At 62.0% G+C, this 57,671-nt stretch carries 46 protein-coding genes (1 of these 46 running past the window's edge); 30 read left to right on the top strand and 16 right to left on the bottom strand.

Going from position 1 to position 57,671, the window contains the following annotated elements; translation table 11 throughout:
* The 7 genes from GYH35_RS24485 to GYH35_RS24455 all read left to right on the top strand — a co-directional run.
* On the top strand, positions 1–1,686 hold the 3' portion of the coding sequence (locus GYH35_RS24485; RefSeq protein WP_161829731.1) for a TonB-dependent receptor. The gene continues 177 nt to the left of window position 1, outside the view; the window shows 1,686 of its 1,863 coding nt (coding positions 178–1,863); the start codon falls outside the window, past its left edge; the stop codon is at positions 1,684–1,686.
* A gap of 29 nt (positions 1,687–1,715) precedes the next feature.
* A complete protein-coding gene (locus tag GYH35_RS24480) occupies positions 1,716–3,086 on the top strand; it encodes an alkaline phosphatase family protein (protein WP_161829730.1) in 1,371 nt (456 codons plus the stop codon).
* A gap of 137 nt (positions 3,087–3,223) precedes the next feature.
* On the top strand, positions 3,224–3,766 hold the full coding sequence (locus GYH35_RS24475; RefSeq protein WP_161811814.1) for a gluconate 2-dehydrogenase subunit 3 family protein: 543 nt from the start codon (positions 3,224–3,226) through the stop codon (positions 3,764–3,766).
* Position 3,767: 1 nt separating this feature from the next.
* The gene (locus GYH35_RS24470) at positions 3,768–5,447 is read left to right on the top strand and encodes a GMC oxidoreductase (protein WP_161829729.1); all 1,680 of its coding nucleotides are present in this window, start codon (positions 3,768–3,770) and stop codon (positions 5,445–5,447) included.
* A gap of 238 nt (positions 5,448–5,685) precedes the next feature.
* A complete protein-coding gene (locus GYH35_RS24465) occupies positions 5,686–6,702 on the top strand; it encodes a TerC family protein (RefSeq protein ID WP_161829728.1) in 1,017 nt (338 codons plus the stop codon).
* Positions 6,703–6,828: 126 nt separating this feature from the next.
* Positions 6,829–7,254 carry a universal stress protein gene (locus tag GYH35_RS24460; RefSeq protein ID WP_161811817.1) on the top strand — a complete coding sequence of 142 codons (426 nt, stop codon included), beginning with the start codon at positions 6,829–6,831 and terminating at the stop codon, positions 7,252–7,254.
* A 6-nt stretch (positions 7,255–7,260) separates the two neighbouring features.
* Positions 7,261–8,721, top strand: coding sequence for a phospholipase D family protein (locus tag GYH35_RS24455; protein ID WP_161811818.1), 1,461 nt, complete (start codon positions 7,261–7,263; stop codon positions 8,719–8,721).
* A gap of 36 nt (positions 8,722–8,757) precedes the next feature.
* Here the strand turns inward: GYH35_RS24455 and GYH35_RS24450 are convergent, their stop codons facing one another.
* Positions 8,758–9,420: a Fe2+-dependent dioxygenase gene (locus tag GYH35_RS24450; protein ID WP_161811819.1), complete on the bottom strand. Its 663-nt coding sequence runs from the start codon at positions 9,418–9,420 to the stop codon at positions 8,758–8,760.
* 199 nt (positions 9,421–9,619) lie between these two features.
* On the opposite strand from GYH35_RS24450, the gene GYH35_RS24445 reads away from it, so the two are divergent.
* Together GYH35_RS24445 and GYH35_RS24440 are read left to right on the top strand one after the other, a co-directional pair.
* Positions 9,620–9,949 (top strand): TFIIB-type zinc ribbon-containing protein, encoded by a 330-nt coding sequence (locus tag GYH35_RS24445; protein WP_161811820.1) that lies wholly within the window; start codon positions 9,620–9,622, stop codon positions 9,947–9,949.
* A 123-nt stretch (positions 9,950–10,072) separates the two neighbouring features.
* On the top strand, positions 10,073–10,960 hold the full coding sequence (locus GYH35_RS24440; RefSeq protein ID WP_161811821.1) for a universal stress protein: 888 nt from the start codon (positions 10,073–10,075) through the stop codon (positions 10,958–10,960).
* A 20-nt stretch (positions 10,961–10,980) separates the two neighbouring features.
* Here GYH35_RS24440 and GYH35_RS24435 read toward each other — a convergent pair whose 3' ends face one another.
* The 11 genes from GYH35_RS24435 to GYH35_RS24385 form a co-directional block, all read right to left on the bottom strand.
* Positions 10,981–11,529, bottom strand: coding sequence for a hypothetical protein (locus GYH35_RS24435; RefSeq protein ID WP_161811822.1), 549 nt, complete (start codon positions 11,527–11,529; stop codon positions 10,981–10,983).
* 124 nt (positions 11,530–11,653) lie between these two features.
* Entirely contained in the window at positions 11,654–12,832 is a 1,179-nt protein-coding gene (locus GYH35_RS24430) for a sialidase family protein (RefSeq protein ID WP_161829726.1), read from the bottom strand.
* Between the two features lie 2 nt (positions 12,833–12,834).
* Positions 12,835–13,113 (bottom strand): MoaD/ThiS family protein, encoded by a 279-nt coding sequence (locus tag GYH35_RS24425; protein ID WP_161811824.1) that lies wholly within the window; start codon positions 13,111–13,113, stop codon positions 12,835–12,837.
* 72 nt (positions 13,114–13,185) lie between these two features.
* On the bottom strand, positions 13,186–13,944 hold the full coding sequence (locus tag GYH35_RS24420) for a FadR/GntR family transcriptional regulator (RefSeq protein WP_161812523.1): 759 nt from the start codon (positions 13,942–13,944) through the stop codon (positions 13,186–13,188).
* A gap of 153 nt (positions 13,945–14,097) precedes the next feature.
* Positions 14,098–17,094, bottom strand: coding sequence for a TonB-dependent receptor domain-containing protein (locus GYH35_RS24415; RefSeq protein ID WP_161811825.1), 2,997 nt, complete (start codon positions 17,092–17,094; stop codon positions 14,098–14,100).
* Between the two features lie 81 nt (positions 17,095–17,175).
* Entirely contained in the window at positions 17,176–18,126 is a 951-nt protein-coding gene (locus tag GYH35_RS24410; protein ID WP_202624620.1) for a cupin domain-containing protein, read from the bottom strand.
* Between the two features lie 21 nt (positions 18,127–18,147).
* Positions 18,148–19,158, bottom strand: coding sequence for an SMP-30/gluconolactonase/LRE family protein (locus GYH35_RS24405; protein ID WP_161811826.1), 1,011 nt, complete (start codon positions 19,156–19,158; stop codon positions 18,148–18,150).
* 12 nt (positions 19,159–19,170) lie between these two features.
* On the bottom strand, positions 19,171–19,596 hold the full coding sequence (locus tag GYH35_RS24400; RefSeq protein WP_161811827.1) for a hypothetical protein: 426 nt from the start codon (positions 19,594–19,596) through the stop codon (positions 19,171–19,173).
* 13 nt (positions 19,597–19,609) lie between these two features.
* Positions 19,610–19,906: a hypothetical protein gene (locus tag GYH35_RS24395; protein WP_161829725.1), complete on the bottom strand. Its 297-nt coding sequence runs from the start codon at positions 19,904–19,906 to the stop codon at positions 19,610–19,612.
* Between the two features lie 12 nt (positions 19,907–19,918).
* Positions 19,919–21,826, bottom strand: coding sequence for a pyrroloquinoline quinone-dependent dehydrogenase (locus GYH35_RS24390; protein ID WP_161829724.1), 1,908 nt, complete (start codon positions 21,824–21,826; stop codon positions 19,919–19,921).
* Positions 21,823–22,740 (bottom strand): cupin domain-containing protein, encoded by a 918-nt coding sequence (locus GYH35_RS24385; RefSeq protein ID WP_202624618.1) that lies wholly within the window; start codon positions 22,738–22,740, stop codon positions 21,823–21,825. Before GYH35_RS24385 ends, GYH35_RS24390 begins: the two co-directional genes overlap by 4 nt.
* Positions 22,741–22,814: 74 nt before the next feature.
* Between GYH35_RS24385 and GYH35_RS24380 the strand changes: the two genes are divergently transcribed.
* From GYH35_RS24380 to GYH35_RS24370, 3 genes are read left to right on the top strand one after another with little or no spacing between them, the layout of a single operon-like run.
* Positions 22,815–24,134 (top strand): MFS transporter, encoded by a 1,320-nt coding sequence (locus tag GYH35_RS24380; RefSeq protein ID WP_161811830.1) that lies wholly within the window; start codon positions 22,815–22,817, stop codon positions 24,132–24,134.
* An 8-nt stretch (positions 24,135–24,142) separates the two neighbouring features.
* A complete protein-coding gene (locus GYH35_RS24375; RefSeq protein ID WP_202624616.1) occupies positions 24,143–25,360 on the top strand; it encodes a CaiB/BaiF CoA transferase family protein in 1,218 nt (405 codons plus the stop codon).
* Positions 25,357–26,139 (top strand): enoyl-CoA hydratase, encoded by a 783-nt coding sequence (locus GYH35_RS24370; protein ID WP_161811832.1) that lies wholly within the window; start codon positions 25,357–25,359, stop codon positions 26,137–26,139. The genes GYH35_RS24375 and GYH35_RS24370 overlap by 4 nt, the downstream gene beginning before the upstream one ends.
* Before the next feature lie 54 nt (positions 26,140–26,193).
* Here GYH35_RS24370 and GYH35_RS24365 read toward each other — a convergent pair whose 3' ends face one another.
* Positions 26,194–27,678, bottom strand: coding sequence for an NAD-dependent succinate-semialdehyde dehydrogenase (locus GYH35_RS24365; RefSeq protein ID WP_161829723.1), 1,485 nt, complete (start codon positions 27,676–27,678; stop codon positions 26,194–26,196).
* A 9-nt stretch (positions 27,679–27,687) separates the two neighbouring features.
* Positions 27,688–28,917, bottom strand: coding sequence for an iron-containing alcohol dehydrogenase (locus tag GYH35_RS24360; protein ID WP_161811834.1), 1,230 nt, complete (start codon positions 28,915–28,917; stop codon positions 27,688–27,690).
* A gap of 136 nt (positions 28,918–29,053) precedes the next feature.
* On the opposite strand from GYH35_RS24360, the gene GYH35_RS24355 reads away from it, so the two are divergent.
* The 6 genes from GYH35_RS24355 (at position 29,054) to GYH35_RS24330 (ending at position 35,581) form a co-directional block, all read left to right on the top strand.
* Positions 29,054–29,770, top strand: coding sequence for a GntR family transcriptional regulator (locus GYH35_RS24355; protein WP_161811835.1), 717 nt, complete (start codon positions 29,054–29,056; stop codon positions 29,768–29,770).
* Between the two features lie 167 nt (positions 29,771–29,937).
* Positions 29,938–31,329 (top strand): amidohydrolase family protein, encoded by a 1,392-nt coding sequence (locus tag GYH35_RS24350; RefSeq protein ID WP_161829722.1) that lies wholly within the window; start codon positions 29,938–29,940, stop codon positions 31,327–31,329.
* Complete coding sequence (locus tag GYH35_RS24345; protein ID WP_161811837.1) at positions 31,316–32,644, top strand: MFS transporter; 1,329 nt, start codon at positions 31,316–31,318, stop codon at positions 32,642–32,644. The genes GYH35_RS24350 and GYH35_RS24345 overlap by 14 nt, the downstream gene beginning before the upstream one ends.
* A 24-nt stretch (positions 32,645–32,668) precedes the next feature.
* Positions 32,669–33,421, top strand: coding sequence for a gluconate 2-dehydrogenase subunit 3 family protein (locus GYH35_RS24340; protein ID WP_161829721.1), 753 nt, complete (start codon positions 32,669–32,671; stop codon positions 33,419–33,421).
* A 2-nt stretch (positions 33,422–33,423) separates the two neighbouring features.
* Positions 33,424–35,193 (top strand): GMC family oxidoreductase, encoded by a 1,770-nt coding sequence (locus tag GYH35_RS24335; RefSeq protein ID WP_161829720.1) that lies wholly within the window; start codon positions 33,424–33,426, stop codon positions 35,191–35,193.
* Between the two features lie 13 nt (positions 35,194–35,206).
* Complete coding sequence (locus tag GYH35_RS24330) at positions 35,207–35,581, top strand: c-type cytochrome (RefSeq protein WP_161829719.1); 375 nt, start codon at positions 35,207–35,209, stop codon at positions 35,579–35,581.
* Here the strand turns inward: GYH35_RS24330 and GYH35_RS24325 are convergent.
* The gene (locus GYH35_RS24325; protein ID WP_202624614.1) at positions 35,559–36,332 is read right to left on the bottom strand and encodes an IclR family transcriptional regulator; all 774 of its coding nucleotides are present in this window, start codon (positions 36,330–36,332) and stop codon (positions 35,559–35,561) included. The genes GYH35_RS24330 and GYH35_RS24325 overlap by 23 nt on opposite strands.
* Before the next feature lie 347 nt (positions 36,333–36,679).
* On the opposite strand from GYH35_RS24325, the gene GYH35_RS24320 reads away from it, so the two are divergent.
* The 12 genes from GYH35_RS24320 to GYH35_RS24265 all read left to right on the top strand — a co-directional run bounded on the left by GYH35_RS24320 (position 36,680) and on the right by GYH35_RS24265 (position 56,009).
* On the top strand, positions 36,680–39,511 hold the full coding sequence (locus tag GYH35_RS24320) for a TonB-dependent receptor (protein ID WP_268894959.1): 2,832 nt from the start codon (positions 36,680–36,682) through the stop codon (positions 39,509–39,511).
* Positions 39,512–39,586: 75 nt separating this feature from the next.
* Positions 39,587–41,131, top strand: a complete 1,545-nt coding sequence (locus GYH35_RS24315) for a tryptophan halogenase family protein (RefSeq protein WP_202624610.1) — start codon at positions 39,587–39,589, stop codon at positions 41,129–41,131.
* Between the two features lie 14 nt (positions 41,132–41,145).
* On the top strand, positions 41,146–41,823 hold the full coding sequence (locus tag GYH35_RS24310; RefSeq protein WP_161829717.1) for a SapC family protein: 678 nt from the start codon (positions 41,146–41,148) through the stop codon (positions 41,821–41,823).
* A 19-nt stretch (positions 41,824–41,842) separates the two neighbouring features.
* Positions 41,843–43,054, top strand: coding sequence for an alpha/beta hydrolase-fold protein (locus GYH35_RS24305; RefSeq protein ID WP_161829716.1), 1,212 nt, complete (start codon positions 41,843–41,845; stop codon positions 43,052–43,054).
* A 13-nt stretch (positions 43,055–43,067) separates the two neighbouring features.
* Positions 43,068–44,132 (top strand): alpha/beta hydrolase, encoded by a 1,065-nt coding sequence (locus tag GYH35_RS24300; protein WP_161829715.1) that lies wholly within the window; start codon positions 43,068–43,070, stop codon positions 44,130–44,132.
* A 22-nt stretch (positions 44,133–44,154) separates the two neighbouring features.
* The gene (locus tag GYH35_RS24295) at positions 44,155–45,171 is read left to right on the top strand and encodes a cupin-like domain-containing protein (RefSeq protein WP_161829714.1); all 1,017 of its coding nucleotides are present in this window, start codon (positions 44,155–44,157) and stop codon (positions 45,169–45,171) included.
* A gap of 15 nt (positions 45,172–45,186) precedes the next feature.
* Positions 45,187–47,871 carry a glycoside hydrolase family 3 C-terminal domain-containing protein gene (locus GYH35_RS24290; protein WP_202624608.1) on the top strand — a complete coding sequence of 895 codons (2,685 nt, stop codon included), beginning with the start codon at positions 45,187–45,189 and terminating at the stop codon, positions 47,869–47,871.
* A 40-nt stretch (positions 47,872–47,911) separates the two neighbouring features.
* Entirely contained in the window at positions 47,912–49,468 is a 1,557-nt protein-coding gene (locus GYH35_RS24285; RefSeq protein ID WP_161829712.1) for an alpha-N-arabinofuranosidase, read from the top strand.
* Between the two features lie 108 nt (positions 49,469–49,576).
* A complete protein-coding gene (locus GYH35_RS24280) occupies positions 49,577–52,501 on the top strand; it encodes a TonB-dependent receptor plug domain-containing protein (protein WP_202624606.1) in 2,925 nt (974 codons plus the stop codon).
* Between the two features lie 20 nt (positions 52,502–52,521).
* Positions 52,522–53,862: a family 43 glycosylhydrolase gene (locus GYH35_RS24275; RefSeq protein WP_161829711.1), complete on the top strand. Its 1,341-nt coding sequence runs from the start codon at positions 52,522–52,524 to the stop codon at positions 53,860–53,862.
* Between the two features lie 122 nt (positions 53,863–53,984).
* The gene (locus GYH35_RS24270; protein ID WP_161829710.1) at positions 53,985–55,046 is read left to right on the top strand and encodes an aldo/keto reductase; all 1,062 of its coding nucleotides are present in this window, start codon (positions 53,985–53,987) and stop codon (positions 55,044–55,046) included.
* Positions 55,047–55,091: 45 nt separating this feature from the next.
* Complete coding sequence (locus tag GYH35_RS24265; protein ID WP_161829709.1) at positions 55,092–56,009, top strand: LysR family transcriptional regulator; 918 nt, start codon at positions 55,092–55,094, stop codon at positions 56,007–56,009.
* Positions 56,010–56,089: 80 nt separating this feature from the next.
* On the opposite strand, the gene GYH35_RS24260 is transcribed toward GYH35_RS24265, so the two are convergent.
* On the bottom strand, positions 56,090–57,671 hold a 1,582-nt coding region (locus tag GYH35_RS24260; protein ID WP_202624604.1), incomplete at its 5' end, for an endo-1,4-beta-xylanase.

Raw genomic sequence — 57,671 nt, 5'->3', positions numbered from 1 at the left:
CCGGTGCGCGAGGAGGATCATCGCCGCAGGACCTCGACTGTCGGCATGGAGCTTTCCGGCGAAATCGCCGCAGACATCAATTGGAGCGCGTTTGCCCAGTACGGCCGGGTGAAGGACCACGCCATTCAAGGCAATGTGCCGTGGAAGTCACATTGGCTCGCCGCGCGCGACGTGATTACCGGCCCGAACGGCACGCCGGTCTGCCGCAGCGAAGCGGCGCGCGCCGAGGGTTGTGTTCCGCTCAACATCTTCAGCCAGATTCCGGCGAGCGAAGCACTGAAAAACTATGTGATGTCCGATCGCGACGAATACCGCACCACGACCCAGCAGCTGTTCGGTGCAGAGATCCATGGTTCGGCGTTTCAGCTGCCGGCGGGCAAGATCGGTTACGCATTCGGCGTCGAGTACCGCAAGGACACGCTGAAAAACGAAGACGATCCCATGGCGCTGTCCGGCGAGCTGGTCTATGGCGGCGGTCCTGGCGCGCGTTCGGAGCTGGATGTTTCGGCGAGCGTGAAGGAAGTCTTCACCGAAGTGCTGGTGCCAGTGCTTGCAGATGCGCCGTTCGCGAGGCGCGTCAACCTGGAACTGGCTTACCGCTATTCGGACTACAACACCGTCGGCGGCACCAATGCGTGGAAGGCCGGTCTCATCTGGGAGCCGCTGCAAGGATTCTCCATGCGCGGCGTGCAGTCACGCAGTGTGCGCACGCCTAACTTCGGCGAGCTTTACGAACCGGTCTTCACCAACACGACGCTCGGTTCGATCACCGATCCCTGCATGGTCGCGTCGTATTACGCGACGGCGGAGCGTGCGGCGAACTGCGCCGCGCTCGGCGTACCGGCGCCCGGAATCGTGGATCCCAAGGTCGGTCCGCATGTCACGACCGGTGGCAATCCGGAGTTGGGCCCGGAAACCTCGGACAGTCTGACGATCGGCTTCGTGTGGCAGCCGAGCTTCCTGCCGAACTTCGATCTGACGGTGGACTACTGGGACATCGATATCGAAGACGTCATCTATCAGCTCAGCTACACACAGGTCCTGAACCTGTGCGTCGACATGCCGAGCATCGATAACCAGTACTGCGCGGCGCAGGGGCGCAATCTCACGCCGAATGTTCCGACCTCCCAACACGGCATTCTGATGCCAGCGGGCGCGGCACTGTGGGTGAAAGCGCAGCAGGCCAACATTTCGCGCTTGTATGCCAACGGCGTCGATGTGAGCTTGAGCTATCGCATCGATGTCGGTCCCGGCCGCCTGGGCTTCCGGCTCGCCGGCACCCGCCTGATCGAAGACGTTCTTGAAACGACGCCGGGCGTTGCCGCCGGCGATCAGCGCAGAGATGGCGCTTATACCAATCCGAAAACTCGCGCCACGCTGACCACCACGTACGACGTTGGCAACTTCGGAATGGCGCTGAGCTCCCGCTACTGGGGCAAGGGCCTCGGCAACGTGCTTGCCATGTCGGGCGAGCAGTACCAGGACAACACCGTGCCTTCCGTGACCTACCACGACTTGTCGGCTCGCTATACCTTTGGCGGCCACACGGTGAACTTCGCCGTGAACAACCTGTTCGACAAGTTCCCGCCGCAGATGGGCTTCGGCGAGCCGGGAATTTATTTCGGCGGCCAGGTGTACGACCTGGTCGGTCGCAATTACAACGTGGGTTGGACCTACCGGTTCTGATGTAGCTCGAGATGATTACTGGATACCGCATGAAACATTTCCTGCCGAGACGATTCTGTCTGCCTGTCCTGCTCCTGCTTGCGTTCGCCGCGCCGATTCACGCTGCGTCGTCGGAGCGGGCCGTGCTGCTCATTTCCATCGACGGGCTGCATCCGAGCTACCTGATCGAAGCGCAGAAATATGGGGTGAAAGCCCCCGTGCTGCGCGAGTTCGTCTCGAAAGGTGCGTATGCCAGCGCCGTCATCAACGTGACGCCGACGGTTACGTATCCGAATCATATTGCGCTGGTAACGGGCGTCGCACCGGCCGAGCACGGCATTCATACCAACACTGTGTTCGACCCCGAAGGTGTGGAGAAGGGCGCATGGAACTGGTACGGCGCCCAGATCAAGGCGCCCACGTTGTGGGATGCGGCCAAGGCCAAGGGCCTGACGACGGCCGCGGTGTTGTGGCCGGTGTCGGTGGCGCATTCGTCCATCGACTACAACATGCCGGAATACTGGCGCGTCAAGCAGCCTTCGGACAATTACCTGTTGAACGCAGTGTCGACGCCACGTGGCTTTCTCGAATCGATCGAGAACGTCGGCGCTGTGTTCGGAGGCGCAGCTCACGAGGACGGATCGAGCTTCGACGCGAGGCTGACCGAAATCGCGATCGCGATGATCGAGAAAGCGCGGCCGCAGCTTCTGACGGTCCACATCGTCGGGCTCGATAGCGTGCAACACGCGAAGGGGCCGCTGCCGGTCAACGAGGCAGCGCGCGAGCTGCTGGAGCAACTCGATGGATTGATCGGAAGAATGATTGCCGCCGAACGCAAGGCGCATCCGAATGCCACCATCGCGATCGTCTCCGACCATGGATTCATTCCGGTCAACGCCACGGTCAATCTGAACGCGGCGTTCGCCAAGGCCGGGCTGATCGAGTTGGGCAGCGACGGCAAGCTCAAATCCTGGCGGGCCTACTCCTGGAATTCCGGTGGCAGTTCCTCGGTCGTGCTGAAAGATCGAAATGACCGCGCCACGTTCGCCACGGTGGACAAGATCCTCACCGAACTGGCCGCCGATACGAAGACCGGCATCGCCGGCGTGTTGCGCGGGCCCGAGGCCGTCGCCGAAGGCGCGCTGCCTCAGGCGTCATTCCTGGTGGATTGCAACTCCGGCTTCGCGATGGGCGAGGCGTTGACCGGCGAGGTGGTTCAGCCCAAATCCAAAACCACCGGCATGCATGGTTACCGCAACACGCACCCGGAAATGAACTCGGCGTTCTTCGTGATGGGGCCGGGCATCCAGGCCGGGAGGAACCTGGGCACGATCGACATCCGCCAGATCGCGCCGACGCTGGCGCTGGAGCTTGGCGTGCAACTGCCGACGGCCAAGATGTCGCCGTTGCCGCTGCGCTGAGAAGAATTTCGTCGGCGGGGGACCGGGCAGGAAAGGTTCTTGCCCGGCCGCCTGACTTGGCTCTAGTATCCCTCCCGACCGGTGTTACCGGTAACAAAAAGCTGCCGATTCGAGCGTGGCGAAGCGGGGGAGGGTCCATGATCAATCGACGTAACTTTCTGCAAGGGACATCGGTGCTGATGGCCCACGCGAGTTTTTCTCAAGTCGTCGCCGCTTTTGTCGCAAGCCGAACAGCGGCAGCCGCGAGTCCACGCGATCCGATTTTCCTATCGGCTGCCGAGTTGAGCCGCGTCGCTGTCCTGGTAGATCTCATCCTTCCTGAAACGGATTCGCCGGCGGCCACGGCCGCAGGCACGCACGAATTCGTCGATGTGGCGCTGAGTGCATGCGCCTCACCCAAACAGCAAGCGACATTCCGGCAGGGACTCGCGGCGCTTGCGGCCGAGGGTTTCGATGCGATGAGTGCGCCGGATCGGCTCGCCTGGTTGCAGCGACGTGCGGCGTCCGATGTGGTGCTGACGTACGACGAGTCGTTCTTCAAGATCCTGAAGGACTACACCCTCACCGGCTACTTCCATTCCGAAATCGGCGCCACCCAGGCGCTGGCCTACGAGCGCGTGCCAGGCGGATTCCAAGGCGATATTCCGCTGGCGGCCGGTCAGAAGGCGTGGGTGATCTGAGATGGCCAGGGCGAACACGTTCGATGCGATCGTCGTGGGCTCCGGCATGTCCGGCGGCTGGGCTGCGAAAGAACTGACCGAACGCGGGCTGAAGACGCTGGTGCTGGAGCGCGGGCGCAATCTTCGTCACATCGTCGACTACAGAACGGCGCTGCAGGATCCGTGGCAATTGCCTCACTACAACCGGCCAAGCCAGCAGGATCGCGCCGCTCAACCGATCCAGTCGACTTTGTATCTTTACGACCAGTCGACCAAGCAGCATTTCGTCAACGACCTGGAGCATCCCTACGCCCAGGCGCAGCCGTTCAACTGGTATCGCGGCAGCCACGTCGGCGGGCGTTCGCTGATGTGGGCGCGCCACGTGTTTCGTTACAGCGATCTCGATTTCGAAGCGAACCTGCGGGAAGGCACGGGCGTCGATTGGCCGATTCGCTACGCCGACATCGCGCCCTGGTACGAACACGTCGAACGATTCATTGGCGCGAGCGGTGAGAACGCGGGCTTGCCCCAACTGCCTGACCAGGTGCTGCAGCCGGCGTTCGAGATGAACGCGTTCGAGAAGCACATCCGCTCGCGCTTCGCTGCGAAGTTCACCGATCGCAAGCTGATCTGCAGCGCCACCGCAGTCCTCTCGCGCGAGCACAATGGTCGCGGGCCTTGTCAGGGGCGCAACCAGTGCGCGCGCGGTTGCCCGTTCAGCGCCTACTTCTCATCCAATGGCGTTACTTTGCCCGCCGCCGCTGCGACTGGGCGACTCACGTTGCAGCCCGATTCGATTGTTCATTCGCTGATCTACGACGATTCGAAGCGACGAGTCACAGGCGTGCGCGTGATCGACGCGCGAACCAAACAAACCACCGAATATTCCGCGCGAGTGGTGTTCCTGTGCGCATCGACACTGGGGTCTACCGCCATTCTCTTGAACTCGAGATCGTCGCGTTTTCCCAATGGCCTCGGCAACGACAGCGGCGTGCTCGGCCATTATTTGATGGATCATCACAACGGCGGCGGCGCCGTTGGCTCGTTTTCTCAACTGTCGGATCGTTACTATCGCGGTCGTCGTTCGACGAGCATGTACATCCCGCGCTTCCGAAACGTTGCTCATCGTGAGAAGAGCTTCATGCGCGGTTACGGGTACGAGGTCTACACCTCACGCCAGAACTGGACCCGCGGCCTGGAGAGCGCGGGCTTTGGCGCCGCTTTCAAGAATGAGATCACTCGCCCCGGCAAGTGGCAGGTCTACATGGAAGGCTATGGCGAGACCCTTCCTTACAAAGACAACCGGGTGTGGCTGGATCCCGATCGGCCGGATCCCTGGGGCTTGCCCACCATCAACGTGTCGATGAGCTATCGCGACAACGAACGTCGCATGAGCGAGCAGATGATGGCCGACGCCGTCGAGATGCTCAAAGCCGCCGACGTCGAGGAGGTCTCGGGCTTCAATCGCGAAACGGTTCCAGGCAGCGTGATCCACGAGATGGGCACGGCCCGCATGGGGCGCGACCCGAAGACATCCGTCCTCAATATGCACAACCAAGTCCATGCCGTCCCGAACGTCTTCGTCACCGATGGCTCATGCATGGTGTCTTCGCCGACTCAGAATCCGTCGCTGACGTATATGGCGCTAACCGCGCGTGCCTCGGCGTACGCGGTGGAGCGGCTTGGGAAGGGAGAGATCTAGCGACAGCAATTTGATCGCCAGGACGGCGCATGATTTAATCGTACCGCCTCTCAGGGGAGTAGCCGGAGCGTCAGCTCCTGCAGTGTCGTCAATACGGAACCTTGCCGCGCGGCGCGTGCGGAGGGAGCCCGGCGCTGCAGTCCACGCCGATACGTGGGTGGCAAGACCGACACGGGCTTTCGTCGTCACTCCCTGTTCACGCCGGTTCGCGCCGACCGCCCACTGCTGAGAGGCTCTCATGAGTTCGGTCGGTACTCCGCTGCTGTGGTCGTCGTTTGCCGCGTTCGTGCTGCTTGCCGTCGCGGTCGATTTCTTCGCGCTCAACAAACAAGGCGCGCACAAAGTATCGATGCGCGAGGCGCTCGTGTGGTCGCTGATCTGGGTGGCTGTCAGCGCGGCGTTCGCGGCATGGATGTGGTGGCATCTTGCTTCGAGCCCCGATGAGGCGACCCGCGTCCTGGCGAACGCCAAACTGCTCGAGTTCACGACCGGGTATCTCATCGAGAAGGCGCTGGCGGTCGACAACGTATTCGTCTTCCTGATGGTGTTCACCTTTTTCTCGGTGCCCGCCGAATTTCAGAAGCGTGTGTTGATGATCGGCATTCTTGGAGCGATCCTGTTGCGCGCGGCGATGATCTTCATCGGCGCCTGGATGATCGCGCGCTTCCATTGGATTCTTTACGTGTTCGGCGCCTTTCTGGTGTTCACGGGCATCAAGATGTGGTGGGCGGCGGGGCAGGAGCCAGATCTGGAATCGAATCCAGCGCTGCGGTGGCTGCGCCGACACGTGCGGGTTGCGCCCGGTTACGATGGCGAACGGCTGTTCACAACGGTGGATGGCGCGCGCGTGGCCACGCCGCTGGCGCTCGTGGTCCTGTTGATAGGCGTCGTCGATGTCATTTTCGCAGTGGATTCGATTCCCGCCATCTTCGCCATCACGACCGATCCGCTCATCGTGCTTACGTCCAACGTGTTTGCGATCCTGGGCCTGCGTGCGCTGTATTTCCTGCTCGCCGGCATGTACGAGCGATTTCATCTGCTCTCGTATGGCCTGGCGCTCGTTCTGTTGTTCATCGGCGCAAAGATGCTGCTGATCGACATCTACAAGATTCCAGTCGCCGTGTCGCTGGCGGTGACGGCCGCGATCCTGACGATATTGATGCTGCTGTCGCAGCTGATCCGGCCGAGCGCGAGACCACGCAGCGCTTATCCGTTTTCAAGAAAGGCGAATAGCTCGGACGGGCGGCCGGATTGATGAATCGCCGTACGCACAAAGTGAAGGACGGCTGCCCGAGGTCGGTGTCGGGCATCTCGGCGCGCTCGAGCAGGAACTCTGCGCAACCCGGTCTGCTTCTTCTTCAGTGGCGGCTGGAGTGCGACGATGCGATCAACTCAGACGATTCTGGTCCCCGTCGATGGCTCGGATCCTTCGACACGCGCGCTCGAATATGCCGTCGATCGCGTGACCATGGCGGGCAAGGGTTCGCTCAGGGTCGTCAATGTGCAGCTCGGCATGCCGGCCAGCCGCTACGTGTCTCGCGATATGATCGCCGAGCATCAGCACCGGCTCGCGGATGCAGCCCTCAAGGCGGCGCGCGCGCTGCTCAAACGACGTAAGTTGGATGCGGATATCAGCGTACACATCGGCGATCCGGCCGCGACGATCGTTACACTCGCGAAGCGTCGTGGGTGCAGCGAGATCGTGATGGGCAGCAGGGGCCGAGGCCGAGTGGCCGGCATGCTATTGGGCTCCGTGGCATCGAAGGTCATCCAGCTCAGCCCGTGCCCGGTCACCATCGTCAAGTAGGGCGGTATGTCCTTTTCGATCGAGGGCGTGCTCTCGACAACGGGCACGCAGGCCACACGCCTTCACCAGGCGATCGACCCGGCGCTGCGCTCGCATCCGGGCGCGAGCGGCATCTTTGCGCTCGAGAGCGGTCGGGATGCATTCGCCGCGCGGGCGCTCCTTGCTGCCGCGGCAGAGCGCTCGATCGACGTCGAGTGTTACATCTGGCGCGGCGACGTGACCGGCTATCTGATGTTCGAAGCGCTTTGGAATGCGGCGGAGCGCGGGGTGCGCGTTCGCCTGCTGCTGGACGACAACAACACGACCGGTCTCGACCAGACGATCGCCGCGCTCGATGCTCACGAGAACATCGAGGTGCGCCTGTTCAATCCGCTTCGTCACCGCCGTCTGCGCTGGATCAATTATGTCCGCGACTTTCGTCGTGTGAACCGCCGCATGCACAACAAGTCGTTCACGGTCGACAAGGAAGTGACTGTGGTCGGTGGGCGCAACGTCGGCGATGAATATTTCGATGCGGGCGGTGCGATGACGTTTGCCGACCTGGACGTGATGGCGGTGGGGCCGATCGCGTCCGAGGTGTCGAACAACTTCGATCTGTACTTCAACAGTGAGTCGGCGCATCGCGCCGAGAGCGTGCTGGGCAAGGCATCGAGCGAGGCGATTCGCAATCTCAAGGCCGCCTTCGCGGCTACGCATGCGAGACCAGGCTCGGCGCAGTATCTGGAAGCGCTGGACGAGACCGGGTTCGTGACCCAACTCGAAGAAGGGCGGCTTGCGATGGAGTGGGTCGATGCGCGGCTCGTCTCCGACGACCCCGCGAAAGTGCTGCATGCGGAGCCGCCAAGGGATTTGCTCATGCTACCCCGGCTACTACAGCTGACGGGTCAGGCGCGCGTGCAGTTCGATCTGATTTCCCCTTATTTCGTGCCTGCGATCAGGGGAACGAAGGATCTCGTGCAGCTGGCGAGACAGGGCGTCAGGGTGCGCGTGCTCACCAATTCTCTCGCTTCGACCGATGTCGCCGCTGTTCATGCGGGATATGCCAAGCGTCGCAAGGCGTTATTGCGAGCAGGGCTGGAGATCTATGAGGTGAAGCGTGTCGAGCCCACCCCCGCGTCGCTGACCCGGGGCAGCTCGGCGGCCAGTCTGCATGCCAAGACCTTCGAGATCGACGGCCGTTACGTGTACGTCGGCTCATTCAACTTCGATCCGCGTTCTGCGTACCTGAACACCGAGATGGGTCTGCTGCTGGATAGTCCGCAGCTCGCGCGGCGGCTCAATCATTTCTTTGAAACGCAGGCGCCGGCGCATTCGTATCGAGTGCGGCTCGACGAGCACGACGAGCTGCAATGGATCGAAACGACTGCAACGGGACAGAGAGCTCATCGCATCGAGCCTCACACAAGTGTCTTTCAGCGCGCGGCGCTCCGCGTCATTGCCGCATTGCCGATCGATTGGCTGCTGTGATGTCGATGTGCGCCGTCATGCCTGAGCGCGGCCGCTTCAGTCCTCGCCCCACATGCGCAAGAGATTGCCGATGGACTTGTCGAGCAGCAGTTGCGCCTCGGTAGAGGTCGCGTCGCGGCGGGCGCATTCGAGGTCGTATAGCAGTTCGCGTTGGTCAGCGCGTCGAATGAGGCTTTGTATCCAACCGACGCACGCCAGTCGCACGCCGTCGGTCACTGGGGTTACTTCGTGCAGCACGCCGGTTGGATAGACTACGGCCGAGCCGCTTGCAGGTCTGAAACTGTGTTCGCCCGCCCCGCTGAGAAATCTCAACGCGCCGCCTTCGTATTCATCCGGGCTCGAAAGGAACACGGTGAAGCTCACATCGGTGCGCAGCGGCCAGCCGTGCTCGCCGAGCATGGACGCGTCATCGGTATGCGGGCCATAGCGATGTCCGGTGACATAGCGAGAGAACATCAGGTTGGACCATCGGACCGGCCGGACCAGAGCAGGGAAGGTCGGATGATGCTCGAGCGCCATCTTCACCAAGCGGGCCAGTGCTGCAGCTTCGGGTTCACCGCCGTCGGCCTGCTCGTTCTGCTTGACCTCGCGTGCGGCTGGGCCAGCAGTGACTCGTCCATCCCGAAACGACACGCGCTTCAGACTCTCGCGTATGCGCGCTACTTCGTCAGTGCTCAATATGTCATCAAGGACTAGCATTCGGCCTCACTTTGCGGCTGGCGCGCGATGTGCGGAAAAGCAGGGCTTGATTTTCAATTCTTTCCTCTCATATGGTGACGGAGCGGACCGGGCCCCTCTGACGACGGAAGTTGACCGTCGTGATGTCGGACGCACACATTCAGGTGGAGGCCCACATGTTGACGCGTTTGCGCCTCCGTAATTCGACGAGGAAAGCGCAATGCCATTGCTTCTATGTCCGAACGACAACAGCTCCATGACCACGGTGACCCGCGCCGGCGTGCAGTTTGACATGTGCCCGGTCTGCCGTGGGGTCTGGCTGGATCGCGGCGAGCTCGAAAAGCTCATGGCCTCGACGGCCGAAGACGCGGCCGGAGCGGATCCGCACGCCGCGTCTGCTCCTCGGCAGCAGCCGCCGCCACCTCACTATTCAGATCGCGGTTACGGTGAACGCGGCGAGTACGGAGAGCGCGGCGAGCGAGGCGAACGGGGCGAGTACGGCTACGGCGGTTATCGCAAGAAACGGTCCATCTTCGATATTTTCGATTGATGGGCGCGCCGGCCCCCTTCGATCCGTCAAGGGGGCCTTGGTCCAACGACGCGACTTCCACCTTCGATTCGCTCACGCGCGTTGCTTCAGAACGAGGCAAAGGCCGAAGCGAAGATCGCGTCCATGACTACTCCGATTCGCGCCGTCGTCGCAGCTACTGATTTTTCCTTCTCGGCGCATCGAGCGGCGAGGCGGGCTGGAGTGCTCGCCAAGGAGCTCGGCGCCAGGTTGGATCTCTTACACGTTGTCGATAGCTCGACTGCGAAGGCGCTGCTGCGGCGTTCGCCAGCGGTTGAGGTGGAGCAGCCGCTGCGGCTCGAGGCCAAACGCGCTCTCGATTCGCTGGCCGAGGACATCGTGGCTGCGGGAGGGGAGGTCAATGGCCGCGTGCTGCGTGAAGGTCGCGTGCTGGACGAGATTCTTGCGGTCAGCGCGAGCAGTGACCTGTTCGTCTTGGGGCCGCGCGGCGTGAATCCGCTGCGCGATTTCATTCTTGGCTCGACGGCCGAGCGCATCGCGCGGATGGTCGAGTGTCCCATGCTTGTCGTGAAGCAGGATCCACAGATCCCTTACGACAACGTGCTCGTCCCAGTCGACTTCTCGCAATACTCCGCGCCATCGCTGCAGTTCGCATCCAGGCTGGCGCCACGAGCGACGTTACATGTCTTCCATGCGCTCGACGCTTCCCTCAAACCAAGGTTGCGCAGCGCCGGTGTTACTGAGGACGGAGTTGCAGCTTACACCGATGAGCTTCAACGCGAGGCGAATGCCAGCATGGCCGAGCTGACAGCGGCAGCTTCGCTCGGCCAACCGGTGCTCAGCACGGTGCAGGTGGGAGACGCACGAATAAACATCTATGAACGTGCGGCTGCCAATCAATGCACACTGATCGTGATGGGAAAACAAGGTCGATCGTGGCTGTCGGAGCACGTGCTGGGCAGCGTGACCCGACGGGTGCTGGAACGAGCCGATTGTGACGTCGTGGTCGTTCCGCAGAGCCGACCTTATTGAACAGCGAACGATCAGCGCACTCAGCTCGCCTCGTTCATGCGCGCATTCACGATCGAAGCCCAGCCGGTACCGTCGAGCTCCTTCGCCAGCCAGCGAAGCAGTTGCGTTTCGGCGTCCGGCGTGTCGATGCGAGCGAAGCTGCCTTTGTCCTGTCGGAACAGGCCGCCTTTTTCCAAGGTGAGCTTGTAGCTGCCTGCATAGGTGACGCGACCGGGCTCGATCTGCAGCGTGTTGGACTTGAGACTTTTCTCCAGCGCGAAGAACTTGCTGCCGGAAAAGAAGCCCATGACGGCGTAGACGCCCGGCGTAAGGTTGGGCGAGAAGAATTCGCCGTTGGTATAGGTCACCGTGGCCTTCTCGCCGGACGAGCCCATGTACATCTTGGTGGGCTTGATGCGCATGAGAACCACATGCGTGACGGCCAGGTCGGATTCGGTGATATCGAACGCGCCGAATGCCATGCCTGTACCCGGCTCGGCCTGGATCGCCGGCTCTGCGACAGAGGAGTGCCCGGCTAGCGCCAGCAGGACGGTGGCAAGAAAGATCACGCAACTACGCATCGATTTCACAGCGGCTCTCCTTCTCGGCGGACGCTCGTCGTGCTCGCTCGAATATCGGCGCGAAAGTTACAAACATGGTTGCACGGGGCCTGTGATGCAGGTCACAGTCCGTCACTTGAACGAAGGGACGCTACTAACCGAACCGCACCGCGTAGATCGGCGGCAGGTTGTGACTTACGACGGCCCAGCTCTCGCCGCGGTCCTCGCTCAAATAGAGATTTCCCGTGGTCGAGCCGAACGCGACGGCATCCTCGCGGTTGTCGAGCGCGTGGCGGTAGACGACGTCGTATGCAGCTTCCTGTGGCAGGCCGTTGCGAAGCTGCCGCCAGCTCGCGCCGCCATCATCGGTGCGCGCGACGAACAGCCCGCCGTCGATCGTCATGCGCTGTGCATCGGAGCGGCCGGGCACGAGCCAGGCGACTTTGCCGTCGTGTGCGTCCACCGTGACCGGGAAGCCGAAATGCACGCCCTCGCCGGGAGCGCTGACCTTGCGCCACTGCTGCGCCCCGTTGTCGCTGAAGAAAACGCCGGCGTGGTTCTGTTGCCAGACGTGGTCGGGCGCGCTTTGGCACAGCTCGATGAGATGGGGATCGTGGCCCCACTCCGCCTCGGGGTCGGGGTTGTGATCCATCGTCATGCCTTTGTTACGGCTGCGCCAGGTGTGGCCGCCATCGGATGTTTCGAGGACACCTGCCGTCGAAACTGCGATCAGGAGCCGCTGGGGACTGCGCGGGTCGATGGCGATGGAATGTATGCCCGGCGCGAACTCGCCGCCTTCGGAGGCGGGTGTTCCGAACCACTGGGTTTCACCCGTGCCCTCGCCAGCAAACAGATCTCCACCGCGCGACTCGTGATTCCACAGCGGACGGTTGAGCTCGAACGATGTGCCGCCGTCGCGGCTCTCGAACAGGCCGCCGGGGATGGTGCCGATCCAGAGGGCGCCGTCGTTGCCGAAGGCGATGACCCACAGCTTCAACAACGTCGCATTGCGCACCGTCGTCTTCCAGCCGACGCCGACCTCACTCGCGGCGTCCTCATACATGTCTTGTCCGATGTAGCGCGCGCCTTCGGGATATTTCACCTGGGCGGGGTTGTCGCGCCAGGTCGCGCCGTCGTCATCGGAGATGGAGAGCTTGGCGCCCCAGTGGCCATGGCCGAGCAGCGCCCACAAGCGCTTCGTGTTCGGATCGCGGGCAACGTAGTTCACGCCTATGCCCGCGTGCCCGACCAGCGCTGCTCGCCAGCGACCGCCGGACTTCTCTATCTTGAATGTTCCTTTGCGCGTCGCGACCCAGACTGTCTTGCCGCTCACGTCTAGCCTCCGCTCAATGCCTGCAGGATCGATACCTTGTCACCCGCGGTCACCGGGTCGCTCAAGTGGCGCCGGTCGCGAATCAGGGTGTTGCCGATGAAGACGTTGACGTGCGGTCTCAGGCGCCCACGTTCGTCGCACAGGTAGAAGCCGATGCCAGGCGCGCGCGCTTCGAGGGCGCGCAATACGCCCGCCACGTCGGCGGCTTCGACTTCGAGCGTCAGCCCGTCGAGCTGCGGGAAGAATGCGAACAGATGCCGTGTGAGTTGGACCTGGACCACGCGGCGAGGGTGGCACGGGGCGGTCGAATTGGCAACGGAGCCCGACCTGGCCGATGCACTTCAGCGCGTCTTTTATTCTATCGGGCGTCGCTTCCGGCTCTTCGGCCTGGCGCCTGTTTCTCTATCGCCAAGAATGGATGCGCGAGTGTCGGCCAGCGCGAGTTGGATCAGGTCTTTTGCAGCCCGAGCCGCACGGTCGGCATCCTTGTCGACGATGGCGGCGTAGAGCTTCCTGTGATCTGGGATCGCATCGCGCGGCGGCTCGTGCGATTGGTACTTGAAGTAGGTCGTCCAATGGATGGCGGCGCAGATCGAGGCGGAGAGCGTCATCAATGCTTGATTGCCTGTGGCCGCCAGGAGCTCTTCATGAAAGCGCTCGTCGGCTGCCCGGCCCACGGCACATGCGAGTCCGTGACGCGCCATTTCCTCGAGGGCATCGCTCATCGAAGCAAGTTGCTGTGCCGTGCGGCGGCGTGCCGCCAGTTCGGCGGCATGCGGTTCGAGGATGCCGCGCAGCTCGAAGAGTTCCTGGATGAAGCTCAAGCTGGGGCCGCTGTCGAAGGCCCAGCGCAATACATCGGGATCGAGTATCTGCCAGCGCCGTCGATCGGTCACGTACGTACCAAGGTGTGGACGACTCTCCACCAGCCCTTTGGCAACCAGCATGCGCACCGCTTCTCGGTACGCGGTTCGAGAAACGCCGAAGTCGGCAGTGGCATCCATCTCCTTCGGCAATAGAGAACCGACGACGCGTCGGCCGCACAGAATGGACGAGCCGAGCTCGCCGGCAATTCTCCGGTGAACGGACGAGGCCGGAGTTGCGGCATGCATCGACCCCGTGAGGTCCGATAGCGGAACTGCCCACTCGGGCGCTGCTCGCTGGATCTTTTTCGGGCTGGGCATGTGAGCGACCAACTTTTCTAGACTGCCGCTTGCGATCGAGCCGCCCGGCGACGCCGGGCGGCCGGTTCCTGGAGAAGATCGTTACATCCGGGTGCGCAGGCCGAGTGTGATCAGACGGCCGACCGGGTTCGACACGAAGCCGTTGTAACCCCAGCCGGCGGCATTGCCGAAGATGCCACTGGTGTTGCCGTTGTAGAAGGATGGATCTTCATCCGTCACATTGCGCACATCCAGCGACACGATCCAGCCTTTGAACCTGCTCCCGTCCGCAAACATATATTGCGCGTGCAGATCGAAGGTATTGGCGGCCTCGACGTCGTCGCCACCGCCGATCGGCACGCCACTCTCGACGATGATGGGATTGACGCTGCTGGAGGACCAGTTCTTGTAGCCTCCGGTGTGGTTCCAGAACACGTCGGCCGAGAAGCCGTTCAACGCCATGCCGACCTGCGCGCGATGCTTGAAGCGGATCGATGGGAACGTGGTGTTGAAGCCGGAGGTATCGAGGATGTCGAACTCGGTGCCGCCGCCGAAGTTCTGCGTGTACTTCGTGAAGTACGACGCCGAATCGCCAACGGTGAAATCGACGTTGCCGATGCTGAAGTCGTACATGAAGGTGTAATCGATGCCTTCCAACAGCAGATTCAGCGCATTGCGCGAGCTCTGATCGATCATGTAATACACCACCGGCGGGACCGCGCCGTTGATGGTTGCGCCATCGGCCACATTGGCGAACTCGAGGATCTGCTGTTCGGTGCAGCCGCTCGGGCAGATGGTCAGCAGGTCGTTGAGCCCGCGGCTGTTGACGATGGCCGTCGGGCTCGGGGAGCTGACGCCGCCGATGAATTTGTTATGGAAGAATGTGACCGCGCTGGTAAACCCCGGCAGCCATTCGGGGGCGAAATCGAAACCGAAGGACCAGCTGCGTCCTTTCTGCGGAACCATGTTGCTGAAGCCGCCGCCGAGTTGACGGCGCATGGCGAGATTGCCCTGGCCGATCGTGCAAACATCCGAGGAGGCCGTACACGGCGTGTTGGTATTCTGGACCACGGCGCCGGGCACGTTCACGACGTCGGGATAGTTTGCGACGGGAACATTGATGGTGCCGGTGGGACCGACGCTGCCCGACGCATACAGATAACCCTGCGACGGATCGCCGATCACGGCCAGCGGCGGAGCGACGAATGCACTTGCATAGTTGCCGCGCACGCGGAAGCTCGGAGAGAGGTCCCAGTTGAAGGCGTACTTGGGATTCTTCGTGTCGCCCACGTCGGAGTATTCGTCGTAACGGCCCGAAATGTTCAGATCGAACTGGTGCACGAACGGAATGCCCATTTCGGATGAGATCACCGGCAGCAGCACCTCGGCGAATGCCGATTTGACGTTGCGGTCGTAGTTATAAACGCGGAAGTTCGAGCCGGTGGTCGTCGGGCCCGTGTTGTTGCTGCCCGATATCTTTTGCGTCTGCTCGTGCCAGAAGTACTCCGCACCCACCGCGACTTTGACTTCGCCCGCCGGTACGTTGAACACCGGGCCTTGGAACGTGAGCCGCGTCTGGTTGGTGGTGTTGAAGTTGGTGTTTTCGGTGTTGGCGGAATACAGCTGTCGCAGCACCGCGGGCGAGGTGAGGTTCGCGCCGAGCGGATTCCACACGTCGAGCGCGTTGCTGGTCGTGAGCGGAAGATTGAGTGCGACCACATTCTGCCCGGCAATGTTCGAGGCCGTGGGATTGCCGCTCGCTTGCGCCGTACCGTTGAGGGCAAGCAGCGCGCACGCGGTACAGAAAGTGTTGATGGCGTTGCCGGCGGAGCGATTCCATCCCAGCCCGTCCTCGAGCGAGACGGACCAGTCGTTGCCGAGCTCGTAAGTGACGTTGAGGGTGGCATACGCGACATCTGCCTGTGTTTCAGCAGTGCCGTAGTCGCCATCCTCGCGCAGCGCAAGCCATGTAATGCTTTCGCGCGTTGCGTTCGGCGCGCCCGCGGGTGCTCTGAAGAATGGATTTTGTTGACCTGCCACGCCCTGGCCGGGACCGAATGCAGTGGCGCTGGTCAGGCCGCCTGGCGCCTGCGCGAACTCGGACTGCTGCCGGTTGAAATTCACCATGCCGACCACCGTCAGGCGGTCGTTGAACTCATTCACGATCTTCACCAGGCCGTTCAAGCGATATTGCTCCGGCACCAGCGTGGCGTAGAGAGAGTTGTTGCAGGGAGCGTTGCTCGGCGTGTTGGCAACAGACGCGGCCGCGTCCGGCGATAGAAATACTCCGGAGGGCGTGGCGCCGCTCGATACGCCGGTGACCGTCATGGTGGACGGACTGCATTGAAAGCTGTTGTTGTTCGAGCCGATCGGTCGATAGTCGCCGCGACTGGTGAAGGGCCGATCGCGCGCCATGAGCTCGCTCGTGTTGTTGTACTGGCTGGCGAAATACACACCGCCGGTTTCCCAGGTGTGGCCCCAGATCATGTTCAGATCCAGATTGTCGTAGCCGTCGGCAAAGCCGTAAGCGACGTTGCTTTCGAAGCCGTCGAACGTGCGGCGGGTGATGAAGTTCACCACGCCCGCGACCGCATCGGAGCCGTAGACCGAGGAGGCGCCGTCGGCGAGGACTTCGACGCGCTGGATGGCCGAGATCGGAATGATGTTCGGATCGGATTGATTGAACTGCGTGCCGCCGCCGGGAATGCGCAGGCCGTCCGCTACCACGAGCGTGGTGTTGGACGAGGAGCCGGCCAGGCTGTGAATCTGCGGCGAATAATAGGAGAAGACATTTTCGCCCTGGGCGAGCGAGCCCGAGGTCGATATTGCCGGGACCGTGTTGACCAGGCTCGACAGGTTGATCGCGGCGGTTTTCTCGATCGTATCCTGGCCGACCGCCACCATGTTGGAGCCGACAGGAACTGCGCCTCGAATGCTGGAGCCGGTGACGAGCACCGTTTCGAGCTCGCCTGGTTCGCCAGCCGCCGTTGGCGTGGCCGGGTCCGAAGTCTGATCCTGAGCAAGGGCCGGGCCGGTCGACATCGCGGCGCTAGTGAGCGCCGCGAGGATCGAGGCACGGAGTGATCGTGATGCTGGCATGATCGAGTCCCCCTAAATGAACGTTGTTGTGAGTCCTTGAATGTGGGGCGCCTCCAGACGCCCTGGCGAAAGCGTTTGTGTTCAGTGGCTTTCCGGCGCCTGGAAGTTATGCATTCCGTCCGGACGTGGATTGATGGCGAGGCGGGTGGCCGTGCCTGTGCCGCCGAAGCTGGCGCGATGCCAGCGGCCTTGAGGCGCGTAGACGACGTCGCCCGGCTCGGCGGTGAAGAAAGGCACGCCTTCGATCAGATAATCGATCTTGCCTTCCAGGATCAGCCAGAACTCGGAGTAGCCGATGTGGAAATGACCGAGGTTGCTGGCCGGCGGCGGCGGCTGGCCCGGGCCGCGAATCATGTTGGCGAAGGTTTTGTCGTCCTTGACGAAAGGGCCGCCGCGGCTGTTGGCGTTGACGACGTCCTTGGTGAAATCGAGATAGGGCTTGTTGATTTCGTCGTACGCGCCGCGGCCGGTAAACGTCACCTTCATATACTTCTTGCCGTCGAGCGGGGCCGGTGTTTCGTCGCTCGGATAGAGCGGTACGGCTTGTGCGCCGATGACCTCGAAGCGCAGCGCAGGCTCGCCGCCTTCGGTGGCGATGCTGTAGGGAACGCGGTAGGGAACCTGCACCATGAAGCCCGGGCCCGCGACGAAGGGCTCCTGGCCATCGATGCTCACGCGCATGCGGCCCGACTGCACGATCCAGAAGACCCGGTCGTCGGCGAAGAACTGCCGCTTGGTCTGCTCGCCGGGCGCCATGCTGATGTAGCGCGCGATGAAGTCCCGGTCGCTCACGATGTCTTCCTGCCAGCTGCGCTGACCGGAATGTTTCGCGAGCACGTCGGAGAGTTTCCAATGCGGCTTGTTGGGCGCACTCCAATCGGTTGCCTGCACCGGCTTCGCCGACCAGGCGACAATGGGCTGCGGCCGTTGCGGTGGTGACGGTTGTTGGGCCAGCGCGCCGCTCACGCATACCAATGAGCCGGCCAGCAGGCACGAGAGCTGCTTGCGGACGAACCGGTCGAACATTCTCATGGCGTCTCCATTCTTGAACCTTCAGCGTTGATACAGCGGCATTGCGCCAGGCGTGCGCACAGCGAGTTTGTAGATACTCGAGGAGGCGGTGATGTAGATCACCTTGCCTTGCTCGGCGAACGCGAGATTGGCGGCCACTTCCGGCAGTACGATTTGCCCGAGCACTTTTCCACGAGGTGAGATGACGCGAATGCCGCCCGGACCGGTCGTCCAGACATTGCCCGCGCTATCGACTTTGAGGCCGTCCGGTCCGCCGGGGCGCCGCTCGTCGGGAGCGTACTTGATGAGTGTGCGAGCGTTGCTGACGGCGCCATCGGCCTTGACGTCGTACGCGTTGACGAATCGCTCCGGCCCGAAGTTGGCGACGTACAGTGTCTTGCCATCGGGCGAGAAGGCGAGACCGTTGGGCAGAGTGAGATCCTTGATCACTGCGTCGAGCTTGCCGTTGGCGTAGCGATAAACAGCGTTGAACGGCAGCTCCTTCGCGGGATCCTTGTCCATGCCCGACAGGCCGAACGGCGGATCGGTGAACCACAGCGAGCCGTCCGGCGCAAACACCAGGTCGTTCGGGCTGTTGAGTTTCTTGCCTTGGTAGCGTTCCAGTAACGGGGTGGGCTCGAGATGTGCGTCGAGACGAACGATCTTGCGCCCCCCTTGCTGGACCAGTAGCACCGAGCCGTCCTGGTCGGTGGCCATGGCGTTCGAGCCGAGATACGAGTCGGCCGGAAACGGATCGAGGCCGCCGGCGCGCTCGATCAGTAGCTCGACCTTGCCGCTGCGACTGACCGCATACACTTTGTTGTCGCGCAGGTCCGAGAACCAGAGCCGGCCCTCGCGCCACATCGGGCCTTCGGTGAACTTGAATCCAGTCGCGACGCGTTCGATCGCCGTTCCCGGCGCGATGATGGAATCCAGCGCAGGGTCCATGCGCTCGATACGCGTAGAGGCCGTATCGGCGGCGGCAACGCTGTGCGCAGCAATGCTCGCAACCACGCTCAGCAACGCAAACCCAGTGTGACGAATGACGTTCATGGTACGCCTCGCTCAGACAGCGTCGGTGAGCAGCACCAGATAGCCCTTGTCGGCAACGGTGTTCTCGATCATCGGCCAATACTTGACGTGATCGGCGGAGGCGATCCATTGCTGGCGCAGCTCCTCGCTCTCGTAGGTCAACTGAAAGCGATAGTTGACGCTCTTCGCCGGCGCGGGACCGCCTTGAATGACCTTGCGCAGCTTGAGCATCTTCAGGTCGACATAGCCGCGATGTTTCTGTGCGACGGGTTTGAAGTGATTGTGATAGGCATCGAGCATTTCCTGCTCGCGAGCGGGATCGATGGCCAGATCGCAATACAGGACGATGGGCTTTTTCGCTTCGCCCGCGGAACTCGCCGCTCGAGCGATGGGGTTCGCGGCGGCGGCGCCGCCAGCGGTGAACCAAGCGAGAGTCTTCAGCCAGTTTCGTCTGTTCATGGGGATCCTCGATTCAATGGGTCGACGCCGAGAAGTTCTGCGACAAGTAAGCTTCGATGACCTGCATTTCTTCCGGCGTCACTTCGGCGCCGCGGGCAGCCATCAGATCCATGACCTCCGCCCACTGCTGCGGTGTCTTGCGCTTGGTCGTGATCATGTAGATGTCGTGGCAGCTGATGCAGCTGCGCTGAATGAGCTCGAGCCCCGGCCCGGCGGGCGGCTCGCTCGGCGCCTGCTCTGCCCAGAGCGGCAGGCCGGCGAAGATCGATGCGAGGATCGCGATCCTGGCGAGGCGGGTCGAATGAAACATGAGTGACTTCACTTATGGGAGGGCGAACGTGGTGACCGTGTCGCTCTCGACCGGACTGCCCGCGAAGCCGCCGGTGTTGACGGCCGCAACGAACTGCTTGCCGCCCTTGCCCCGATAGGTGATCGGCGTCGCGTAGATCGATGCCGGCAGTTTGAAAGTCCACAGTTCAGCGCCGGTGCGAGTGTCGAAGGCGCGAATGCGGTTGTCGTCCGTGGCGCCGATGAAGGTCAAGCCGCTGGCTGTGAGGATCGGCCCGCCCGCGCTGATGCGGCCGGTGTTCTTCAGATGCTCTGGCAAGTTGTCGCTGACGCCCAAGGTGGAGCGCCAGGCAATGGTTCCAGTGTTGACGTCCACTGCAACCAGGCTGCCCCAGGGAGGTTGCTGGCAGGGCAGACGCGTCTCGTGATTCCAGAAGTAGACGTATCCATCTTTCAGTCCCCACGAGCCATCGGGTCGCTTCGCGAGCTGCTGGGGGCTGGCCAGCTCGTTGATATTCACCACGAAGTATCCGAGCCGCGCATCGAATGCGCCGCCGCCCCAGTCGACGCCGCCGAGGCTGCCGGGAAAGCTCGCGACGGCGGAGTCGCCGCGCAGCGGTTGAAACGCGCGACTCTCGACAATGTTCTTTTCGCGGATCAGTTGTTCGCAGTACGCGCGGTGTTCGGGAGTGAGATTCGCCAGATCCGACGTCTTGAATTCGAGTTGCGCAAGCGGCGGCGGCGCAACCGGCATGGGCTGCGTAGGCCAGGGTGTTTCATCGGGAATATCCGTCTGCGTCGGCACCGGGACTTCTTTGATCTCGTAAATGGGCTTGCCGGTGACGCGGTCGAGCAGAAACAGCATCGCAGTCTTGTTCATCACGGCGATCGCGGGAATCGTCCTGCCGTTCTTCTTCACATCGACGAGCGTCGCGGCCGGCAGATCGAGATCCCAGATATCGTGGTGTACGGTTTGAAAATGCCACAGGTATTTGCCCGTGGCGGCCTCGACGGCGACGATGGAATTGCTGAAGAGATTGGCGCCCTCGCGATCGCCGCCCCAGCGGTCGAAGGCGGGCGCGCCCACGGGCAGGTACACGATGCCGCGCTCGGCATCGAGCACCAGCGATGTCCACACGTTCACGCCGGAACGGTTTTTCCAGCTGTCGCCTGCCCACGTGTCGTGACCGAATTCACCGGGCCGGGGCACGGTATGAAATGTCCAAACGAGCTGGCCGGTGCGAGCGTCCCAAGCGCGCACGTCGCCTGCAGCGCCTAACGACGGCGTTTCCTGCACGCGCGAGCCGGTGATGACCAGGTTCTTATAAGTAAGCGGCGGCGAGCTCATCCCCAAGGGTGCGCGTGGCGCGCCGTTCATGACCTCGGGTGTCTTCATGTCGAGCAACCCATCCTTACCGAAACTCGCGATCGGCTTGCCGGTTGCCGCAGACAGCTTGATGAGCTTGCCACTGCGCGTGCCGAAGAAAATCGCGGGCTCCGCAGCGTCGACGCCCGGCCAATACTCGACCCCGCGTGTCGATGGCTGATCGTGATTGGGCAACTCGTACACCCACAGCTCACTGCCGTTGTCCGGGTCCAGCGCCACGACGCGCCCATACGGTGTCGATAGAAACATCCGGCCGTTCACGACCAGCGGGGTCGCCTCCGAGGGAATGAAGCGGCTGCGACGCATGGGAATTTCATCGCCAGCATCGCTCGACGGTGGCTGCGGCGCTGGAGTCGGCGTCGCGCTGGGCGGCTTCATGTGGTACGTCCAGGCGACCTGCAATTTGGAAACATTCGCCGGTGTGATCTGATCGAGCGGCGAGAAGCGCGTGCCGCCGGCATCGCGATGGTAAGTTGGCCAGTCAACCGAGACTGGCGCGCTCGTGCACGCGGTCATCAGGGCGCCAGCGGCGGCGATGACGATCGTTCGCTTCATTGTTGCTTCCGAGGAGGACGGGGCTGATGGAGTAGGGCGGTCTTTGCGGCCATGTCGCGCGCGACACCGACGATCATGAGCTCCAGCGGTGCGGCGGTTTCGTTGCTGAAAGATTTGGAGCGGCCAGGATCGATCGCAATTGCATCGCCGGTGCGAATGCTGGCGCGCTCGGCATCCACGGTTACCGTGCCGGCGCCGGAGATCACGTAGTACATCTCGCTCATATCTGCGAGGATTTGCGGCCCGACGCTCGTGCCCGGGGACAAGAGGAGGTGATCGACGTAAGACCAGGTGGTGAAGAACACGCTGGGTTCGAGCGCGCGACGATATTGCACGCGGCCTTTGCCGCCGTTCATGGCATCGAGCGGCTTCAGCAGATCGCGATCGAGCCGCATCGAGATGAACTGCGGCACCGGATCGAGCGGGACACCGACGCGTGCATCGCCCAGGTCGAACGCATCGTAGGTCTTCGACGTCCCTACATTGATGTTGAGCCACTGAAGTGGCCGGTCGGTCGGGTTGTAGATTGCGTGCGAGTGCCCCAGTCGATTCGGCGCGCCCGCGGGACCTTTAATAAGAGAAGTGCGCCCATCGATCGTGAACTCGGCCTCGCCGTCGAGGATGACGAACATCTCTTCGCAGTAATTATGAAAGTGCTGGCCGATGCCGCTGCGGGGCTGGATCACGCCGCGATGGAGAAAGATGAGATTGGTGGCGAGCGCGTCACTCCCGAACAGCACGCCGAAATTCATCGACCCCGCGCCACCGTGCACGCCCGTCAGGGAGCGAAAGGTGGCCGGATCGGTATGCGCGATCCGCCGCTCCAGCGGTGCGCTGGTCGATGGCTGCGGTGTATCGGCCGCAAACGTCGCGGCGGACACGAGCAACAGTGCAACGAAGGCCCGGCTGGTCACGCGCTCTTCCCCCTAGCCACGAATCTACGTCCGTGGCGTTGTTGTCCAATACCATATCCGATAGCATATACGATATGACAGCCGCGGCAACAAAAGTCCGACAACTGGTCCGGCCGACTGTGGTCCCGGTGCGCGCCTTATTGGTGTTTGTGCTGTTTCTTCTCAGCACAGTCGCCTTTCTGGACCGGACCAACATTTCCATCGCGGGGGTCGCGCTGGCGCAGGAGTACGGCCTGACCCAGGTCCAGCTGGGCTGGGTGTTCAGCGCATTCTTGATTGGGTACGCGGGATTTCAGATTCCGGCGGGATGGCTGGCGGTGCGCCTCGGGCCCAGAAACGTCCTGACCCTCGGAGTTCTGTGGTGGGGCGTGTTCACGGGGCTCACTGCAATTGTTTCACCCACGGCGGGTCACGCATTGCTGGCGCTCATTCTGGTGCGATTCGGATTGGGCGTCGGCGAGTCGGTCATCTATCCGGCCGCCAATCAGTTCGTTGCTCGCTGGGTGCCGGTGCACGAGCGTGGCAAGGCCAATGGATGGATATTCGCCGGTGTTGGCGCAGGCGCGGGCCTCACACCTCCGCTCTTGAACGCGATCGTCGAGTCGCACGGCTGGCGCGCGTCTTTCTGGTTCTGCGCCGTCGTCGGCTGTATCGTGGGACTCGTCTGGTACGTCGCGGCTCGCGATCGCCCCGATGAACACCCGCGTGTTTCCGATGCGGAGCTCGAGCACATTCGCGCAGGCATCGATGCGGCTACGCCAGCGGCGCGACCGCCGATTCCCTGGCGGCGTATTTTCGCCAACCGCGATGTGTGGGCCCTCACGATCAGCTACTTCACGTTCGGCTATGTAGTGTGGATTTTTTTCAGCTGGTTCTTTATCTATCTCGCCGAAGCGCGCGGGTTGAATCTGAAGACCAGCGCGCTCTACAGCATGCTGCCGTTCATCGCCATGACGATTTGTTGCCTACTGGGCGGTGTGATCAACGATGCCGTGGTCAAACGCCACGGGTTGCGGTGGGGACGTTGCGGCTTGCCGGTGGTTGCGCTGCTGTTGACGGCAATATTTCTGGCGTTGGGATCGATGGCCGACAGTGCCGGCGTCGCGACCGTGATCCTGGCCGGCGGCGCCGGAGCGATTTATCTTTCGCAGAGCGCCTACTGGTCGGTGACTGCGGATTTCGCCGGTCCGCATGCAGGTGTCGTCGCCGGCGTGATGAACATGGGCTGTCAGGTGGGCGGAGCCATCACCGCGTCGCTGACCCCTTGGATCGCGGCCGAATTTGGATGGAAGTCTGCCTTCTTCGTGGCGGCAGCCCTCGCAGTCATTGGCGCCTTCGCCTGGCTGCTGGTCGATCCGACGCGGCATCTCGACCAACCTGGCCTTGAGCAATGAGAACGATCGTGGATACATCGATTCAGAACGAGCATGCCCACTTGCCACTGGCCGGTATCCGCGTGCTGGATATCACGCAAGTGATGGCGGGGCCATTCTGTTGCATGTTGTTGGGCGACATGGGGGCCGATGTCATCAAGATCGAGCCGCCGAAGGTCGGTGACTCGACGAGGCACTCGATGGGCTTTCGTCTGAAAGGCGAGGACAGTCCGGGTTTTCTCGCGCTGAATCGTAACAAGCGCAGCATCGCACTCGATCTGAAGAATCCCGCCGATCGCGACGTGCTGTACGCACTCGTGAAAACAGCGGACGTGTTGGTGGAGAACGCGCGCCCCGGCGTCGCTGCCCGGCTCGGCATGGGTTACGAAACGCTGGCGGAAATGAATCCGCGACTGGTGTACGCGAGCATTTCAGGGTTCGGTCAGACCGGGCCGTGGGCGCAACGTCCAGGATTCGATTTGATCGCGCAGGCCATGTCGGGCGCGTTGAGCGCCACCGGACTGCCCGGCTCCGAACCGGTCAAGAACGGCATTCCGGTGGCGGATCTGGGCGCGGGCTTGTTTGCGACCTATGGCATTCTGAGCGCGCTCATGGGCAGAGAAAAATCCGGCCGTGGCCAGTTCATCGACGCTTCGCTGCTGGAAGCGGCACTCGGCCTGTCGGTGTGGGAGACGACCGAATTGTGGGGCACCGGCAAATCGCCGCAGCCGATCGGCAGCGCAAATCGCATGTCCGCGCCGTATCAGGCCGTGCAGGCCTCCGATGGTTATTTCGTCATCGGCGCGGCCAATCAAAAACTGTGGCTCACGTTCCTCGACGTGGTGAAACGGCCGGAGCTGAATTCGGATCCCCGGTTTTCGACCAACGCTCTGCGAGTGACCAATCGCGTCGAACTGATCGAGGAATTGCGGCCGACGCTGGCACAGCGCACGGTGCACGCATGGGTCGAGGCGCTGCTGGCTGCCGGTGTGCCAGCGGGCCCGATCTACAACTACGAGCAGGCACTCGCGAGCGATCACGTGGCCGCGCGCGAAATGGTCATGAATATTCCGCATCCGGTGGAAGGTTCGTTCCGCGCGCTCGGCTTTCCGGTCAAGATGCGGGGCACGCCGCAGCAGGTGCGTCATGCACCGCCCTTGCTCGATCAGCATGGCGACGAGATTCGTCGCGAGTTGAGCGAGAAAGGTCTGCTGCAGTCTTCCGGACAAAAGGCAGTCGCGCGATGAGCGAAGGCAAGCTGATTTACACAAAGCACGACGCGGTCGCGCAGGTTTCATTCGACAATCCGGCCGCGCACAACGCCCTGACGCATCAGATGTGGTGCGACCTGCGCGACGTCTGCAGGCACATTGCGCAGGATTCGAGCGTTCGTGCCGTGACATTTCGCGGCGTGGGCGGGAAGGCGTTCATCTCCGGTACGGATATCAGCGGCTTTACCCGCTTCACCTCGGGCAGGGATGGCATCGAGTACGAACGTCACATCGACGAGTGCATGGCCGCGGTCGACGCGTTGCCGGTGACCACGATCGCGATCATCGAGGGCTGGGCCGTGGGTGGCGGGCTGAACATCTTCAGCGCCGCCGACATTCGCATTGCCACGCCCGAGGCGCGCTTTGCATCGCCTTTGGGGCGCACCATCGGTAACTGTCTGTCGATGAGCAGCTGTGCCCGCATCGCCGGTGCTATCGGCGTGACGATGGCCAAGCGCATGTTGTTGCTTGGCGAAGTGATCTCGGCGCAGGAAATGATGAGCAGGGGAGTGCTTTACAACGTGGTCGATGCCGGTGGGCTGGACGCCGCAGTGGATGCGCTTTGTCAGCGTGCCGTGTCGAATGCACCCCTGACGACTCGCGCCAGCAAGGAAATGATCCGGCGACTGAGCTACGCCAATCTGCCCAACATCGACGATCTGATCGAGCGGGTGTACGGCAGCGAAGATTTCAAGCGAGGTGTGCAGAACTTCGTCGCGAAGAACAAGGGCGTGCCGCAGTGGAGCGGCAAGTAAGAGCGCCGGTTGGCGGCCAGCCTGAGGCCGCCAACGTTTCATTTGCAGTTTCCGTTACCACTCGACCGCGATGTACTTGGCTTCGGTGAACTCACGAATGCCGTGATGTGAGCCTTCGCGTCCGAGGCCGCTCTGTTTCACGCCGCCGAAGGGAGCGGCGGCGTCGGATACCAAGCCGCGGTTGAGCGCGATCATGCCGCTCTCGAGACGCTCTGCGATGCGCAGCCCGGTTTTGAGATCGCCCGTATAGATATACGCAACCAGCCCGTACTCGGTGTCGTTCGCAAGGGCGATCGCCTCATCGACCGTGTCGAACGGGACGAGCACCGCGACCGGGCCGAAGATTTCCTGGTTCAGGATCTCCGAGCCGGCGGCGACGTCGGTCAATACCGTCGGAGGGTAGAAGAAGCCTGGGCGCGAGGGCGCAGCGCCGCCCAACAGCACTCGCGCACCTCGTTTCACCGCATCCGCGACCAATGATTCGATCTTGGCCACGGCTGCCCGATTGATGAGAGCGCCACAACCGGTTTCCGGTGAGCAGCCATCGCCAAGCTTCACGGCGCCCATCTTCGCGACCAGTTGCCTGGTGAACTCCTCGTAAACGCCGCGCTGGACATAGAACCGATTCGCGGCGGTACAGGCTTCGCCGCCGTTGCGCATTTTCGCGATCATCGCTCCTGCGATCGCCTCCGGAATGTTTGCATCGTCGAGCACCAGGAAGGGTGCGTTGCCGCCCAATTCCATGGAGCAATTCACGATCGTATCGGCGGCTTCGTGCAGCAGCAGACGGCCCACTTCGGTGGAGCCGGTGAAAGAGAGTTTGCGAATTCTGCCCTCGTGCAGCATCGCCTTCACGACCGCCGCAGGCTTTCCGGTTGTGATCACGTTGACGACGCCGGCAGGAATGCCGGCCTCCAACATGATCTGTGCGACCGCGTAGGCGGTGAGCGGTGTTTCCTCCGCGGGTTTGAGGATGCAGGTGCAGCCTGCGGCGAGCGCCGGAGCGATCTTGCGTGTGGCCATCGCTGCCGGGAAGTTCCAGGGCGTGATCAGCAGTGAGATGCCAATGGGCTGATACATCACCACGATGCGATTGGCGCCGCTCGGCGCGGTGCTGATTTCGCCTTCCAGCCGCACGGCTTCCTCGGCATACCAACGGAAGAACTCGGCGGCGTAGAGCACCTCGCTCCTGGCATCCGCCAGCGCCTTCCCGTTTTCGAGCGAGATCAGTTGCGCCAGCCATTCGCTGTTCGCCACCATCCGTTCGAAGCACGAGCGCAACAGCTCGGCGCGCTTTCTCGGTGGCGTTGCCGCCCAGCCAGGGGCAGCGCGAGAGGCCGCTTCGATCGATTCGATTCCGTCCTTGACCGTCGCATCCGCAACCGAGGCGAGCACGTCGCCGGTCGAGGGATTGATCACATCGATGCGTTGACCTTCGGCGCCGCCGCGCCAGCGATCGCCGATCAACAGATCCGTCGGGATGGCGCGTCCTGGGTCGGCAGAGGCGGCGGGCAGCAGGTAGTTGTTCGTGGATTTCATGGCACAGGATCAGGCGTGACGGAGTGCGGCTCGATCGCCGGAATAGGCGGCGGCAGTAATGGCTTGCATGGCGGGCAGATCCAGCGGTCGCGGATTGTTCTTGACCAGTCGCTGAATCGCGATCGCGCTCTCGGCCGTCCATTGCTGCTTATCCGCGGCGAGCCCGAGGTCTTTCAACGTACGAGGAATGCCAACGGACGCGAGCAGTCGCGCCACCTCGTCGATGAGAATGCGCGACAGATCATCATCGGTGCTGCGAACGTCGCCCAAGCCGAGCATCCGAGCGATTTGCGCAAAGCTGTCGACACAAACGGGCCGATTGAACTCCATCACATAGGGCAACAAAGACGCGACGCCATCGCCATGCGCGGTGTGCGTGACATTGCCCACGGGATATTGAATCGCATGTGCCGCCGCGGTTCCCGCTGTTCCAAAAGCGCAGCCCGCGGCAAGCGCTCCCATCATGAGGTTCTCGCGCGCCTGCAAATCCTTGCCGTTGATATACGCAGGATAGAGGCTCTTCCAGATCGAGGAGATCGCAAGCAGGGCGAAATGATCCGAGAGCGCGTTCTTGCCGACGAACACGTGTTGCAAGGTGAGATCGGCGCTTACCGGCCGCGCCAACGCCGTGAAAGACTCGATGGCGTGCGTGAGTGCATCGCCGCCCGAGCACGCTGTCAGTGCCGGAGGGCAACTCAACGTCAGCTCGGGATCGCACACCGCGACTTGCGGAATCAGATAGGGGCTTGCGATGCCGATCTTGGTTCCTTTGGCGGTGTCCGCGACCACCGATACCGGTGTCACTTCCGAGCCCGTTCCCGACGTCGTCGGTACGGCGATCAGCGGGATCACCGGTCCCGGCACTTTGTATTCGCCGTAGTACGAAGCGGGCTCGCCGCCGTGAGTCAGCAGCACCGAGACGGCCTTGGCCATGTCCATGCAGCTGCCGCCGCCGATGCCGATGATCACTTCGGGCGTGAAGGTGGCCGCTGTGCGCAAACAATCCATGATGGATTCGGTCGGCAAGTCCGGCAGCGTGCGGTCGTACACCAGTGTGGTGGAACCCAGTCGTTCGAGCTCGCTCGAGAGCACCTCGATCTCTCGATCTCCACCCAGCCTGGGGTCGGTGCAAATCAAGACTCGTCGACCAAATTGCCGGCTCACGGCCGGCAAGGCCTGGCGTTGGCCGGAACCGAACAGCACGGAGCGAGGCAGCCGCATGGCGCCGAATAGGCTCATAAGGATCTCTCTGGTGTGGACGGCGACCATACCGTCCCGCTGTGAGGCATCCTATATCATATATGATAGAATTGCCACGCACAGTGAACGACAATGCGCCCATACCGGTGGCCAATGACCTGCATTGCCAATCCTTATGAGTAGCGAATCCAAGAATCCCCGAGTCGTGCCCGTCGCGCCTGCGCCGGAGAACCCACGTCAGATCAAGCGGGCCTCCGGCTTCGTCGAGGATGCGTACAGCCGCATTCGTGAAGACATCATGTCGCTGAAGATCCCGCCGAATACGCGCATTTCGGTCGATAGCATGGCGCGCGAGTTCGGCATTTCGCAGACGCCGATCCGCGAGGCGCTCAGCATGCTCGAGGCGAACGGCCTGGTGACCAAGCAGCGCTTCATCGGTTACTGCACGGCGCCGACGTTGAATCGCAAGCAGTTCGAGGAGTTGTTCGAAATCAGGTTGCTGCTGGAGCCTTATGCCGCGCGCTGCGCGGCCGAGCGGATGAGCGATAAAGCATTGATCGATCTGTGCGGGCTGGCGCTCGAGATGAATCCCGATCAGGCCGCGCAGTCGCGCACTCTGTATGACCAGTTCGCCGATCAGGATGCGGAATTTCACGAACAGATCGCTCGCGGCAGCAATAACAATCTCATCGTGGAGTCGCTCAGCCGGCTGCACATTCACCTGCATATCTTTCGGCTGCGGTTTCATCGCGAGGTGACCAACGAAGCGGTGGCCGAGCACACGCTCGTCACCAAAGCCTTGCAGCAGCGCGATCCCGATCAAGCCGAAGCCGCCATGCGCGCTCACCTCGAGAAGTCATATCAGCGGCTCGTGAAGTTCACGCGCGAATAACCGCTTTCCGGGCCCGCTTCTCCGCCTGAACACCCCCTCTGGAGCGGCCGCTCCAGATTTGATACCGATACCATTTGACTTTTGGGCCTCACGGCCGCGATGATGCCGATATGATATAGGATATAGGCTGCCTCGCCGACCACGAGCGCGGAGCCGGAGGGGGTTGAGTGCAGCTAGCAGTCCGTGTCGTCGCCGCGTTCCTCGGGTTGGCGGCGCTGTCCGTGGCACAGGCGGCCACGACAGTGCTTACCAACTTCACTCTTATAGATGGCACGGGCCGGGCGCCGACGCCGGGCTCGGCATTGATTGTCGAGAACGGCCGCATCTCGTGGGTGGGCACGCAGCAGAGCCTGAAACGTCCGAGCGGCGCGACGGTGGTGGACCTCGCCGGGAAATTCGTAACGCCCGGGCTCATCGATAATCACGTGCACGTCGGGCTGGTTCACGATCTCACACAAGACATCAATTTCTACTCCCGCGAGCTGGTCGAGCAGCAGCTGCGTATCTATGCAGCCTACGGTGTCACTGCCGTTCAAGTGCTGGGCACGGATACCGATGTGATATTCGGCATTCGCGCCGATCAACGCAAAGCGCCGACGGACATGGCGCGTGTGTACACGTCGGGTCAGGGGCTGGTGTTCAAAGGCTCCTATGGCGGCGTCGCCGGACTGAACAAACCGGTCGCCAACGTGGCCGAGGCGCGCCAAGCGGTCGATGAGCAAGTGGCGAAGGGCGTCGACTTCATCAAATTGTGGGTCGACGACGAGTTCGGCGACCTGCCGTCACGCATGCCGGCCGACATCAGCAAGGCCATCATCGACCAGGCGCACAAGCACGGCCTGCGCGCGATCGCTCACATCTTTTATCTGCAGAACGCCAAGACACTGGCGTCGCAAGGTGTCGATGGCTTCGCGCATAGCGTGCGTGATCTGCCTGTGGATCGGGCGTTGCTGGACGATATGAAGCGACATGACATCGTGCAGATGGCGGCGACGCTGAGCCGCGAAGCCTCGTTCACCTATACGAAGCTGCCATTCCTCGACGATCCTTTCTTCAACCGCTCGATCACGCCGGCGGCTCTGGCGACGCTCAAGAGCGCCGAGCGCCAGCAAAAGCTCGCCGCGGGCAAGCACTTCGCTCAGTACCCTGGCGTGCTCGATACTGCGTTGAAGAATACTCGCCGCGAGATCGAAGCAGGGGTGCGCTACGGCGTCGGTAGCGACAGTGGACCTTCGGGACGATTTTCCGGACATTTCCTGCACTGGGAGATGGAGTTGATGGTGCAGGCGGGCTTGTCGCCGCTGCAAGTCCTGACCGCGGCCACGAGCACCAATGCGAAGCTGATCGGCGCGAAAGATTTGGGAACGATCGAGCCAGGCAAGAGCGCCACTCTTCTCGTGCTCGATGCGGATCCGGTCGCGGACATTCGCAACACCCGAACGATTCACGCGGTCTACGTAGCCGGCAAGCCAGTGTCCACCATCTGGTCGGTCTGCACCGGTCGTGCAGCGAATGAATGTAAGGGCGGCTCGACTGGTGGCGCACATGGCGAACGGTGATGCGGCCATCGTAAAGCCGGTCGGCGCGGCTCTGGATCACGCCGGCGTGATCGCGCCAACGCGTGTCCGCCACACGGTGCTGTGGCTCACCGTCGCGGCCTACATGATCACTTACATCGATCGAGTAGTGATCTCCGCCGCCGTGCCTTCGATCCAGGAAGAGTTCGGCTTCTCCATCGTCACGATGGGATGGATCCTCGGCGCCTACCAATTGTCGTATGCGTTGTTTCAGATTCCGGGCGGTTGGCTCGGCGATCGCTTCGGTCCGCGGCGTGCGCTTCCCGCGATCGTCACGTGGTGGTCCGCGTTCACCGCGGCTACGGCGCTGACGTGGTCGGCGACTTCGATGATCGTGTGCCGATTCCTCTTTGGCATGGGGGAGGCGGGCGCTTTTCCGATTGCCACCCGATCGTTGTCGCGTTGGATGCTGCCGTCGGAGCGAGGTTTCGCCCAAGGCATCACTCATGCCGGCTCGCGCCTGGGCGGCGCGCTCACGCCGATCGTCGTCGTCTTCGTCATCGCTCACTTCGGCTGGCGCGCACCCTTCTATATTTTTGCGGTGCTTGGCTTGTTATGGGCCGCGATCTGGTACTGGTTCTATCGCGATTCTCCCAACGAGCATCGGAGCGTCAACGCCGCGGAACGTGAGCTCATCGCCAATGCGTTGGGGAACACCGCCAAGGGATCGAAGATCGTGCCGTGGCGACAGATCTTACGCAGTCCGCAGATGTGGCTGCTCTCCGCGATGTACTTCTGTTACGGCTACGACATCGGCATCTTTCTCACCTGGTTTCCGAAGTATCTGCATGCCGAGCGGCAATTCGATCTGCAGCAGATGGGTATCTACGCGAGCCTGCCGCTGCTCGCCGGAGTTGCTGGCGATATCTTCGGTGGCTGGTTCTCGGATCTGGCGCTGAAACGTACGGGCAATCTCAAGTTCGCGCGTCGGGTCGTTGCAATCCCCGGATTCTTGATCGCCGCCGTGACGATTCCGCTCGCCTGTCTCGCCAACGATCCGCTCGTCAGCGTCGGTTATTTCGCGCTCGCGGTGTTCGGTATCGAGCTGACCGTCGGCGTTTCCTGGGCGGTGACGCTGGATATCGGTGGGGTGTACGCAGGCTCAGTGTCGGCGGTGATGAATACCTTCGGTAATCTGGGCGCCGCCATCGCTGCGGCAATGACGGGTTATATCGTGACCGCGAGCGGTTGGACCACCGCGTTCCTCGTTATCGCAGGTTACGCGTTGTTGGCTGCCATACTGTTCACGCGCATCGATGCATCGAAACGCGTCTATGAGGACGCCGCTGTGTCTTAGCGCGCAGTGGCGTCGATCGGGGGGATGATGACTGACGAAAACAATGCAGAGCCGAAGACGGTGAATCGGCGCGCATGGCTGAAACTCATCGGCGCAGGCGCTGCAACCGGTGTGTTGCCGGCGGGCGCCGCGGCCGCGAATGACTCGATGGGCGCCATGCATCATCCGGCGCCCAAGGCTGCCAGCCCCGCCGATGAGCCGGTGCCCGTCTACGAATTCCTCAATGGCGATGAGGCCGCATTCGTGGAAGCGGCGATCGATACTTTCATTCCGCCCGACGAGGTCGGGCCCGGCGCTCTGGAGTTGGGCGTCGCGGTGTTCATCGATAGGCAGCTGAACTCCGGCTATGGCCGTGGCGATCGCATGTACCTGCAAGGGCCATTCATCGAAGGCACGCCGGAGCAGGGTTATCAGCTGCGCATGACGCCGAGCGAGCTCTTTCGCAATGGCATTCTGGACGTCAATGCTCACGTGCGCGACAAATACAAGCGCACGTTCGACGCGCTCTCCGAAGAGGATCGCATCGCCGTCCTGACTCAGCTGGAGAAGCGCGAGATTCAATTGCCCACGGTGCCCACCGAGATTTTCTTCAATCTGTTGTACGACCTGACGATGCAGGGCTACTTCGCCGATCCGCTCCATGGCGGTAACAAGGGCAAGGCGTCGTGGAAGATGATCGGCTTTCCGGGCATCGGCGTCATGTATGCGGACAAGATCGAGGCGTACCGCAACAAGAAGTACATGAGCGAGCCCATGAGCATTCAGGACCTGCTGTGACGATGGCCACCAAACTGAAACCAGTCGATATCGCGATCGTCGGCCTGGGTTGGGCCGGCGGCATCGTCGCGAAAGAACTCGCCTCCACGGGCCTGAAGATAGTCGCATTCGAACGCGGCGCGCCGCGCGCGACCAATCCGGATTTCATGGCGCCGCAAGTTCACGATGAACTGCGCTACTCGCGTCGCCATGAGCTCATCCAGAATCTGCGCAAGGAAACATTGACCTTCCGCAACGACCCATCGCAGCGGGCGCTGCCGATGCGGCAGCTGGGCTCGTTTCTACCGGGCGAGGGTGTCGGCGGCGCGGGCACGCACTGGTCCGGACTGCATTGGCGCTGGACGGAGTGGGAGCACAAGATGTACTCCGGCACCGTCGCGAAGTACGGCAAGAGCATCGTTCCGGCCGACATGAATCTGCAGGACTGGCCCATCGATTATCACGAGCTCGAGCCGTACTACGACAAGTTCGAGAAGGTCTGTGGCACGTCCGGCAAGGCCGGCAACCTGCAGGGCAAGAAGATCGACGGCGGCAACATTTTCGAGGCGCCCAGAGCGAACGAGTTCCCGAATCCGCCGCTGACCCAATCGCACAACATGGTCTTGTTCGAGCAGGCGGCGCGCAACCTGGGTTATCACCCGTTCCCGGTGCCTGCGTCCAACGCATCCCGTCCCTATGTGAATCCGGACGGTGTCGCGCTCGGTCAGTGTCATTACTGCGGCTTCTGCACCGCCTATGGCTGCGAAGCGAATGCGAAGGCGAGCCCGCATTTCACCGTCATTCCGCTCGCTCACAAGAATCCGAACTTCGAGGCGCGGACCAATTCCTATGTGATGAAGGTGAATCTCGATTCGCGGCGCAAGCGCGCCGTGAGCGTCACCTACCTCGATGCTGGCGGGCGCGAGTTCGAGCAGCCTGCGGATCTGGTTATCCTGGCGGCGTACGTCTTCGGCAACGTGCATTTGATGTTGCATTCGAAGATCGGCAAGCCGTTCGACTTCCAGCGCAACAGCGGTGTCGTGGGCCGAAGCTATGCCTATCAATCGATGGGCGGAGTGGCTGCGCTGTTTTCCAAGGACACGTACTTCAATCCGTTCATGGGCTCGGGCGCGCTCGGCACCTGGATCGACGATTTCAACAGCGACAACCCCGATTTCGCGAAGCTTGGCTTCATCGGTGGCGGCGGCATCAGCAGTGGCAGCAACAGCGGTGCGCCGATCGGGCGACGTCCCACGCCGCCCGGTTCGCCGCGCTGGGGCAAAGGTTGGAAAAAAGCCGTCGTCGAGACGTACCACCGCATGACTGCCGTGGGCAATCAAGGCTCGGTGATGAGCTATCGCCAGAATTATCTGGACCTCGACCCGACCTACACCGACTCCTTTGGCCGACCGATGCTGCGACTCACGTTCGATTGGCAGGAAAATGAGTTTCGACAGATGGAGTTCGCGCGCGGCATCTGTGCAAACATTGCAAAGGAGATGGGAGCCGAGCAGGTATTGAGCCGACGCGATCGCGGGCGCTATTCGATCGTGCCCTACCAGACGACGCACAATACGGGCGGAACCGTGTTCGGCGACGATCCGCGCACCAGCGCGCTGAACAAACACCTGCAAAGCTGGGATGTTTCCAATGTGTTCGTGGTGGGGTCGAGCGTGTTTCCGCAGAACGCGGGGCGCAATCCCACGGGCCCGATCGGCGCATTGGCCTATAGACTTGCCGATACGCTGAAGGATCGTTACTTGAAGCGGCCGGAGCGCCTGGTCAGTGCTTGAGAGAGGGTGAAGAGTGAAGAGATTATTGATCGCCGGCCTGGCTGCGCTGGCATTGACGTCTTCGGCATGGGCCGACGGTGATGCGGCGGCGGGTGCGACGGTGTTTGCGCAATGCTCGGCGTGTCACGCTGTCGGCGCGGGCGCGCAGAACAGCGTCGGGCCCGTGTTGAACGGAGTCGTCGGTCGTCCCGCCGGGACTTATCCGAGCTACCGCTACTCGTCGGCGATGCGGAAGTCCGGGCTCACCTGGGATGAGGCCACGCTCACGCAGTATCTGAAAGGGCCGGACAAGCTCGTGCCCGGCAGCAAGATGATCTTTCCGGGCATTGCCAGCGATACCGACCTGGCGAACGTGATCGCATTCCTCAAACAACAGAAGGCCGAGTGAGCTTCGAGGAAATCTCCTCGGCGGCTCGACGGATTGCAGTGATGGTTTCTTTGATCGAGAGGGCTTTGGGAGTTTCGATGTAAGGGCAGGTCAACGCCGCGGCGACCATATCGGCGGACATCACGGGGGCTGACAGATCGACGATGTGACGAGTGACGTCGCTGTCGGCGCGTACGTGCTTCGCGGTCCGGGCGGCGGTGGCTCGTTCTTCGAATGTCTTCCAGATCCTGCTGCTCACAGTGCGTGCAAGCCGCTTGCGCCACTCCGTCCGAACGTTTGGAGGTTGAAATGCATAGAGCACCAGTCCCGACGTAGATGCAACCACGGGCCGGCGGTTGCCGACTCGCACTGAATAGCCTTCATTGCCTGGCGCCTCGATGCGGGCAATGACGACCATTTGCTCGTCGCTCGCCACCGCGAGGTGGCACGACTGGCCAATCGTGCGCGCCAGTTTTCTCATCTCGGGCAGTGCGTGTTCGAGCAGGCTGCGCGCGGGTGCACGCGCCAGTGCGAGAGCAAATAGCTTGTTCGTAAGCTCGAGTCCTTCGCCGGACTCCGCTGGGGCGATATAGCCGCGGCGTATCAGCGCCTCAATCATTCGAAACAGCTCGCCCACCGAGCGGCCGAGCTCCGCGGCCATTTGAGACATTGTCAGAGGCGCGCCGCGCGCGGCCAGCAATTCAAGTATATCCAGGCCCTTCTCCAGGGCGGGGGCGGTGTATTTGCGCTGTTTGTTTTCGCGTGTGCTCATGTTTCTCATTATAAATCTTCTTGTGCTACCGGTTACCTAGAATCAAAACTGCGCGCTCGGCCTGCCGGCTGCGCAGCGAAACAAAGGAGTTTCAGTAATAAAGTAGATTGTATTTGTGAAAGCGTGCTATGGTCTGTGTGCGATCGTCGCGAGGCGAACGTTTGTTTGTTTTCGATCAATCGATGCCGTCGAGTGCACGCATTTGAATGGATGTGATCGATTGAGAAATGTTTGTTACGAAACAATTGTCCGAGTATTGACGCGATTGGCGTCGCGGTGATAATTACGCCACTGACCACACCCGCGAACAGGGTGGGACTTCAACGGGGGAACAATCGATGCAGCGGATGACCAGGAGCGGCGTTTTACGCGCCGCAATTTTGTTAGCGCTAGCAAGCTCTGCGCCAGCTGGGGCGCAAGAGAACTCATCGGCGCCCGCCAATACCAGTGAACTTGAGGAAGTAGTTGTTACCGGTATCAGAGAATCGTTGCAACGAAACCTCGACATGAAGCGCGCGGCGACCGGCGTCGTCGACGTGATTTCATCGGAAGATATCGGCAAGTTTCCAGACTCGAACGTCGCAGCCTCGTTGCAACGGGTGCCAGGCGTCTCGATTCAACGCGCGGGCACCCGCGGCGAGCCGACGGGCATCACGGTGCGTGGCTTCGGCGGCGACTTCAACGAAACGCTGTACGACGGCCGCCGCATCTCGACCGCCGCTGGCGGGCGTTCGGTCGACTTCAGCACGGTCGGCGCCGATTTCGTCGGCGCGCTGAGCGTGATGAAGACGCCGGATATCACATTGTCCTCCAGTTCCATCGGCGCCACCGTCAATGTGATGTTCCCGAAGCCGTTCGATCAGCCGGGGCCGCGTTTCGTCACCAGCGCCTCGGGTTCGATGCAGGACGAGGCCGATGAGATCAAGCCTACGGCGGGCGTGTTGTTCAGCAATACCTTCGCGGATGAAACGTTAGGTGTGCTGGCCGATGTGATCTATACCGAGCGCAGCACCGATACCAACCGAGTGTTCGTCTCAGGCTGGGAGGGCGGCAGGTTCGCGCCGTGCCAGCAGACCTCCACTTGCGCCTCAGGGGAGCTCGCCAACAGGACCATCGTGGGTTGGTGGCAGCAGCAATACGGCGCCGAACAGTCGCAAGTGAACGATGAGCGCATCGACGGCCGCATCGCCTTCCAGTGGCGCCCGTCGGATAGCATGCTGCTGACGATCGACGACAACTATTCGCGCCAGAAGCTCGTCACCGAAACTTACGGCTTTGCGCTGTGGTTCAACCGGGACGATCTGCGCAACGTGCAGTTCGACGGCAACGGCACAGTGGTCGACTTCCGGCAGCCGGGCACGCCGATGGACCTGAACGCCGGTATCACGGATCAAGTGCGCGAGACCAATCAGATCGGCATCAACCTGAAGCTCGACGCCTCCGACAACCTGTCGTTCGACTTCGATGCCTCGTATGCCAAGAGCGAGCAGAACCCGGACGGCGAGGGTGTGGACAATGCCGATATCGGCTATGGCGGCGCTCTGGGTACTTCGTTGGGTGTGCGCGTGACCGGTGACAGCAGCGACGCGTTCCCGCAGCTGACCACCTATGGCCCGAGCGGCGATCAGTCGCGCTATCTCGATCCGTCCGTCATTGGCTCGCATGTGTTGGTGCGCCAGCAGCAGCAGAACACCGATGAGCTCAAGCAGGCGCGCATCACGGCCACCTGGAAACAGGACGGCCTCCAGCTCGACGCCGGCACGTCGTTCGTCGATGACAACTTCCAGCTGCAGCAGAGCAATACGTTCACCAACAACTTCTGGCAGGCGTATTCAGGCTACGGCGCGCCCTCGGGGCGCAGCTCTGGCGTGATCGTGCCGACAGACCTGTATCGAGGCAGCATCAGCACGAGCGGTTTCATTCCGGGGTTCTCGGGCGCAGGTGCGTTGCCATCGCAACTGCTCGTGTACGATGTTCGCGGGTTGTACGGGTATCTGCAAGGTCTGGGCAATCCGCAGGCGCAGAACATTCCCGGCTTTAATTACGGGTGCTGCAGCTATACGGGTTCGCTCGATCTCGCGCTCGATCCCGGCAGCGTGCAGGACATTACCGAGGAGACCTGGGCGACATTCGTGCGCGCCAAGTTCGATGTCGACCTGGCCGGCCGGCCTTTCCACTTCAGCGCGGGCGTGCGTAACGAGCGCACTCACGTCGAGTCCTCGGGCGTCGGTCGCCTGCCCATCCTCTTGACGCAGAGCGCGGCGGATCCGACGTTGCTGTCGACGACTTACTCGGCCTCGCAGCCGATCACGACCAAGAGCAAATATTCCTATTTGCTCCCGAGCCTCGACATGAAGCTGGAGATTACGCCCGAAGTTCATGCGCGCTTCGGCGCCTCCCGCACGTTGACCCGGCCTGCGATCAACTTCCTGAATCCGGTGTTGAACGTAGGCTCGTTGCCGCGAGTGGGGGCTCTGACCGCCAACGGCGGCAACCCGGCACTGAAGCCGTACCTGTCGGATAACTTCGACTTCGCGGTCGAGTGGTATTACCAGCAGAACTCGTACGCGTCGGCGAACTACTTCATCAAGGATGTGACGAACTTCATCGTGCAGGGCACGCAGCGTCAGACGATCAACAACGTGATCGATCCGACGACCGGCCAGCCGGCGGTCTACACGGTCTCGCAGCGGGTCAACGGGCCCGACGCTACCGTGGACGGCTTCGAGTTCGCGTGGCAGCACGTATTCGGCGATACCGGCTTCGGCTTCAACGCCAACGTCACTTTGGTGGACACGGACAAGCCGTACAACCGCAACGACATTTCGCAGAGCGGCTTCGCGGTAACGGGGCTGGCTGACTCGGCTAACCTGGTTGCGTTCTATGACAAGAACGGCTTCGAGGTGCGCGTCGCCGGCAACTGGCGCGATGAATACCTGCTGCAGTTCGGTCAGAACCAGAACAACAGCGAATTCGGCGCCGAGCCGACGTTCGTCAACTCGAGCCTGCAGATCGACCTGAGCACCAGCTACCAGTTCACCGATCAGCTCAACGTGTTCTTCGAGGCGTTGAACGTCACGAACGAGACGATGAGCACGCACGGCCGCTACGACAACCAGCTGCTCGACGTGTTTGCCTACGGTCGCCGTTACGCCTTGGGTGCGCGCTACCGGATGTGACATCGGCAAGGGGAGGCGTCGACGATTTATCCCCTTGGCGGCGCCTCCCCCTTTTTTGATCGTCGGGCATAGGTCATGGTGCAAGCAGTCAGAAGAGTTGTGATCGTCGGTGGCGGTACGGCTGGGTGGTTGACGGCCGGCATCATCGCCGCCAAGCATCGCAGCCGCATTCCGGCCACGTTTAGCGTCACTTTGGTGGAATCGCCGAATACGCCGATCATCGGCGTGGGCGAGGGGACGTGGCCCACGTTGCGAACGACGTTGTCGAAAATCGGCGTGTCCGAGACGGAGCTCTTTCGTCAATGTGACGCCGCATTCAAACAAGGCGCATGGTTCGCTCGCTGGACCACCGGTGAGAAGCATGATGGCTACTACCATCCTTTGATGCTTCCGCAGAATTTTTCTCAGATCAACCTCGTGCCGCACTGGCTCGCCGGCAACGACGGCCGCAGCTTTTGTGACGCCGTGTGCCCGCAAGGCAGGATCTGCGACGATGGCCTTGCGCCGAAGACCATCGCCACCGCCGAGTACGATGCGGTCGCCAACTACTCATACCATCTCGACGCCGGCAAGTTCGCGCCGTTTCTCCAAAAACATTGCTGCGAAAAGCTCGGCGTGCGGCACGTGCTCGCGGACGTGCGACGCGTGCATTTATCCGACAACGGCGACATTCGCAGTCTCGACACGGAGCAGGCCGGCGAGATCGAGGGCGACTTGTTCGTCGATTGCACCGGCTTCAAAGCGCTGCTGATCGGGGAGACGCTCGGCGTGCCGTTCGTCGACTGTGGCGACGTCCTGTTCTGCGATACCGCGCTGGCCATCCAGGTGCCGTATGCGACGGAGACGAGCCCGATCGCATCTCACACGATTTCTACCGCGCAATCGGCCGGTTGGATCTGGGACATCGGATTGCCCACTCGGCGGGGTGTGGGCCATGTATTTTCCAGCCGCCATATTTCCGTCGACGCCGCCGAGCGCGAGCTGCGGGACTATATCGGCCCGGCAGGCAAAGACCTGCCAGTTCGGCGGATCCCGATCCGATCCGGTCACCGGCAGATCTACTGGAAGCGCAATTGCGTCGCCGTCGGCCTGTCGGCGGGCTTCTTGGAGCCGTTGGAATCCTCGGCCATCGTGCTCATAGAAATGTCGGCCAAGCTCATCGCCGAACAAATGCCCGTGTGCCGCGAAGTCATGGATGTGATCGCGGCGCGCTTCAACAACACGACGGAATATCGATGGGGCCGGATCATCGATTTTCTCAAGCTCCACTACGTGCTCACACAGCGCGACGACAGTGCGTTCTGGCGCGACAACCGCCTGCCCGAAACGATTCCGGAACGGCTGCAGCACCTGCTGCTGCTGTGGCGTTATCAATCGCCGTGGTATCACGACGAGTTCGATCGCATCGAGGAAGTGTTCCCGGCTGCAAGCTATCAGTATGTGCTGTACGGCATGGGATTTCGCACCGAGCTGGAGCCGGAGATGGTCGCGGGCGGCGCCAAGTCCGCAGAGCGTGCGATGCGCGAGAACGCTGCGCAAATCGAGAAGCTGCGCACGGGTTTGCCGCGGCATCGTGACCTGATTCGCAAGATCGTTCAGCACGGCTTGCAGCCGGTATGAGAGAGCCGATCTCCATGACGAACCATCAGCTACTCAATCCGCAGGATCATGGACAACTCCGGCTGCTGCCGAGGGCGGGCGTCGAGCCGCATTTCGTGCAGATCGTGCCCAGCGAATTCGTTGCGGCGGCCATCGCCTGTCCGATTCTGTTCTCGAAAGATCCGGCGACAGGCGCGTTTTACGCGGGCGCGGTACTCGGCTTGAAGCCGGAGGAGGGTGCACTGAAGAGCATCGAGGAGCGCGGCGGCTTCGAGCCGCTCAGTCTGCAGCGCGATGGATTCTTCATCTCGGGCGAACGCATCGCCATCGATCGCGCCAATCCGCGCTTCAGCGAGACGGAAGGCGAGCTGCTGTTCGACGACGCACAGCCGAGCACGTCCTTGCGCCGGATGCAGCGAGTGTTGGGACAGTTGCACGAAGGGATCGAACAAACGGCGGTCCTGGTGCGTGACTTCATGAATCTGAAGTTGCTCGAATCGATCGATGTCTCGTTGAGCTTCGACGATGGCGAGCGGCTGACGCTACAAGGTCTTTACACCGTGAGCCGGGACTCGCTGCGCGAGCTGGAGGACGTGGATGTCCTGCGCTTGTTCCGCAGCGGTCATCTGCAGCTCGCTTACACCATTGCGGGATCGATCAATCAGCTGGCGACCCTGGCGCATGTGCGCAATCGCAAGCTTGCTATGAGTTGACAAAAGTCCGGGGGAACTCATGAAGTGGATGTTGGCTATCGTTTGCGCCCTGGCGGCAAACATTTGTCTGGCGCAGACGGCCGAGAACTTTCGACCGGCAAGCACGAATGTTTGGGGCGCCCAATATCCCCGCATCGACGACGCCGGACGGGTGCAGGTTCGCGTGAAGGCGCCGGAAGCCACGACCGTCAAGCTGAACTTCTGGAACGGACCCAAAGTGGGCATGCAGAAGCAGTCCGACGGCTTCTGGACCGTCACCACCGAGCCGCTCGTTCCAGGGTTCCATTACTACACTGTGGTCATCGACGGCGCGGAAGTCGCCGATCCAGGCAGTCATGCATTCTTTGGCGGCACCCGACATGCGAGCGCTGTGGAAATTCCCGAGCCGGGCGCGACGTACTATTCCATCCAGGACGTGCCTCACGGCCAGGTGCGCGAGGTGTGGTACCACTCCAAGGTGACTGGAACGTGGCGACACGCGCTGGTTTATCTGCCGCCCGGTTACGACTCGCAAACGAACACGCGTTATCCCGTCCTCTATTTGCAACATGGCGGCGGCGAAGATGAGACCGGCTGGATCCGGCAGGGCCGTGCCAATGTCATCCTGGACAATCTCGTCGCGGCCCGTCAGGCCGAGCCGATGATCGTTGTCATGGCCTATGGCTACGCGCTGCGCGCGGGCGAATCTTTGCCCGACACGGCGGCCACGACCTTCGGCTCTCCGCAGATGCTGAAGGCGATGCAGGACATGGCAGCGACGTTCGAGGACGATGTCACTCAAGCGCTGATCCCGTTCGTCGACAAAACATTCAGAACGCTCCCGGATCGCGATAACCGCGCCATGGCAGGTCTGTCGATGGGTGGAATGCAGACGTTCCACATCACGCTCAGGCATCTCGATCTGTTCTCTCATATCGGCGGGTTCAGCGGCGCCGGCGGATTGCTTCAGCCCGGCGGCGGCAAGTTCGATCCGAAGACGGATTACAACGGCGCGTTCGCCGATCCGGATGCCTTTGCAAAGAAAGTGCATGTGCTCTGGCTCGGCGTCGGCAGCGCCGAGGGCGAGCGATTCCTCGGCAGCGTTCGCGGGCTGCACGAGAACTTGAATGCAGCAGGCATCAAGCATGTCTACGTTGAATCGCCCGGGACGGACCACGAATGGCAGACCTGGCGGCGCGCGTTGCACGACTTCGCGCCCCGGCTGTTCAAGGCGCGCAAAGCGCGAAGCTGATTGAGATCGAACGATGACGATTAGAGTTGTTTGCCTGCTGGCAGTATTGGCGAGCGCCTTCGCCCAAGTAGCGACGGCGCAGATGAAGACGGAAGCGCCCCCGGTGGTGGCGGGCGCGAAACCGGTGTCGGTTGAATCGATCAAGATTCACTCGCGCGCAATCGAAGGCAATCTGGAGGGCAATGCCGTCGAGCGCGACATGCTCGTGTTCTTGCCTCCGAGCTATAGGAAAGAAGCGTCTCGACGCTATCCCGTCGTCTACGCGCTCCATGGCTACTTCGTCGGGGCTGAACAGTGGTCGCACGAGATTCACGCGCCACAAACCATCGAAGGGGCCTTCGCCAGCGGCGCCAAGGAGATGATCGTGGTCCTGCCGGACTCGAAGACCGTGCACAACGGCTCGATGTACTCCGGTTCAATGACGACGGGCGACTTCGAGACCTTCATTGCTCGCGACGTGGTCTCGTACATCGATGAGCACTATCGAACGATTCCCGAGCGGCGCAGCCGCGGCCTGGCCGGGCATTCGATGGGCGGTTACGGCGCGACGCGGATCGGGATGAAACATGCGGACGAGTTCGGCAGCCTGTACGTCATGAGCCCTTGCTGTCTGGCGCCGCGCTCCGTCGGGCCGCCGAACGCCGAAATGACCAAGCAGCTGGAAGAGGTGCAGAGCCCCGCGGACTCGGCCAAGCTGCCGTTCTTCGCGCGTGCTCAGCTGGCGGCGGCCGCTGCTTGGTCGCCGAATCCGAAGAATCCCCCATTGTTCCTCGACCTTCCTACGGGCGAGGCGCAGGCGGACGTCCTGGCGCGCTGGGCGGCCAATGCGCCGCTCGCTTTCATCCACCAGTACATTGGAAACATTCGGCGGTACGACGCGATTGCCATCGACGTCGGCGATCGGGACGGCTTGCGCACCGACACAGCCAAACTGCACGATGTGCTCGATTCCTATGGCATCGAGCACACCTTCCAGGTGTACGCCGGCGACCACACCAACAAGCTGGGCGATCGATTCCAGAATCACGTCCTGCCGTTCTTCGGCGCCAACCTGTGCTTCAAGGCGGGATGCCGCTAGCTCGGCGGACGGGACGCTAGCCATGGCACAGTCGATCACACAGCTCGCGGCCAAGGATGTTTCGGACGCCGCCGCGTTCCTGCGTGAAGTGGCGGAGCCGTGTCGCCCGGTCGTGATCCGCGGCCTGGTGAGTTCCTGGCCTGCAGTGTCGGCAGCCAACGGTTCGCCCGGGCAATTGAGAGACTACATATCCCGCTTCGACGCTGGCGCCGAGGCGGAAGTCTTCGTGGGCGAGCCGCACATCGCCGGCAAGTATTACTACACCGACGATCTGCGCAGCTTCAACTTCTCGCGCGCTCGGATGCATTTCAACGATGCGCTAAATCGCATCGTAGCCACTGAGTCGGGTTCGAATGGCAGCTCGATGTATATGGGGTCGCTGCCGATCGAGCAGTACCTGCCGGGCTTTGCGGCCGAGAATCAGCTGTCCGTTCTGAACATGAACGTCGCGCCGCGCATCTGGATCGGCCACGCCTCGAACGTTTCGGCGCACTACGACACGATGGACAACATTGCCTGTGTCGTCGCCGGCAGCCGGCGTTTCACTTTGTATGCTCCAGAGACGATCGATCGTCTCTACATCGGGCCCATCGATCACACGATGGCCGGGCAGCCAGTCAGCCTCGCGGCAGCCGCGCCTGCCGATGACGAACGATACCCGCGCTTTCGCGAGGTTCGGGAGCAAGCGCTCACCGCTGAGCTGCAGCCGGGCGATGCGATCTACGTGCCCAAGCTGTGGTGGCATCAGGTCGAGGCGACCGCGCCGTTCAACGTGCTGGTGAACTATTGGTGGGACGCCTTCAGCATTGGTCGCGATGCGCCCGCAACCGCGATGCTGCTGAGCCTGATCGCCATCGCGGAGCGTCCGCCTGCCGAGCGGCAGGCATGGAAAGCACTCTTCGATCATTTCGTGTTCCGGACCAACGGCCATCCGCTGGCGCACCTACCGGTGGAACAGCATGGCGTGCTTGGGCCGCTGAAGCCGGACAACTATCAAAAGATTCGTGCGCGCGTCATGCAGATGTTGCGAGGTGCATGAATGAACTGGAGCGGCATGTCTTTGCGCAATATTCAAACGCACGTACTCACGCTGTGCCTTGCATTCGCGACGGGCGGTGCGGCGTTGGCCTCCGACGCCAAAGATACGTCGCTACGGGCGCGAGCGGACGCGAAGGCCAAGGCGCTGGTCGAGCAGATGACGCTCGATGAGAAGGTGGAGCAACTGCTCAACACGGCGCCGGCGATCCCGCGCCTGAAGATTCCAGCGTACAACTGGTGGACCGAGTCCCTGCACGGCGCCATGGGCCCGGTGCCGACCACGAATTTTCCGGAGCCCATCGGGCTTGCGGCAACGTTCGATGATGCCCTGGTGAAAGATGTTGCTGCGGCGATCAGCGCGGAAGTGCGCGCGTTGCATGCATTGGGACGCAAGACTGGCAAGCTTGGTCGCATCGGCACCGGCCTCGACACCTGGTCGCCCAACATCAACATCTTCCGCGATCCGCGCTGGGGGCGTGGACAGGAAACATACGGCGAAGATCCGTTTCTTACGGCGCGGCTTGGCGTCGCGTACGTGCAAGGTATGCAAGGGCCCGATCCAGAGCGGCCCGATGTGGTCGCATCGCCCAAGCACTATGCAGTTCATAGCGGCCCCGAGTCGACGCGTCACGAAGCGAACGTGTTCGTGAGTCCGCACGATCTGGAAGATACCTACCTTCCCGCGTTTCGCGCGGCGATCGTCGAGGGCAAGGCGGGTTCGATCATGTGCGCGTACAACCGCGTCAACGGCGAGCCGGCGTGCGTCAGCAATCTGTTGTTACAGCAGCGCCTGCGTGACGCGTGGAAATTCGACGGTTACGTGGTCTCCGACTGCGATGCCGTCAAGGACATCAGCGACAACCATAAGTTTGCTCCCGATGCGGTCGCGGGTGTCGCGGCCGGGCTCAAGGCGGGTGTGGACAACGAATGCAGCAATGCCACGTTGTTCGACATCGACGGCCTCGGCGCGCGCTACAAGCAGGCGTACCAGCGCGGCTTTATCAGCATGCAGGATATCGACACAGCGCTGATTCGGCTGTTCTCGGCTCGCTATCGCAACGGCGATCTGCCCGGACTCGAAGGGCGGCCGCCGATCGATACTCCACCGACGCCGGTTACCACGCCCGAGCGCGATGCGCTCGCATTGAAGAGTGCCGAGAAGAGTCTGGTGCTGTTGAAGAACGACGGTGTGCTGCCATTGAAAGGCACCGAGCGCATCGCCGTCATCGGGCCTCATGCCGATGCGACGCGTGTGCTGCGCGGAAACTATTCATCGGCGTTATCGAGTCCTCCGATTTCGCTGGTCGATGGCTTGCGTCGTGCCATGCCCAACGCGACCGTGACGCTGGTGCCCGGCGCGCCTTCGATCACCGATGGCGATCCGATCCCGACGACAGCTTTGCGCACGCCTCGCGGTGAGCCCGGCTTGCTGGCCGAGTACTACGACGCCGAGCAGACCCTGCCCAAGCGTTACGCGTCACACGCCGATTTCGCCGAGCACGCAAACAAGGTGACGTTCAAGAGCAAACCGTCAATGGCTCGCGTCGAGCCTGGCATCGCGATGCGCGGCAACGAGCTCACGAAGGTGACCGAATACTACCGCGTCGTGTGGACGGGTTTCGTTGTGCCACCCGAGAGCGGTACTTATCGCATCAGTCTCGGCGGTCCCAACGCGGAGCTTTCGCTCGATGGCAAGGTGATCGCACGTCATCACCGCCAGCCGTGGGGCACGCGTTCGGAGATGACAACGATCGAGCTGGAGAAGGGGCGGCGTTATCCAATTCGCGTCAGCGCCGATGCATTGTTGTTGTCCGGCGTCGAAGTCCTGTGGAAGCGCGTCTCCACTCAGCCCGAAGCGGACCTGCGCGCCGCGGCCGCGCAAGCGGATGTGATCGTCGCCGCGGTCGGACTGAATTCCAATCTGGAAGGCGAGGAGATGAAGGTCGAGCTGGAGGGATTCTCCGGCGGCGATAAAACCTCCATCGACCTGCTTGCCGATCAACGCCGGTTGCTGGAGCAGGCGAAGTCGTTGGGCAAGCCGCTGATCGTCGTGCTCATGAACGGCAGCACGCTCGATCTGTCGTGGCCCAAGGAGCACGCGTCAGCCATCGTCGAAGCCTGGTACGCGGGACAGGCCGGCGGCCTCGCCATCGGCAACGTCATCGCCGGCAACACCAATCCGGCGGGACGATTGCCATTGACGTTCTATCGCAGCGTCGCCGATCTGCCGCCGTTCGACGACTACTCGATGAAGGGTCGCACATACCGGTACTTCACTGGAGCGCCGGTGTACCCGTTCGGGTACGGCTTGAGCTACTCGACCTTCGAGTATGGCGAGCTGAAGGTGCAAGTCGTGGATGGAAGTCCCGAACGTGGGCTTCGCGTCACCACGACGGTGCGAAACACGAGCAAGCGAGCCGGAGAGGAAGTCGCGCAGCTGTATCTGGATCCGCCGGACTTCGAAGGGGCGCCCCGAGTTGCATTGCGTGGTGTGCAGCGCTTCGCACTCCAGCCAGGCGAGCAGCGGACCATCGCGTTCGAGCTCGCGCCACGCGATCTGAGCTTCGTGACTCGGGACGGGGTGCGCCAGATATTCGCGGGCCAGCACCGCGTGAGCATCGGGTCCGGACAACCGGAATCGGGAGTGCCCGTGCAATCGGAGTCGTTCACGACGACGCAGATCGTTCCGCTGGCCTTCTGACCGTTCTCGCAAACCAGTTGAAGACGAAGTAGAGGCCTCAATGAATCTGAAGTCCGCTCTCTCTGCGTTGCTGATAGGTGCAACTGCATCCGTCGGTGTGGCGTATGCGCAGACCGTTGCGCTGAAGGTCGAGACCGACAAGCCGGGCGCGAAGATCGATCGCCAGTTGTTCGGGCAGTTTGCCGAGCACCTGGGCCGCGGCGTTTATGAAGGCGTCTGGGTCGGCCCGGATTCGCCCATTCCGAATACACGCGGTATTCGCAACGACGTAGTTGCGGCGCTGAAAGAGCTGCGCGTTCCCAATGTGCGCTGGCCGGGAGGCTGCTTCGCGGATGAATATCACTGGCGCAATGGCATCGGGCCGCTGAAAGACCGCCCTGCCACGCTCAATCCGAATTGGGGCGGCGTCATCGAGCCGAACACTTTCGGCACGCATGAGTTCATGGACTTCGTGCAGCAGATCGGCGCCGAAGCTTACATTTCCGTGAACGTCGGCTCGGGCACGCCTCACGAAGCTGCGGACTGGTTCGAGTACATGACCACTGCTCAACCGACGGCCCTTGCGAAGCAGCGCGCGGCGAACGGTCATCCCGAGCCTTATGGCATTTCGTTCATGGGCATCGGCAATGAGAGCTGGGGATGCGGCGGTTCGATGACGCCGGAGGAATACGCGGCGCAGCTTCGCATCTACGCTCGCTACACACGCAACTACAACGCAGATCATCCGACGTTGAAGATCGCCGTCGGACCCGACAGCGCGAACACCGGCTACACCGAAGCCGTGATGAAGGCATGGAAGGAGCGCAACTGGAGCTGGGACATCAACGGACTCTCGCTGCACTACTACACGGTCGGCGCCGGCTGGCCTCCGAAGTTCGCCGCGACCGGCTTCGGTGAGCAGGAGTACGCGACGCTCATCAATTACACGCTGCGCATGAATGAGCTGCTTGCCACGCACGGCGCGATCATGGACAAGTACGATCCGGAGAAGAAGATCGCGCTGGTCGTGGACGAGTGGGGCGCCTGGCTGGCGCCGACGCCGGGTAGCAAGGAAGGCTTCCTCGAACAGCAGAACAGCGTGCGCGACGCCATCATTGCCGCGCTCAACATCAACATCTTCGCGCGTCACGCCGACCGGGTGCGCATGGCAAACATCGCGCAGATGGTCAATGTGCTTCAGGCCATGATCCTGACCGATCAGGACAAGCTGGTGCTGACGCCGAGCTATCACGTCTTTCACATGTATGTGCCGTTCCAGGATGCAACGTTTCTACCGGTGACGTTCGATGCCGGCGCCTATGCGAATGGCGACATCAAGTTGCCGAAGGTTGACGCGATCGCCGCGAAGGGCAAGGACGGCAAGACCTGGCTGGCCCTCACCAACATCGATCCGACCGCACCGGCGCATTTCGAACTGACGACTCGCGCGAAGCGGGCTGCAGGAAAGATTCTTTCGGCGCCGAAGATCGACAGTGTGAATACGTTCGCGGCGCCGGCGACTGTCGCGCCCAAGTCGTTCGAAGCACGTTCGAGCGGCAACAAGATCGCGTTGAAGTTGCCGCCGCATTCGGTGGCCGTGATTGCGCTCGAGGACTAGGGGGCGACTTCAAGGCATTCGAGACAAGTGCTCACTCATAGAACCGATAACACGAATTTACGAGAACCGACTATGTCTACAAATTTCTGCAAGGATGGCCGCAATTCCATGATCAAGTTGACGTCGACACGCCTGCGAACGCTGGCGGCCTGCGGGTTGCTGTTGCCACTGGGCGTGCAGGCCCAAGACACGCCTGCCGAGCCCGAGCAGGGCGCTGGGCTCGAAGAAGTCCTCGTCACCGGCACTCGCATCATGTCGAGCGGGTACAACGCGCCGACGCCGACGTCGGTCATCAGCGCCGAGCAGCTCACCGCCAATGCGCAGCCCAACATTTTCACGACGGTCGCGCAGTTGCCCTCGCTGCAGGGCTCCACAGGCACGCAGACCAACACGTTCAGCACATCCAGCGGCGCTCAGGGCCTGAGCTCGTTCTCGTTGCGAGGCTTGGGGCCGATCCGCACGCTGACGCTACTCGACGGCCAGCGTGTCGTCGGCGCGAACGTGACGGGCGTGCCTGACGTGAGTTTGTTTCCTCAGCTGCTGATCGAGCGCGTCGACGTGGTGAATGGCGGCGCATCGTCTTCTTACGGTTCCGACGCCGTCGGCGGCGTGGTGAACTTCGTCACGAACACGCGTTTCGAAGGCGTCAAGGGTAATGTCCAAGGCGCTGTCACCAACTATGACGACGATGAAACGATCGTCGCTCAGATCGCTGCCGGCAGCAGCTTCTTCGACGGTCGCCTGCATGCCGTGGGAAGCATCGAGTACCACGACGAAAAGGGCGTGGGCCCGGGCCCGTACGGCATCGGCCTGGCGGGCGGTCGCGACTGGTTTACGCAGCGCACGCTCGTCAATCGCAACGTGCTGAACGACGGCTCGCCGCAATATAACGTCATCGACTACGCGCAGCCCTACAACTACACCAAGTACGGCCTGATCACGGCCGGGCCGCTGCAGGGAATCGCATTCGACGAAGCCGGCAATCCGTTCGATTTCCAGTACGGCTCGAACGGAACGCCCGATCGGAACGCGGCCGGCAGCGTCAGTGGCTGTCTTCCCGGGTTTTGCGTCGGGGGCGACGTTTCGGGCAACGTCGACTCTGGCCGCACGCTCCAGTCGGAGCTGGAGCGCATCAACGGCTACGGCCGCCTCGGCTTCGAGTTCGCGGACGACGACGAGATTTATGTGACGGCGAATCTGGCCCAGGTCCAGACTCACAATCAGCCGATCAACGGCATGAACCGGCCGAACCTCACGATCCAGTGCAGTAATGCGTTCCTGCCCGCGTCCATTCAGCAGCGTTGCGCGGAGGCAGGTATTACCGAGTTCAAATATGGAACCAGCAACGCGATCCTGCCAAGCACGCAGGTCTATACCGATCGCCGGCAGTATCGTTTCGTATTGGGCGCGATCGGCGGACTGAACGTGCTGGGCGATGAGTGGAATTACAACGGCTACTACGAGCACGGCATCAACTTCAGCGACATCGATGTGAAGAGCATCATGCTGAACCCCCGGTTCAACCAGGCCATCAACGCCACCCTGTTGGACGGCAATATCGTTTGCGCGGACCCGGTGGCGCGCGCGAGCGGATGCGTCCCCATCAACATCTTTGGCGGCATGCGGCCTTCGGACGCAGCGTTCAACTACATCATGCCCGCGAAGGGCCCGTATCAGCGGACGCGTCAGAACCAGGATGTGGCGAGCTTCAACGTCTCCGGCACGCCGGTCGACCTGTGGGCAGGTCCGCTGGCGCTCGCCTTCGGTGTCGAGTGGCGAAAAGAAGAATATCGCGTTCGCGCCGACGCCTACGGCAACGGCATCAATGCGCAAGCTGGCATTGAAGGCACGCCTTACAACTCGGTATATCCGGCCGATCCGGTGCTTTCGAACAACGGCAACAACTGGTACGCGGGCAACTACAAGAACGGCGAGGGCGACTACAGCGTCAAAGAAGCCTACGTGGAGTTCGATCTGCCGCTGTTCGACACGCAGGGCGCGGGTCGAGCGAACCTCAATGCCGCCTCACGTGTGACCGATTACAGCACCTCGGGAACGCTTCACGTATGGAAGGTCGGCGGCACCTGGGATACGCCGCTCGATGGACTGCGCCTGCGCGCAACCACGTCGCGCGATGCGCGTGCGCCGAATCTTTCGGAATTGTTCGCAGCACCCGTTACCACTACGTTGCCGAACTTCCTCGATCCGACCCGTAACGTCAACGTGATCGTGATCCAGAACCAGGTCGGCAATCCCGCCCTCACGCCGGAAATCGCGCGCAACACTTCGTTCGGTGTCGTGCTGTCCGAACCGGCCTGGCTGCCGAATTTCAGCGTGTCGGTCGATTATTACAAGATCAAGATCGACGACGTGATCTCCAGCCTCAGCGCCAACGACATCGTCAACTACTGTGTCCGGAACATCCTGCCGCAGACCTGTGGCTCGTTCAGCCTGGACAATTCGAACGGACCGGGCTTCGTCAACGTCCAGTCGTTCAATTTCGCGTCGATCGAGACCTCGGGCTTCGACATCGAAGCGAGCTATCGCTGGCCGCAGTTGTTCGGTCTCGCGGGTACGTTCACGGTGCGCGGACTGGCTACTCACATCCGCGAATACCTCACCGACAACGGTCTGCCGGGCACGGTTCCGGTCGACACCGCCGGGGTGAACATCGACTCGAAGGCCGATTGGAAAGTGCTCGCCATCCAGAGCTACGACACCGACAAATTCTCGTTGCAGATCCAGGAGCGATGGATCAGCGACGGTGTGTTGGGCAACCAGTACATCGAATGCCAGCCGGGCACCTGTCCTGTCTCGACCGTGAATCGGCCGACCATCGACAACAACCACGTTGACGGGGCTTTCTACCTCGATGTCGGCGGATCGTACGAGGTGCTGCCGGGCACGACCGCCTACTTCAAAGTCGACAACGTGCTCGATGAGGATCCGGCGCGCGTGACGATTTTCAGCAACCCGGCGCTCTACGACGCTCTCGGCCGTGTGTATCGGCTCGGCGTGCGTTTCGATCTTTGATCCCAGCGCGAGCGCAAAGCATGAAACTCTCCCCAGGTAACGTCCTGCCCGCCAGTGTGGCAGGACTGCTGCTCGCCAACGCAGCCTTCGCGACCAATCCACTGATCATGGATCAGTTCACCGCCGATCCGACGGCGCGAGTGTTCGAGGGAAAGGTGTACGTCTACCCCTCTCATGACATCAAGGCGCCGCCTGGCTACAAAGGCAAGCCGAACTGGTTCGTCATGGAGGACTACCACGTATTCTCATCGGAGAATCTGACGGACTGGAAAGATCACGGCGTCATCCTGAAGCAGACGGAGGTGGCATGGGCCGACCCCGGCGCTTACGCCATGTGGGCGCCGGACAGCGTCTACAAAGACGGGAAGTATTATTTCTATTTCCCGGCGATCGCGAAGGCCGGTGGATTCAGAATCGGCGTGGCGATCGCGGACCAACCGTACGGACCGTTCAAGCCGCAGGCCACGCCCATCGAAGGCGTCAAGGGCATCGATCCGTCAGTGCTCATCGACAAGGATGGCAGTGCTTATCTGTACTACTCCTTGGACAAGATCTTCGTCGCGAAATTGAAGCCGAACATGCGGGAGATCGAGGGTGAGCCGGCGGTCTTCGACTACCTGCCGAAGAAGGGGCTGCAGGAAGGTCCCTTCGTGTTCGAACGCAATGGCATCTACTATCTCACCTATCCGCACGTCGCGAACAAGACCGAGCGGCTCGAATATGCGACAGCCACCTCGCCGATGGGGCCGTTCAAACATGCAGGCGTCATTCTCGATGAAGCGGAGAGCGGCTGCTGGACCGTTCACCATTCGATTCTCGATTATCGAGGGCAGTGGTACCTGTTCTATCACGACAAAGATCTGTCGCCCTCGTTCGACAAGAATCGGGCGATCAGAGCCGACAAGTTGTTCTTCAACGCCGACGGCACGATTGAAAAAGTCGTTCCGACGCTGCGTGGCGTGGGTCGGGTGAACGCGGGCAGCGAGATCCAGATCGACCGCTACAGCGCGACCAGCGGTGACGGGATCGCAGTCGCATTCGTGGACGAGGCGAACCCGCACGCTGGCTGGAAAACCACGCTCAGTGCCGCAAAGTCCTGGGTGAGGTTCAACGAAGTCGACTTCGGGGCCGGTGCACAGCAATCGATCGAAGTGCGCGCGAAGGCCCCCGGCAGAAGTGCGCTCGAAATCCGGCTCGACAAAGAAGACGGGCCGGTGATCGGCCGCATGGAAATTGGCCAAGGATCCGATTGGAACATCGCGAGCGCTGCCGTGAAGGGCGTTCCGGCCGGCGTCCACGACCTTTTCGTTACCCAGGGCGGAGGCGAAGCCATCGAAGTAGATTGGGTCAGGTTTCGCTGAGCGCCCTGCATTGGTTAGCTGACCTTACCTCCGCGTCCAGCAGTGGGTGGCTTATCTTTCCGGCATGCCCGGCTTACCTTGGCCAGCAGACAGCGAAACAACCCATATTGGAGGGCTGAACGATGACTGCGCTGGACGAGTACCATCTGCTGGGCCGCTCCGGGCTGCGAGTTTCACCGCTCGCACTCGGCACCATGACGTTTGGAAAGGACTGGGGCTGGGGCGCGGATGCCACGGAGTCGCGCCGCATTTTCGACCTGTACGTCGATCGCGGCGGCAATTTCATCGACACATCAGTGAACTACACTGACGGCGCATCCGAACGACTGCTCGGCGAGTTCATGCGCGAGAAGCGCGAGCGGCTGGTGATCGCCACGAAATTCACGATGGCGCGCGAGCCGGGCAACCCCAACTCGGGGGGCAATCACCGGCTCAACATGCAGCGCTCCGTCGAGCAGAGTCTGCGGCAACTCGGCACGGACCGGATCGATCTGCTCTATTTGCATGGTTGGGACTTCACCACGCAACCCGACGAAGTGATGCGTGCACTCGACGACCTGGTGCGCACCGGAAAGATCATCTACGCCGGCATCTGCAACACGCCTGCATGGCAGGTCGCGCAGATGCAGACACTCGCAGATCTCCGCGGCTGGTCGCCGTTTGTTGCCCTGCAGGTCGAATACAGCCTGATCGAACGAACAGTCGAGCACGAGCTCATTCCAATGGCTGCTGCACTTGGGCTGGGCGTGTTGCCCTGGTCGCCACTCGGCGGCGGCGTGCTCTCGGGAAAGTACACGCGCGCCGACGTAATGGATTCACGCGAGGCGGGCGTATCCACGACGCGCAAAGGCGTCATTGCTTCCAGCGGTTTGCTGAGCGAGCGCGCCTTGAGCATTGCGGCAGTAGTCGGAGAGGTGGCGCAGGAGATCGGCGCAACACCTTCGCAGATCGCACTGGCCTGGACACTCTCGAACCCGGCCGTAACCGCGCCGCTGATGGGCTCGCGGACGATTGCGCAGGCGGAAGACAACCTCGGAGCACTGAGTGTGTCGCTCTCGGATGAGCAGCGTGCTCGCCTCCATGAAGTCAGTGCACTCGAGCCGATATTTCCCGCGCGCTTCGTCGAGCGACCCTTGGTCCAACAGCTCATCTTCGGCGGCGCCAAGGTCGCGAGCCGTGCCTGACGGGAGCTTGCCGCGCCGGGGACGCTCCGGTAGGTTCTCGCCGCAATGGCAGTCGATCTGAATGGTGTCGCGGTATTTCTTGCGGTCGCCGAAGCGAAGAGCTTCAGCACCGCCGCGCGCCACCTTGGCGTCACTCGCTCGGCGGTCAGCCAGACGATCCGGCGGATGGAAGATCGGCTCGGTATCGCATTGGTCCAGCGGACCACTCGCAGCGTGGGCCTGACGGAGGCCGGCGAAGAGCTTTACCGGCGCGTCGCCCCGGCGGTCGGCGAAGTCGGTCTTGCCCTCGACGCCACGCGCGATCGCGACACCGCTCCGTCCGGTCAACTGCGGGTTGCGGTTTCCTCCATCGCGGAGCGTTTCATCTCCGGGCCGTTGCTGGCGAGCTTTGTCGAAAGCCATCCTGGCATTCAGCTCGACATCACCATCACGGATGAGGAGTTCGACATCGTGGCGGAAGGCTACGACGCGGGCGTGCGCCTCGGAGAAGTCATCGAGCAGGACATGGTTGCCGTGCCGGTCTCGGACGGCCAGCGCCAGGTGGTCGTTGGCGCACCATCCTACCTCGCACGCCATCGCCCACCGAAACATCCCAAAGAGCTGCCACAACATTGCTGTATCGGCTGGCGGCCCGCGCCGCGCGTCGAGCCGTATCGCTGGGAATTCGAAGATGGCGGCCGAGAGATCGACGTGGCGGTGAATCCGCGTGTAACGACCAACGACATGTGGGTCATGGTGCGCACGGCAGTAGCTGGCGGTGGGCTCACGTTCGGCATGGAGGAAACGTTTCGGCCCTATATTCAGCGCGGCGAGCTGGTGCCGTTGCTGGAACGTTTCTGCCCGCCGTTCGCCGGGTTCTATTTGTATTTTCCCGATCGACGCAACCTTGCGCCCAAGCTCCGCGCGCTGGTGAACCACGTTCGCTACTCGACGAGTGCTTCCAAGACGCAAAAGAGGCGCTAGAGCTTACCGGCAATTCGCCACAGGCAAGGCGCCCCTCCGTGGAGGGGCGCCATGCGAAGGCCACATCTGCAAAAGAAAAGTCAGCGGCCCAGGTAGTTCATCAGCCAGGTCATCGCGGGACGATGCGTGCCGTTGCTCTGAATCAACCCGCTGCCGTTCACCCATGTGCTGCCGACCACGTATCCCCACAGGGTGATGCCCGCCACCGACGGATGGTTGTAGAACAGCGGAAACTGCGTCTGCATGATCTGCAACTGCTCCTGATCGTTGGTTCTGGCGACGTCGTACTCCGAAATGTAGATCGGGAGGCCCAGCGCGGCCACCTGGTTAAGCTTGTTCTGGATGCTGCTCAGAGACTGTCCTTCCAAGCCGTGGCCCTGCGCTCCCAGGGCGTCGACCACGCCGGCGTTGACGGCTGGCGTCGCCATGCGGATGAACGCGTCGGTGTCCCAGCTCAGCACGTTGTAGTCGTTGAGGATCAGGACGGCGTTGGGGCAGTACTGCCGCGCCAGTTGGAACGAGCGGATGATCCAGTTGCTGCCGAACGCGTTCTGCGCATACGCGGCCGGCGCGTGGCCTGGCGTGGCCTCGTTGACCACGTCGATCATCGCCGTATTTGGATAACGCGCGCAGTAGTCGCGAATCCACTCCTCGATCTCGGCCGCCTGTTCGGCCGCGCTCAGCGAGTTGATCCAGCCTGGCGACTGATTACCCCAAATGAAGGTGTGCTGCTTGAACGGGATGTTGTTCGCCATCGCGTAGTTGTACGCCCGGTCGAGCCCGCTCCAGTTGTACACGTCCCGCGTCGCTTCGACGCTTGCCCACTTGCCCTCGTTCTCCGGCGTGATCTGATCCCAGTACTGGAGGAAATCAGACCGGACGGCGCCGTTGGTTGTGATGTTGCCCACGAAAAACGCGGGGAGGGGGCCAGTGCCGCCGCCATTTACGTTGCCGAAGCCAATCACGCCATTACAGTGCAGCCATTCGCTGAAGCCGCCGCCGCCGCAACTCCCATTCGTGTAGAACCCGGTGTTCTGGCTCTGAGCTTCCGCCTGACGCGTCTGCCCGTTGACGACGATGTAGTCCACCTGGGCGTCGCGGCCACTGGCGTCGTTGGTGAACGCCACCGTAATCGCGCCGGTGAGGGTCGTCGACGCGGTGAAGTCCTGGAAGCTCGTCGTCAGTGTCCAGGTCGCAACGTTTGTATTGTCGACGCGTAGGCTGAGAGACTCGGTGCCCGCGGTGCCACGCGCACGCACCACGATGTTGTTGGCTGAATTGGCGACTGGGCCATAGCCAATAGCGCCGTTGCAATGCATCCACTCGCTGTTGGAGCCGCCGCCGCAACTCCCATTCGCATAGAGCCCGGTGTTGTAACTCTGGTTCTCCGACTGGCGTGTCTCGCCGTTGACGACGATGTAATCCACCTGCACGTCGCGACTACCGCCATCGTTGGTGAATGCCACCGTAATGCCGCCGGTGAGACTCGTCGATGCGGTGTAATTCTGGTAGCTCGTGGTCAGCGTCCAGCTTGCCACCTGGGCATTATCGACCCGCAGCGAGATCGATTCGCCGCCTGCTGTGCCGCGGGCGCGCACCACGACCGTGGAACTACTTTGCGCTTGAGCCTCCGTGAAGAGCCCCGTTCCGAACAGGGCGGCA

It is taken from the genome of Steroidobacter agaridevorans (assembly GCF_009932555.1).
GTDB classification, from domain to species: domain Bacteria; phylum Pseudomonadota; class Gammaproteobacteria; order Steroidobacterales; family Steroidobacteraceae; genus Steroidobacter; species Steroidobacter agaridevorans.
The sequence above is the reverse complement of the archived record's forward strand: the minus strand, read 5'-3'. Positions and strand labels throughout refer to the sequence as shown.

Bases quoted from the DNA above. Each gene is read 5' to 3' on its own strand.
- GYH35_RS24480 (WP_161829730.1), top strand. From the start codon at position 1,716: ATGAAACATTTCCTGCCGAGACGATTCTGTCTGCCTGTCCTGCTCCTG.
- GYH35_RS24475 (WP_161811814.1), top strand. From the start codon at position 3,224: ATGATCAATCGACGTAACTTTCTGCAAGGGACATCGGTGCTGATGGCC.
- GYH35_RS24470 (WP_161829729.1), top strand. From the start codon at position 3,768: ATGGCCAGGGCGAACACGTTCGATGCGATCGTCGTGGGCTCCGGCATG.
- GYH35_RS24465 (WP_161829728.1), top strand. From the start codon at position 5,686: ATGAGTTCGGTCGGTACTCCGCTGCTGTGGTCGTCGTTTGCCGCGTTC.
- GYH35_RS24460 (WP_161811817.1), top strand. From the start codon at position 6,829: ATGCGATCAACTCAGACGATTCTGGTCCCCGTCGATGGCTCGGATCCT.
- GYH35_RS24455 (WP_161811818.1), top strand. From the start codon at position 7,261: ATGTCCTTTTCGATCGAGGGCGTGCTCTCGACAACGGGCACGCAGGCC.
- GYH35_RS24450 (WP_161811819.1), bottom strand. From the start codon at position 9,420: ATGCTAGTCCTTGATGACATATTGAGCACTGACGAAGTAGCGCGCATA.
- GYH35_RS24445 (WP_161811820.1), top strand. From the start codon at position 9,620: ATGCCATTGCTTCTATGTCCGAACGACAACAGCTCCATGACCACGGTG.
- GYH35_RS24440 (WP_161811821.1), top strand. From the start codon at position 10,073: ATGACTACTCCGATTCGCGCCGTCGTCGCAGCTACTGATTTTTCCTTC.
- GYH35_RS24420 (WP_161812523.1), bottom strand. From the start codon at position 13,944: ATGCATGCCGCAACTCCGGCCTCGTCCGTTCACCGGAGAATTGCCGGC.
- GYH35_RS24415 (WP_161811825.1), bottom strand. From the start codon at position 17,094: ATGCCAGCATCACGATCACTCCGTGCCTCGATCCTCGCGGCGCTCACT.
- GYH35_RS24410 (WP_202624620.1), bottom strand. From the start codon at position 18,126: ATGAGAATGTTCGACCGGTTCGTCCGCAAGCAGCTCTCGTGCCTGCTG.
- GYH35_RS24405 (WP_161811826.1), bottom strand. From the start codon at position 19,158: ATGAACGTCATTCGTCACACTGGGTTTGCGTTGCTGAGCGTGGTTGCG.
- GYH35_RS24400 (WP_161811827.1), bottom strand. From the start codon at position 19,596: ATGAACAGACGAAACTGGCTGAAGACTCTCGCTTGGTTCACCGCTGGC.
- GYH35_RS24395 (WP_161829725.1), bottom strand. From the start codon at position 19,906: ATGTTTCATTCGACCCGCCTCGCCAGGATCGCGATCCTCGCATCGATC.
- GYH35_RS24390 (WP_161829724.1), bottom strand. From the start codon at position 21,826: ATGAAGCGAACGATCGTCATCGCCGCCGCTGGCGCCCTGATGACCGCG.
- GYH35_RS24380 (WP_161811830.1), top strand. From the start codon at position 22,815: ATGACAGCCGCGGCAACAAAAGTCCGACAACTGGTCCGGCCGACTGTG.
- GYH35_RS24370 (WP_161811832.1), top strand. From the start codon at position 25,357: ATGAGCGAAGGCAAGCTGATTTACACAAAGCACGACGCGGTCGCGCAG.
- GYH35_RS24365 (WP_161829723.1), bottom strand. From the start codon at position 27,678: ATGAAATCCACGAACAACTACCTGCTGCCCGCCGCCTCTGCCGACCCA.
- GYH35_RS24360 (WP_161811834.1), bottom strand. From the start codon at position 28,917: ATGAGCCTATTCGGCGCCATGCGGCTGCCTCGCTCCGTGCTGTTCGGT.
- GYH35_RS24355 (WP_161811835.1), top strand. From the start codon at position 29,054: ATGAGTAGCGAATCCAAGAATCCCCGAGTCGTGCCCGTCGCGCCTGCG.
- GYH35_RS24345 (WP_161811837.1), top strand. From the start codon at position 31,316: ATGGCGAACGGTGATGCGGCCATCGTAAAGCCGGTCGGCGCGGCTCTG.
- GYH35_RS24340 (WP_161829721.1), top strand. From the start codon at position 32,669: ATGATGACTGACGAAAACAATGCAGAGCCGAAGACGGTGAATCGGCGC.
- GYH35_RS24335 (WP_161829720.1), top strand. From the start codon at position 33,424: ATGGCCACCAAACTGAAACCAGTCGATATCGCGATCGTCGGCCTGGGT.
- GYH35_RS24325 (WP_202624614.1), bottom strand. From the start codon at position 36,332: ATGAGCACACGCGAAAACAAACAGCGCAAATACACCGCCCCCGCCCTG.
- GYH35_RS24320 (WP_268894959.1), top strand. From the start codon at position 36,680: ATGACCAGGAGCGGCGTTTTACGCGCCGCAATTTTGTTAGCGCTAGCA.
- GYH35_RS24315 (WP_202624610.1), top strand. From the start codon at position 39,587: ATGGTGCAAGCAGTCAGAAGAGTTGTGATCGTCGGTGGCGGTACGGCT.
- GYH35_RS24310 (WP_161829717.1), top strand. From the start codon at position 41,146: ATGACGAACCATCAGCTACTCAATCCGCAGGATCATGGACAACTCCGG.
- GYH35_RS24305 (WP_161829716.1), top strand. From the start codon at position 41,843: ATGAAGTGGATGTTGGCTATCGTTTGCGCCCTGGCGGCAAACATTTGT.
- GYH35_RS24300 (WP_161829715.1), top strand. From the start codon at position 43,068: ATGACGATTAGAGTTGTTTGCCTGCTGGCAGTATTGGCGAGCGCCTTC.
- GYH35_RS24295 (WP_161829714.1), top strand. From the start codon at position 44,155: ATGGCACAGTCGATCACACAGCTCGCGGCCAAGGATGTTTCGGACGCC.
- GYH35_RS24290 (WP_202624608.1), top strand. From the start codon at position 45,187: ATGTCTTTGCGCAATATTCAAACGCACGTACTCACGCTGTGCCTTGCA.
- GYH35_RS24285 (WP_161829712.1), top strand. From the start codon at position 47,912: ATGAATCTGAAGTCCGCTCTCTCTGCGTTGCTGATAGGTGCAACTGCA.
- GYH35_RS24280 (WP_202624606.1), top strand. From the start codon at position 49,577: ATGATCAAGTTGACGTCGACACGCCTGCGAACGCTGGCGGCCTGCGGG.
- GYH35_RS24275 (WP_161829711.1), top strand. From the start codon at position 52,522: ATGAAACTCTCCCCAGGTAACGTCCTGCCCGCCAGTGTGGCAGGACTG.
- GYH35_RS24270 (WP_161829710.1), top strand. From the start codon at position 53,985: ATGACTGCGCTGGACGAGTACCATCTGCTGGGCCGCTCCGGGCTGCGA.
- GYH35_RS24265 (WP_161829709.1), top strand. From the start codon at position 55,092: ATGGCAGTCGATCTGAATGGTGTCGCGGTATTTCTTGCGGTCGCCGAA.